Origin of the sequence: Mesorhizobium sp. M7A.F.Ca.MR.245.00.0.0, from assembly GCF_003997415.1 — a bacterium.
Classification (GTDB): Bacteria; Pseudomonadota; Alphaproteobacteria; order Rhizobiales; family Rhizobiaceae; genus Mesorhizobium.
This window is the reverse complement of the sequence record NZ_RZTE01000006.1, coordinates 103,812-160,088: the sequence shown is the minus strand read 5'-3', so window position 1 is coordinate 160,088 and position 56,277 is coordinate 103,812. Positions and strand designations below refer to the sequence as shown.

Below are 56,277 nucleotides of genomic sequence, written 5' to 3'. Positions count from 1 at the left end.
GCGATGTGGCGCGCATGATCGCTGCCGGCGAAGCCGACCTGCACCTGCGGATCTCCGCCGCAACGGCCCAACCGAAGGAAAAAAAGCGCCGCATGGCACTGATTGCGTTGACGAAAACGCAAGAGCCGGTTGCCGGTGCCGCAGTCACGATCGCCATCGGCGAGGCTGGGCTTGATCACGATGCGGTTGTCTATTCCAGCCGCACGGGCTCGCTCAGGTCGACCGAGGCGCAAGCGGCCTCGCAATTGCCCTCCGCCGCGACGATCATCCGCCTGATCGCTACCCACGCTTTCGCCGAGCCACTGCCATGCTGACGAAAATCGCCGGCGGCGACATCATCGATCCCGTCAACGGCCGTCTCGGCAAAGGCGACCTCTGGATCAAGGACGACAAGATCGTCCCGGCGCCGGCGGGAGGGGCGGCCGACCGGACCATAGAAGCCAGCGGCTGCATCGTGATGGCTGGCGCCATCGACATCCACTCCCACATCGGTGGCGGCAATGTGAACACCGCGCGGCTGCTCTTGCCCGAACAGCATGCCGCCCATCAGCTGAGGCCAGCAATGACGCCGCTCTCCAATGCCGGCTGGTCGACGTTCCAGACGGGCTGCCTCTACGCAAAGATGGGCTTTACGACGGTGGTCGAGCCGGCGATGTCGCCGGGAGCGGCGCTTCACACGCATCTCGAACTGGCTGACATCCCGATCATCGACAAGGCAACCCTCGCCATTCTCGGCAATGACGATTTCCTGTTGTCGATGATCCGCGACGACGCCCCCTCGACGATGATCGAGGACTATGTCGCCTGGACGGTCGCTTCGACGCGAGCGCTTGGGGTCAAGGTGATCAACGCCGGTGCGGCCGCCGCCTTCAAGGAGAACGTCCGCACCTTCGCGCTGGACGATGTCGTGCCTTCCTATGGCGTCAGTTCGCGCAAGATCGTCAAGACGCTGCAGGCCGCCGTCGACAGTCTTGGCCTGCCGCATCCCCTGCATGTCCATTGCAACAATCTGGGCAGCCCCGGATCGGCGGATACGGCGGCTGCGACGATTGCAGCGGCAGATGGGCTGCCGCTGCATCTCGCCCACCTCCAGTTCTATGGCTATGGCACGGAAGGAAAACGCGGGTTTTCTTCCGCCGCCGCACGGCTTGCCGAACTGGTCAACGCGACGCCGGAAGTCACGATCGATATCGGCCAGGTCATGTTCGGCCAGACGGTCACCGTCTCCTCCGACGTCATGCGGCAGTTTTCGGCGCGTGGCAGCGCGCACCCGAAAAAGACCGTCATTCATGATGGTGACGGCAATGGCGGGGGCATCGTGCCCTACAGCTATGGCAAGGACTTCTACGGCACGATGCAGTGGGCTATCGGGCTCGAGCTTTTTCTCCTGATCGACGATCCCTGGCGTGTGTTCTTCACCACCGACCATCCCAATGGTGCACCTTTTACCGCTTATCCGGCGCTGTTCGAACTGCTGATGAGCCGGGAAGCGCGCGCCGAAATGACCGCTGGACTTTCACGATCCGCCCTGGCGCTCTCTACCCTGGCCGCAATCGACCGCGAATACACGTTCGAGGAAATCGCCATCATGACGCGCGCGGCGCCGGCCAAGCTGCTCGGCTTGACGGATCGAGGCCATCTCGGCGCCGGTGCAACAGCCGACATCGCTGTCTATCGCAGGGACCGCAGTATCGCGAAAATGCTCGGACAGGCGGCGTATGTTTTCAAGGATGGCGATCTCGTCGTGCAAGACGGGGAAATCATCCATTACCGCTGGGGCAAGGCATTGAGGCTCAAGCCGCCTGTCGACAAGGCAATGGTGCGACGGCTCGAGGACTATCACCAGCAGCGCTACGGCCTGTCGCTGGACTGGTTCAATTTTCCGGATTCCGCGATTGCGCGCGAACAGCCATTCGGCGAGGTGCCATGCCGAACATGAGCGTCAATGGGGTGACGATCGACGATACCTTCGCCGAAGCCTTCGGCATGCGCGCAACCGCCATCGTCATCACCGCGCCGAGCCGGAAATGGGCTCGCCAGGCGGCGATCACGATGTCCGGCTTCGCCACCTCGGTGATCGGTTGCGGCTGCGAAGCGGCAATCGATCTCGACCTGCCGCCCTCGGCCACACCGGATGGCCGGCCGGGCTGCCGCGTCATGATTTTCGCGATGGGAACGGACGAATTGCAGAAGCAACTGCTCAATCGTGTCGGCCAGTGCGTTTTGACCTCGCCAGGTTCCGCCTGCTTTGCCGGGCTGCAGGGCAGCGCCGAGCTCAAGCTCGGTTCGGCGCTGCGTTATTTCGGGGACGGCTGGCAAATCTCCAAGAAGATCGGCGACAGGCATTTCTGGCGTATTCCCGTCATGGATGGCGAGTTCCTGTGCGAAGCAACAACCGGACTGACGAAGGAAGCTGTCGGTGGCGGCAATTTCTTTGTCATGGCGCAAAGCAGCGCCAACGCTTTGGCCGCTGCCGAGGCCGCGGTCGCTGCGATCGGCATGGTGCCTGGCGCCATCGTGCCGTTTCCGGGCGGAATTGCCCGTTCGGGTTCCAAGATAGGCGGCAAATACAAAGGCATGATCGCCTCGGCCAACGAAGCCTACGCGCCGACGCTGCGCGGCGCCGTCGCGAGTGAGCTCGGTCCCGACATCAACGCCGTCCTGGAAATCGTCATCGATGGTGAAACCAATGATGCCGTTGCCGCCGCGATGAAGGCAGGCATCAAGGCTGTCATAGAGCTCGGCCCGAAAAGAGGCGCGGTTCGGATTAGCGCCGGCAATTACGGCGGCAAGCTCGGGAAATTCATCTACTCGCTGAAGGATATGCTGCCATGAAGGCGCTGACCTTCACCCTGGTTGCCGAGCCGCCGGAGCGCCTTGACCTGTCGCCGCTGACGCCGGAGCGGCTGGCCGGGATCGAAAGGCGCGACGTCGAAAGAATCCAGATCGGCATGTCGAAACACGGATCGAAGGTGGGCGACATTTTTCGCGTCGCCGGCAGCGATCCGACAAACATCGTGTTCGAAGGCGGAAGCGCGCGCCTTGACCTTGTGGCGCAAGGCATGCGGGGTGGGTCGGTTCGCCTCGTTGGCAATGCGGGCGCCAAGGCCGGGCGCGCCATGCGCGGTGGCAAGCTCACGATCGAAGGCAATGCGGGTCCATACGCCGGCTCCGGCATGCGCGGCGGCAGGCTTGAGATAACAGGCAATGCCGGCGACCACCTCGGTGCGCCGCTCGTCGGGGAACTGGCCGGCATGAACGGCGGTGTGTTGATCGTCAGCGGCAGAGCGGGCGCCTTCGCGGCGGACCGCATGCGGCGCGGCCTGATCGCGGTGCTGAAAGGCTCCGGCGACCACGCCGGCAGCCGCATGATCGCCGGCACCCTGGTGGTGGCCGGTGGCACCGGCGAGATGCCCGGCTATTTGATGCGTCGCGGTTCGATTCTTCTCGATCGCGCGCCGGCACGCATGTCGCCGAGCTTCGTCGAATGTGGCGCGCCCGAGAGCGTTTTCGCCGCCATCATCGATCGTCATCTGATCGCCGAGGGCATTTTAAAACGGCCGCTTCTGGGGAGCGCACCGCGCAAATATGGCGGGGATAACGCAGTGCTCGGAATGGGCGAGGTTCTTTTTCCGCGCTGAGGTCCGTCGACACAGGAACCATAGGATGGCAGGACGCAAGTGCTTGCCGCTGGGGTAGTGGTGGGGCCGACCGTCATTCGACCTGCAACGTGGAGAACACATGAAAATCATCTCTCAAACGAAAGCCCATGGCGGCGTGCAGGGCGTCTATTCCCATTTGTCGACGAGTTGCCGTTGCGACATGACTTTTGCCGTTTTCATACCTCCGCAGGCGCGGGAGACGCCTTGTCCCGTTTTGTGGTATCTCTCAGGCCTGACGTGCACCCACGCCAATGTAATGGACAAGGGCGAGTACAGGCGCATGGCCGCCGAGCTTGGCCTGATCGTCGTCTGTCCCGATACCAGTCCGCGCGGCGCCGACATTCCGGATGAAAAAGACAACTGGCAGTTCGGCTCCGGCGCCGGCTTCTATCTCGATGCGACGCAAGATCCTTATGCGAAGAACTATCGCATGTATTCCTATGTGACCGAGGAGTTGCCGGCTCTCATCGCGGCTGAATTTCCAGCCGATATGGCGCGCCAGGCAATCTTTGGCCATTCGATGGGCGGGCATGGCGCGCTGACGATTGCCTTGAAGAATCCGCAGCGTTTCAAGAGCTGCTCGGCGTTCGCCCCGATCGCCCAGCCAAGCACCGCCGGCTGGTCGAGACCGGCTTTTGAGAAGTATCTGGGCAAGGATGAGGCCTCGTGGCGAACCTGCGACGCGACGTCGCTCATCGACGACGGATTCCGTTTCCCCGAATTTTTGGTGGATCAGGGAACGTCGGACGGATTTCTTGACGACGGGCTGAGGCCTTGGCTGCTTGAAGCGGCCTGCGCCAAAGCGGGTATCCCGCTAAAATTGCGGATGCAGGATGGATATGATCACTCGTATCTTTTCATCTCCAGCTTCATGGACGACCATCTGAGATGGCATGCTGAGAGACTTTGATCTGGGCAGGCCGAAGGCATGGCCAGATGCAAACAAGTTATTGAATCCGACGCCTTACACCGAGGGCGCAGCGCCTGCCGCCGTCAAACGCTACACATTTAGCCGCGACGCCGCCTATGCGAAAAAGCTGAAAGCGGTAGCAAGCCTCGATGAATCCCGGAGCCACCGTGCGGCGACTGGGGCGAAATGCCTGACGGATCCAGTATTTCGAGGTGCCGGCGGGTACGGGGCGCAAGCTGCTATTCGTGGGGCAGGACGAGCCGTTGACGAGCAGACGCTGCGGGCGTTGCCGGCGGGGAAGATGCCGAGAATCCTGATTGCAGGAATTTTATGCCTCTATGTATTCCGCGAGGCTGACACCCTTGGGCACATCCAGCCCATCGGCTCGCAAACCTTCGATGTGAAAGCGTATTGCGTCGCGAATCTCGGTTTCCACTTCAGGCACAGTGGCACCTGTCGCGATGCAGCCGGGTAGGTCCGGCACATAGGCAGAGAAATTATTTCCTGCTTTTTCAATCACCACCGCGTAGCGCATATCATCACACCTTTAAACCTGACTGCGTGAGGATGCTGTTCAGTGCACTAAAAGCGGGCCTATTGCAGCAAACCTCGGACCTTGCTCGCCTTTGCTCGTGCTCCATCGAGGATGGACTGCCGATCAAATCCACAACGCTCCAAAATCGAGATTCTGAAGGCGAGCAAGAACGACCTCGCCAGATAGTCCATGTCGACATACTCGTCAGTATTATAGTTTGTGTCCGCCCCGTGCGCCTCTTTACCTCGAAGGTAGGCGACTCGTTGCGGCTTGATTTCCGAAAAGGCTTTAATCTCTGGGAAGCGGGTGTAGAGGGTACGCAATGTGGCAGTTAGCGACGGCGCGCGGGCAAGCATAGGATAGAGTCTTCGATCGACAAAACCGATCAGAAAATCGTCGCCGTTTGACCTGTGTGAAATTATCGAGAGGGCCTTCTCTGCTTCGTCATCAATAATAGGCTTAGACCTGAAGTATCTTTCTATCAATCTCACAGTATAGAAGAAAATTTCTTCCACATATCTCTGTTTTATCTGGGATGAGCGAAACCATTTAAAAGAGATCTCATTCAGGCTCCATTCCTTAAAAAACTTGTCCAAAATTTCCGCCCAGTTTTCGTCCAAAGACAATTCAGCAAGCGTCTCATGTCTGTGAACGAAAGTGCTTTTTGAGAAGCCGGTATCATATCCCGAGAGCTGGAATTCCTCGTGGCTCTCGCCCCCACCTTGATCAACCAGTACCTCCAGCCAAGCTGCTTTGATACTTACGTAGCACCCGGAGACTACACCTAAGAAATCATCTAGAGCGCGTAGGTTTTGTAGTGCGTCAGAAGTAGATCGTGGGGAATTGTACCTAATAACTAGGCAGACATCAGAAATAAAGCGAGCCTCGCTTCTGTCTGATGAGGTACCGATATTCCTTTTGTCGCTGATCTCAATGGTGTAATCGGATGTTTCCCATTTGCTTCGAGTTATGTTAAATTTTGCGCTTCCACCGGTGTTGGGGATATCGAATGAATGCTCGACAGGGTTGATGCCAAGTATGCTGGCTAGAGTTGGAGAGTAAACCGTCAGAGCGGTGACAGCCTCCTCTTCAGCTGTAACGCCAACCTTGTCTATAAAATATGGAAAAGTAAATTCCACTCTTAAAACGCTGAGATTGGCCCAAGTCCTTCTGCCGAACCTCGGGTAACAAAAAGTGGCGTAGTGGCCATCTTCAGTCATAACGCTTAGAAACCGATGCGTTAGCTTTTCGGGAAGCTCAAAATTTAGGAAGTTTCCTTTGGATGGTTTGTAGTTTTCTAAGAACAGATGGCCGCTGTATCCCTGGGTGGGGTCGAACGAAAACTGACCCTGGCACGATGAGCAGCCATCGGCAGGGTCAGTCTTAACCGTGAATAACTTTAATGTAGGTAGCGAAGGGCTAACTTCTGGCAATCAGCTGCACCCGCTCGTGGAGCCGCATGTATCGCACTTCTCGCAGGTCCCATTCCGCACCATCGTAAAATTCTGGCACTCGGAGCAGGAATTGCCGGTGTATCCCTGAAGCAGGGACCTTGCGCGGCGGTCGTTGGCGAGTTTCTTGGCTTCGGCCGCCTCGACGGCCGCGGCGTCGGTGAACAGCGCAGCCGTGGTATCGGAAGCAGCACCCACCGCCTCCTCGAAGGCGATGTCTTCGGCCAGTTCCTTCGCCCGCTCCTCATAGTCGCGCTTGTAGGCGACCGCTTCGTCGCTAGCGGGTTTCAGCGCCAGCACGTTGGAGCCGGAGAAGGCGGTCGGTGCCGAGCGGGCAGGGGCGCCCGAGGGGGCCGCAAAGCCTTTCGGATCGTTGCCGCTGACGCGCGACACCAGCTTCACCGGCGAGGCGCCACGGGTCAGGCCCTTGGAGACCGCATCAGTCTTGCCTTCGCTGATGCCACGGCCAAGTGCGGTGTTGGAAAAGTCCGACTGGTCGACATGGGCGAGGTCGTTGCGGCCGAGATAGGAGATCGCCAGCTCGCGGAACACGTAGTCGAGGATCGATGTTGCGCTCTTGATGGCATCGTTGCCCTGCACCATGCCGGCCGGCTCGAACTTGGTGAAGGTGAAGGCGTGCACATATTCGTCGAGCGGCACGCCATATTGCAGGCCGAGCGAGATTGCGATGGCGAAGTTATTGAGAAGGCCACGCAAGGTCGCACCTTCCTTGTTCATGTCGATGAAGATCTCGCCGAGACGGCCATCGTCATATTCGCCGGTGCGCAGGAAGATGGTGTTGCCACCGATCTTGGCCTTCTGCGTGTAACCCTTGCGGCGGCCGGGCAGCTTTTCCTGCTCGCGCGACACGCGCTCGATGATGCGCTCGACGATCCGCTCGGTGATCTGTGCGGCACGTGCTGCCGCAGGTGCGGCGAGCAACTGCTCGACGGCTTCATCCTCGTCGTCCTCGCCATCGGCGAGCAGCGAGGAGTTGAGCGGCTGCGACAGCTTCGAGCCGTCGCGGTAGAGCGCGTTGGCCTTCAGCGCCAGCTTCCACGACAGCATGTAGGCGCCCTTGGCGTCTTCCACCGTCGCATCGTTGGGCATGTTGATGGTCTTCGAGATCGCGCCGGAAATGAAGGGCTGTGCAGCCGCCATCATCTGGATGTGGCTGTTGATTGACAGCGAGCGCTTGCCGATCTTGCCGCACGGGCTGGCGCAGTCGAACACCGCCAGGTGTTCGGCCTTGAGGAACGGCGCGCCTTCCAGCGTCATCGCACCGCAGACATGGATGTTGGCGGCCTCGATGTCCTTCCTTGAGAAGCCCAACGCCGGCAGGATCTCGAACGAGAAATCGTTGAGCTGCTCGTCGGTGAAGCCGAAATTCTCCTTCACCCAGTCGGCGCCGAGCGTCCACTGATTGAAGACGAACTTGATGTCGAAGGCCGATTTCAGCGCCGCATTGAGCGCGGCGATCTTGTCGTCGGTGAAGCCCTTGGCCTTGAGCGCGCCGGGGTTGATGGCCGGCGCCTGGTTGAGGTTGCCGTGGCCGACCGCATAGGCCTCCATCTCGGCGATCTGGGCTTCGGAATAGCCGAGCGTGCGCAGCGCTTCCGGCACGGCGCGGTTGATGATCTTGAAATAGCCGCCGCCGGCCAGCTTCTTGAACTTCACCAGCGCGAAGTCGGGCTCGATGCCGGTGGTGTCGCAATCCATGACCAGGCCGATCGTGCCGGTCGGCGCGATCACGGTCGCCTGCGCGTTGCGGTAGCCATGCTCCTCGCCGAGTTCGATGGCGCGGTCCCAGGCGGCCTTGGCGTGGGTTGCAAGGTCCTGCTGCTTCAGGTCGGAAGCGACCAGCGGCACCGGATTGACGGCAAGCTTCTCGTAGCCCTGCTTCTCGCCATAGGCGGCACGGCGATGGTTGCGCATGACGCGCAGCATGTTCTGCGCATTGCGGTCGTAGTCGGCGAAGGCGCCGAGTTCGCCGGCCATCTCGGCCGAGGTGGCATAGGCGACACCGGTCATGATTGCGGTGAGTGCGGCGCAGATCGCGCGGCCTTCATCGGAATCGTAGGGAATGCCTGATGTCATCAGCAGGCCGCCGATATTGGCATAGCCGAGGCCGAGCGTGCGGTATTCGTAGGACTGCTTGGCGATCTCCTTCGACGGGAACTGCGCCATCATGACCGAGATTTCGAGAACGATGGTCCACAGCCGCACGGTGTGCTCGTAGGCTGCGATGTCGATCGTGCCGTCGGCGTTGCGGTAGGGCAGCAGATTGATCGAGGCGAGATTGCAGGCCGTGTCGTCGAGGAACATGTATTCGGAGCACGGGTTGGACGCCCGGATCGCACCGGCCGATGCGCAGGTGTGCCAGTCGTTCATCGTCGTGTTGAAATGCAGGCCGGGATCCGCGGACGCCCAGGCGGCGTAACCGATCTTTTCCCAGAGATCCCTGGCCTTCAGCGTCTTCAGCACCTTGCCGTCCTTGCGGGCAGTCAGGTGCCAGTCGGCATCGTCCTCGACGGCGCGCAGGAAATTGTCTTTCAGCGACACCGAATTGTTGGAGTTCTGGCCCGAAACCGTGAGGTAGGCGTCCGAATCCCAATCCGTGTCGTAGGTCTTGAACGACATCGACGAATAGCCTTGCTTGGCGAACTGGATGACGCGGTAGATATAGTTCTCCGGCACCGCGGACTTCTTGGCCGCCTTGATCTCGCGCTTCAGCGCGGTGTTGATGGCCGGGTCGAAGCAGTCGTCGCCATTGCCTTCGCAGTTGACGCAGGCCTTCATGATCGCTTCGAGATGCTTCTTGACGATCTTCGAGCCGGTCACCAGCGAGGCGACCTTCTGCTCTTCATTGACCTTCCAGTCGATGAATTCCTCGATATCGGGGTGGTCGGCGTCGACAATGACCATTTTCGCGGCACGCCGCGTTGTGCCGCCCGACTTGATGGCGCCCGCCGCGCGGTCGCCGATCTTGAGGAAGCTCATCAGGCCCGACGAGCGGCCGCCGCCGGACAGTTTTTCGCCTTCGCCGCGCAGCAGCGAGAAGTTGGAGCCGGTGCCGGAGCCGTATTTGAACAGGCGTGCTTCACGCACCCACAGATCCATGATGCCGCCCTCGTTGACGAGGTCGTCCTGTACGCCCTGGATGAAGCAGGCATGCGGCTGCGGATGCTCGTAGGAGGATTTCGACTTGGTCAGCTTGCCGGTGAACGGGTCGACATAGAAGTGGCCCTGGCTCGGGCCGTCGATGCCATAGGCCCAGTGCAGGCCGGTGTTGAACCATTGCGGCGAGTTCGGCGCGACGCGCTGGGTGGCGAGCATGTAGGCAAGCTCGTCGCGGAAAGCGCGCGCGTCTTCCTCCGACCCCTTGAAGTAGCCGCCCTTCCAGCCCCAGTAAGTCCAGGTGCCGGCAAGCCGGTCGAAGACCTGGCGGGCGTCGATCTCGGAACCGTAGCGCTCGGCTTCCGGCAGCTTGGCAAGTTCCGTCTCATCGGCGACGGAGCGCCACAGGAAGGAGGGGACGTCGTTCTCTTCGATCTTCTTCAGGCGCGCCGGCACACCGGCCTTGCGGAAATATTTCTGCGCCAGGATATCGGCTGCGACCTGGGAGAACTGCGCCGGCACGTCGATATTGTCCAAGCGGAACACCACCGAACCATCCGGATTCTTAATCTCCGAAAGCGCCTTGCGGAATTCGATCTCCGCATAGGCAGATTGTCCTGGCTTGGTGAAACGACGCTCGATGCGCATTGGTCCGGTCCCTTTTGTCTATATATAGCGCTTTCCTCCAGGGATTTCTGCCCCCGATGCGAAACGCGCATGTCCGCCGTCTGCCGGGCGTTCCAAAACGGCCGGCTCTCCATTTTCGCGGTCTCCGCCGGCCCTGCTGGTCAAACTCCTTGCGAAGTACCTGTCCAACGCGCCGACGAACCCGCGGGTCCCTCAAAACTGATTTTTTTCCGATTCCCTCGATCGAGGGAAATTCACACTATCTAGCGTCGAACCTACCTGCAAACACTAAATATAGTATTAACAGACAATTTATTCAAGCCCGACAATTGTCCCTATCGTCCCCAACCGCCCCACAATCCCAACGCTTCCGCCGGCCTCGTAAACAGGCGGAAATGCGAGCAAAAACGCACATAATCCGGGAAAAAAGACCGGGCTCAGAACTTTCCGGTCGCACTCTCAACAGGAGCACATGGCCTATAAAAGGCGACTCGTTTTGCGCCGTCAAGGATTCGTTTGCGTAGCTTTTGTGACCCCAACATCTTGTGTGTCACATATGTGGATAACGGGGATAGAATGCAGGCGCGGATCACGATTTTCCGTGCGCAAGCTCGCCCGGGCGTCAGCCGTAATGCAGCCGGGGCTTTGGTTCGGTGCCGGTGAACTGCACCCCGATACGGTCGTTGCGACGCCACCGGACCTCGCACCGATAGGCAATGCCGTCGAGCGGCACATAGAGAAGGAACCGATCTGGGACCCGGGCTTCGAGCGGTATCTTCAGTTCGGCGCCGCCGTCGTGCTGGTTGCGCAGCGTGCAACCGACTTCCGAATTCGAAATTCCGGTGATGATCGACCCACCCTTGAGCACGCGCGGACGATGCTCGCGCTGGGGGTCGTCGGACTCGTTTGGAATTGGATTTGCGGGATTCGCCATCGATCAAAAATACCAGAGCTGCCGAATCCTACCCTTGATTCCTTAGCAAAGCATTCATGTCGAAGCACGGCAACGCGTGTCTAGCCTTTGCAAGCCAGTCCCGTTTTGCAAAGAGAGCGGTGTGGCCGCCCGTCAGGAGAAGCTGTGCGGGTCGGCGCAGAAATAGGCGATGATCTGGCAAAGGTCGGGTTCGTTGACCATGCGCACCGCTTCGCTCGCACGGACCCATTTGCGGGTGCGTGAGTGTTTTTCCTTCCAGCGGTCCGCGACTTTGTCGACATGCAGTGGAAACACCAGGACCTCGCACGGCACTTCTTCGCCGGAAGCCAGGACCTTGGCGTAGAAGTAACGGCCGGCTTCAAGATGAGAGACACGGCCGCGCAGCCCGGCCTCCTCGCCGGCTTCGCGCGCCGCGGCCTCGCAGAGCGGCTCCCTGGCCTCTGGCCAGCCCTTGGGCAATACCCAGCGGCCAGTATCGCGGCTGGTGATCAGCATGATTTCGACGCCGTCGCCCGTGTCGCGCCAGGGCAGGGCGGCAACCTGCAGGCGGCACGGCGCCGTGCCGAAGAGCCGTCGGACCCTTTCGGCCAGATGATTGTGTGTCGTTGGCCTCGTCAACATCGAAGAAGCTAGCCCCAGCCTCCGGAATCGTTTGCCGTCTCACGAATCTTACGGCTAATTGTCGGCAATAAAAGTAAAAAATTTCATTCGCCTGGCCGATTTCCGCCAATAGACGCCGATTTCGCAAAATATCCGGCCCTGCCGGACCTGTTTGCGAAAGCAAATCATGCCGGTGCAAGCTGCTGGTCTGTAACAGGCAGGTAGTTACGAATCAGCCGGCGTGGTCGTCGGCGATCGGCTTCTGGTAGGTGAAGCCCATGTCCCACGGGAAATAGATCCAGGTGTCCTGGCTGACTTCCGTGACGAAAGTATCGACCAGCGGCCGGCCTTTCGGCTTGGCATAGACGGTGGCGAAATGCGCCTTGGGCATCATCGCGCGGACGATGCCCGCCGTCTTGCCGGTGTCGGTCAGGTCGTCGATGATCAGCACGCCGGCGCCGTCTTCGGCGAGCAGGGCAGGGGTGATCTCCTTGAGGACCTGCAGCTGACCCTGGCTGGTATAGTCGTGATAGGAGGCGACGCAGACCGTCTCGATGACGCGGATGCCGAGTTCACGCGAGATGATCGCCGCGGGGACCAGCCCGCCTCGCGTGATGCAGACGATCGCTTTCCATTGTCCCTTGTTAGCGCCGGCAAGCCGCCAGGCGAGCGCCCGGGCGTCGCGATGGAACTGGTCCCAGGAGACCGGAAAGGCTTTTTCGGGAAGGGACATGTCGCGCACTCCACAGCACGCGGGGATCGCGCGCAGGAAAACAGGGGAATGCGCGCGGAATTAGCTGGAAAGCCCCCATCTTGGCAAGAGCAAGGGCCTTGGCAAAGGCAAGGCCCAGCGATCGCTGTGGACCTACCGCGACAGGAACGCTGCCACCGGCGCGGTGCGCAGCACGCTGCGCGTCACGCCGCCGAACAGAAGCTGACGCAGCCATGAGTGGCTGTAGGCGCCGAGCACCAGCAGATCGGCGCCGGTTTCCGCGATTCTGGTCTGGATGATGTCATCGACCGAATTGCCGCCCGACTGCTGCACCGAGACGCTGACGGTGGCGCCGTGGCGCGACAGCGCCGACGCGATTTCGGCGCCGGCGGCCTCCGGGCTGTCGTCGAGCGTTTCAGGAGGGTCGATAACCAATATGTCAGTCTTCTCGGCTTCGATGATGAAGGGCAGCGCGTCGAAGGCGGCCCGCGCCGCTTCCTTGCTGCCGTTCCAGGCGAGCAAGACGCGTTTGAAGGTGGTGATCAGCGGACCCTCGTGCGGCACCACCAGCACCGGCCGGCCGGCATCGTAGACCAGCGTGTCCACGTCCGCGCTGGAATCGCCGCCCGTTTCGCGCTGCGCCGCTATGATCAGGTCGGCGGCCCGCACGCTCGAAATCCCGGTCAGCGCGCTGTCACCCGAAAAGCTCTCCAGGCTTCGCCACTCGAAGGAAAGACCGGAATCCTCGATATGTCTGAGAAACAGCGCCTTTAATTTCTCGGCCCGTTCCCGGTTCATGTCTGCCGAAACCTGCAGGAATTCGGTGTCGGGAAAGCCTGTGGCAGAGGTGTAGGGCACGGGAAGCGTTTCGGCGTGGATGCCGACCAGATGGCTCTGGAACCGGGTGGCGAGCGGAATGGCGCAGTCGAGCACGCGCTCGGCGTCCTGCTCGTTCTGCAGAATGGCGACGATGGTTTTGAATCGCATGACAATCCCTCGATTTACGAGCTGGTGAACTCGTGCCGGGGAAACGTTGCAGCGTCGTGCTTTGTTCCGGTCTGGACCAGATCAGCCGGGATTGCTGGCGAAGCCGGCGACCATCGCCTCGACGTCGGCGCGGGCGGCGTCCAGCGCCTCCTGGTTGCGGGCACGCACGACCAGCTCGGTCCAGAACTTGCCGTCGCCATATTTCGGGTAGGAGCCGATGATCGTATCGGGATGCGCTTTCTGGATATCACCCAACGGCCCGCCGATGAGGCCTTCGCCGAACGGGCAGGGCACGGTTGCCGAAAGCATCTTCGTGCCGGCCTTCAGCGTCGGCACGACATTGTCGAGCATGGCCTGGAAAATCGATGGCACGCCGGCCATGACGTGGACGTTGCCGATGCGGAAGCCGGGCGCGACCGACACCGGATTGTCGATGAGATCGGCGCCGCGCGGCATCCGTGCCATGCGCTTGCGGGCCTGCGTATATTCGATGCCGCGCGCGGCATAGCTTGCTTCCAGCATCGCATAGGCCCGGGCATCGTATTCGCAAGGCACGCCAAAAGCCTTGGAGATGGAATCGGCCGTGATGTCGTCATGCGTCGGACCGATGCCGCCGGTGGTGAACACATAGGTGTAACGGCTGCGCACGGCATTCACCGCGGCGATGATCTCCTCTTCCTCGTCAGGGACGACACGCACTTCCTTCAGGTCGATGCCGATTGCCGTCATGATGTCGGCGAGATGGCTGATGTTCTTGTCCTTGGTTCGGCCGGACAGAATCTCATCGCCAATGACGAGCATGGCGGCGGTCACGATTTCAGGCATGGAAGGCTCCGGCAAGGCGTATGGCCTGGGAAGGCGAGTGGTCTGAGATAGCGCGGCGCGACGGTAGCCGCAATGTCATCTTCGCGCCGCCAAGGCGGCCGATGACGTCAAGGATCTAGGTTCGAACCGTTCGAGGGAATAGGGCACATGCAGCAATTCGTCGTCCCGGAGCGAACCGCCGCGTTCATCGAGCGCATCGCCGGCCGGGCTTTGCTGGTCAGGGCCTCACCTGGGCCTCACGACAATTTCAAGGAACCATTCGGCTGACTACCGGGTTTTATGAGTGTCGCACCAAAGCGGCTAAGATACGGAGTGATTCAATGGTTACAAAAATTCTCGCAGCATCTGTTCTGACGATCGGTCTCGCAACATCGGCGATGGCGCAGTCACTGGACGACAGGTATTCCAACAATCGCGACTGGTGGCTATTCGGCAACAACGACCAGACAACTGTCGATCCCTATACCACGGGAAGCATCAGTGACGGCTCCGGGTTGAACACCCAAGGCAATACCGGCGCGATAGGCCCATGTGCCCACAACACGCCAGGCCCGGACGCTAACGCTGGGCAAAACGTCAACGATCAGTATTGCGGCAAATAGCCAGAACGCGATTTCCGAAAAGCGGATACCGATTTTCTGGATGTTCAAGGGCTAGTCCGCAAGGCCAATCGCTGGCCGCTGGCGCGTCCTCTCTCGGACGGCGCTGCGGTCGGCGCCTGCCGGACCGCTCAACATCAACCGCGATAGCGAATTAATCTGACACTTCTGTCTGCGGCCGGTCGCGGCCGTCGGCCAGTTCCTCGTGCCATTTGCCTTCGGCGTCCTCATACTGGATGCCGTCGGTCGCTCCTGCGACCTGCTGCTCGGCCGAGGCGATTTCGGCCGCACGCAATGCGTCCTGATGCGTGGGGAACGTCTCGGAAAAGGTCGCTCCGACCTTGTAGGCCCAGCCGCCGTCATGTTCGACGATCTTGTAAGTCAGCTTCGCCATGGAAAACCTCCGGTTGAAAGGTCCGTCTGCTCAATGCAGCCGGTCGTCGGGCAGTCTGTCGTCGGGCACCAGCACTTCCGATTCCTTGGCGGCTTCAATCAGCGCCCGGCGCGCATCTGCTGTCGAACGATAACCTTCCAGCACTTTGAGGCAAGTGTCGAGGGCATCACGATGGCGCGGGCCGCGATTGAGCGGCCACACCGTCATCAGGCATTCCGCGGCCTCCTGGGCGCTGCGGATGTGGCGATATTTGCCGACGTGGCCAAGTTCGACGACGACCGGCACTTCAAAAGGTTTGTTGTCCATCATGGCCGCAACGCAAAGCAGCCAATTTGGTTGCAACCATGGCCGTCAGCCTGCGCCCAAACGTCTCAGAGGCTGTTTGAAGGCTCTACACCTGCGGTCTGCGCCGCAACCGGCAAGAATGCCCTGAACAGGGTTCCTCCCAAGCCCAGCCACGCCCACTCCACGCCAACAGCTTGCGGACGGAATAGCAGCGAAGCACCGTCAGGCCGTCTGGAGGCAGGAGGGCGCGCGTGTCGGGAGCGCGGACCGTTCAGCCCGTCGCCTTCATCCAATGCTGCATCGTGGTCACCGAACGGGCAAGCTGCGGCGCCGGGTGAATCGTTTCGCTGAATGTGGCCGCCGCACGCCATCCCCAGCGCGGATCGGCCAGGAAGGCCCGCGCCAGCGCCACCATGTCGGCGCGGCCCTCGGTGAGGATCGCTTCGGCCTGCTTGGGGTCGTCGATCAGGCCGACGGCACGGGTCGGAATATCAGCACCCTTGCGCACCGCTTCCGCCAGATGCACCTGATAGCCGGGGCCGGTGGGCAATTTCTGCAACGGCGAATTGCCGCCGCTCGAGCAGCAGAGATAGGCAACGCCCTCATCCTTGAGCGCTTTGGCCACTTCGATCGCGTCCGCCACGTCGAAGCCGCCATCGACCCAATCCATCACCGACAGCCGCGCGCCGAGCATCAGCTTTGGCGTAGCCTTGCGCACCGCCTTGGCGATCTCGACGACAAGACGCATGCGGTTTTCCAGCGAGCCGCCCCAGCGGTCCGTGCGCTGGTTGGACAAGGGCGACAGGAACTGGAAGATCAGATAGCCATGCGCGGCATGCAGTTCGATGAAATCGAAGCCGGCGCGTTCGGCCCGTCTTGCGGCTTCGGCGAAGCGCTCGATCAGTTGCAGGATCTCCTCGTCCTCCAGTGCGTGCGGCACGTTCCAACCGGTGTCGTAGGGGATGGCCGAGGCGGAGACGGTCTGCCAGGGATCCTCATTTGGCTGCAGTGGCCCGCCGCCTTCCCACGGCTTGCGGTTCGAAGCCTTGCGGCCGGCATGGGCGAGTTGGGAGCCGAATTTCGTGCCGGGTGCGGCGACGCGTCGTGCGGCGTCCAGTGCGCGGCGGGCGGCGGCCTCATTGTCTTCGGAATAAAGGCCGAGGCAGCCATGGGTGATACGCCCGCGCCGCTCGACATCGGTCATCTCGACCGTGACCATGCCGGCGCCGGACATTGCGAGGTTCATCCAGTGATGGAGATGCCAGTCACTGGCCGAGCCGTCGTCGGCGGAATACTGGCACATCGGCGCGACGGCGATGCGGTTGGGGAAGGTGAGGCCGTCGAGGGTGATCGACTGGAAAAGCGACGCTGTCATGAGAAACTCCGGGAGGGTTCGCAGCTATTTAGGCGACCGATGGCGCCTGCGCCAGACACGAGGCGGTGAAAGGGGTTCTGGACCAATCACTGACGGGATTGCCGAGATGCCGGTTCGCGGATACGCCTCGGCAATGCATGGCGCCAAAAGTGGCCCGGTGTTTGGGAGAGCGACATGCATAAAACAGGAGCATAAAGCGCGACGCGCTTTTGCATGGAGACCACGATGGAAGATCGTATTCGCGTCCGTTCGGAGGAAATCCTCTCCGACGACTGGGCCGTCCTGAAGAAGACCGTCCTCGACTACCGCCGGCGCGACGGGCAGTGGGAGACGCAAATTCGCCAGACCTATGATCGCGGCGATGGCGCGGTGATCCTGCCTTACGATCCCTCGCGCTCGACCGTGCTTCTGGTGCGCCAGTTCCGCTATCCCGCCTACGTCACCGGCCACCGCGAGCCGCTGATCGAGGCCTGTGCCGGCCTGTTGGACGAAAACGATCCCGAAACCTGCATCCGCAAGGAGGCGGAGGAAGAACTCGGCTACCGGCTGCAGAACGTCGAGCGGCTGTTTTCGCCCTATATGAGCCCCGGCAGCGTCACCGAACGTCTCTGGTTCTTCATCGCCCGCTATTCACCCGCCGACCGCATCTCGGCCGGCGGCGGCGCGCAAGAAGAGGGCGAGGACATCGAGGTTCTGGAAATGCCGCTCGACGAGGCACTGGCCGGCATCGCCGACGGCCGCATCATCGACGCCAAGACCATTATCCTGATCCAGCATCTGAAGCTCAACCCGATCGCCGCCTGAACGGCGCCGGTCCTCCTTAGCCAAGGCTTCGGGAGGACACTCCTTCATCTATTCGGGTGGCCCGCCACCCGAAGCTCGAAGAGCGAAGGGTGGTGCGGATGAAGGGACTCGAACCCCCACGCCTTTCGGCACTGGAACCTAAATCCAGGGCGTCTACCAGTTCCGCCACATCCGCATGGACCGGCAATCCCATGTGGCCATCATTCTGTCAATGTCGGAGACAAGATGTAGAGGTCAGGGACAAGATGTGGTCAGGTCCAAATGCTGGTTATTCGCCGGGATGCGAAGACTGTTGAAAATTGGCCTCGCCTGTGACAAAAGGCGTGTCAAATGTGACGGGACGCGACGATCCGCTTCTGCAGAATGTGATAAGAAGTAGGAAAAACAAGAACTTATTCACATTTTGGAACGCAGTTTGGGAGAGTTTGAGCCGGGTTTTCGGTCAAATCGCCAGGTTCCGTACCAAAAGCCATTCCCGGCAAGAATATACCGGCAGGCTGTGAACGGCAGAGGCCGTGGCAGTCTCATTGGTGAAAACAAAGGTTTTACGATGCAGGTCACCGAAACGCTCAACTCCGGTCTCAAGCGAGAGATCAAGATCACCGTGCCGGCCGGTGACATGGAAGCCAAGCTGATGGCGCGGCTTTCGGATGCCCGCAACAAGGTCCGCATCAACGGCTTCCGTCCAGGCAAGGTGCCGGTACAGCACCTGCGCAAGGTCTACGGCAAGTCGTTCATGGCCGAAGTGGTCAACGAAATCCTCAACGATTCGACCCGTTCGATCATTACCGGGCGTGGTGAAAAGGCTGCCATGCAGCCCGAAGTCATCATGACCGAGGACGAGAAGGAAGCCGAGAAGATCCTGGCCGGTGGCGCCGACTTCGAATTCCGCCTCAACTACGAGATCATCCCGGCGATCGAGATCAAAGACTTTTCCGACATCAAGGTGACACGCCAGGTGTTCGACGTGCCTGATGCCGAGATCGACGAGCAGGTCCAGCGTGTTGCCGAATCGGCGCGCAGCTACGAGCCGAAGACCGGCAAGGCCGCCAATGGCGACCGCGTCACCATCGACTATGTCGGCAAGATCGACGGCGAAGCCTTCAATGGCGGCGCGGGCACCGATCAGCCGCTGGTGTTGGGTTCGAAGGAATTCATCCCCGGCTTCGAGGATCAGCTGGTCGGCGCCAAGGCCGGTGACGAAAAGCAGGTCACCGTGACTTTCCCGGAGAACTACCAGGCCGCGCATCTTGCCGGCAAGGAAGCGACCTTCGACGTCACCGTCAAGGAAGTGTCCCAGCCCGGCGCGCTGGAAATCAACGACGAGACCGCCAAGAACCTCGGCCTGGAGTCGCTGGAGCGCTTGCGCGACGTCGTACGCGGCCAGATCGAGAACCAGTTCGGCGCCATGACGCGCCAGAAGGTCAAGCGCCAGCTGCTCGACCAGCTCGACGCGGCTTATTCGTTCGAGGCGCCGTCGAAGCTCGTCGACGCCGAGTTCAACAACATCTGGGCGCAGGTCAATCGTGACCTGGAAGCAGCCGGACGCACCTTCGCCGACGAAGAGACGACGGAAGAAGAGGCGCGTGCCGAGTATCTGCGGCTTGCCGAGCGCCGCGTGCGTCTCGGCCTGGTGCTGGCTGAAATCGGCGAGAAGGCCGGCGTCACCGTATCGGACGAAGAGCTGCAGCGCGGCCTGTTCGAGCAGGTGCGCCGCTATCCGGGCAACCAGCAGCAGGAAGTCTTCGAGTTCTACCGCAACAACCCGGAAGCGTTGAACACGCTGCGGGCGCCGATGTTCGAGGAAAAGGTGGTGGACCATCTGCTCGGTCAGATTTCGGTCACCGACGTCAAGGTCAGCAAGGAAGAGCTGATGGCCGACGACGAAGAGGACGAGACCGCCGTCAAGGCGAAGCCGGCGAAGAAAGCCGCCGCCAAGAAGGCCGACGCCAAGACTGCCGACGACGCGGAAGAGCCCAAGAAGAAGGCCGCGCCGAAGAAGAAGGCCTCCGAATAACACCAGCGCTCCGCTGAAACAGGAAGGCCGCCCTCGAGGCGGCCTTTTTCGTTGCCAAACTGCAACAGCCGCCATGCTTCGCGAGCGACGGCCTGTGGCGACCAAGCTTTGATCATTATCTGCGCCTCTATTGCAAGCCGCTTGGTTTTTGGAGGGCGTGTTGAGACTGTTCGTCGAATTGGGACACGCTTCGGCAATCGCGCTGATCCTTGTCTCGGTCTGCGGCATTGCCCAGGCCGGCACGGTGCCTGATAACTGGCGCTTCGGCACGAGCGAAGACGGCCTCGTCACGGCCTCGCTCTACGCCACCAACAAGCTGATCACCGGCGGCGGTGCCTTGAGCTACAGCCCGATCCTGACGATTGCCTGCCGGGCAAACGGCGAGCCGCACTGGACTGAATGGCTGCAACTGAACGACGCTGTTTCGGCCAGCCGCAAGATCACCATGTCGATCACGGTCGATCAGGAGAGCAAGTTCGATGAAAGCTGGGCGGTCGGACCGCGCGGCCGGATGCTGGTGCGCGATGGCGCCGATGGCATCAGGCGCCTTGTTGCCGCGAACCGGCTTCAGCTTTCCTGGCGGTTCGGGCTGCTGGCGGGGCGGGGCGAGGCTGATTTCGACCTCGCCGGGTTTGGCGAAGCGGTCAACCAGGTAGCCGGCAGCTGCAACACCGATCCGCCGTGACGGATCGTGAGCCAGGGCAGCGATAGGAATGGCTTGCTCAGGACCTCAAAATCTCTTGCTCAGGACCTCCGGCTGTCAGAACGCGACGACATCACCAGGCAGTAGCGCAAGTTCGGCCACGATGCCGCCGCCTGTCGTGGCATTGCTAACCGATCCATTCATGTTGGCGGTGCCCGCTAGCGGCACCATTTTTCGACGGCAATTGCAATTGCCTTGGTGCAATCGACGAGATCGCGCACCGAAACGCGTTCGTTCGGCTGATGCGCCTGCGCGGGGTCGCCGGGACCGAAATTGACGGTCGGCGTGTTGCCGAGGCCGGTCGGCAGGCCGATGTCGCTGTGCGCGCCAAAACCACTCAGGACCGGCGAGAGATTGGCTTCTTTGACGGCCTCCTGGAAGACGCCGACAAAGGGATTGTCCGCTGGGATTTCGGCGCAATCGGCGTCGAGGATCCACTCGACGCGGGCGGGGTGCTTTCGCAGGTAGGGGTCTGCCTGGCAGACATTGGCTATGTGCTCTTCGATTTCGCGTTTGACGTTGCCACCCAGTTTGAACTCGTCGTGCTCGCTCGGCAGATATTGAGCGTCGATGATGATCTCGCCGCGCCCTGCCATGGAGGACGGATGTTCGCCGGCGCTCATCTGGGTGACGATGATCTGGTTGGGCAGGTCCATCAACGGATGGTTCTTTCTGGGATCGAACATCCAGCGCCGGTTGAGGATGTCGATGCCGTCGAGGATTTGCCGGCAAAGCTGGACGGCATCGACCGGGCCGCTCGAATACCAGGCATTGGGCGTCAGCTCCGCATGCCCGCCTATGCCGTCAATGATGATCTTCCCCCACAGAATGCCGTGACAGAGCGGTGCGATCTTGTTCGCCGTCGGTTCGGTCATGATGCCGGCGTCGGCGTGAAAACCGCGATCGACCATGGCCAGCGACCCCATGCCGCCGATTTCCTCGTCGACGACGGTGGTGAAGACGACGTCTCCGGACAGGGGAATGTCGAGTCCCTTCAGGATCTCGACCGCCATCAGCATGCAGGCGACGCCGCCTTTCATGTCGACGGTACCACGGCCGTGTAGAAACCCGTCCTTGAGGACGGGCTGGAACGGGTCGGTCGTCCAGTGCCCTGCGGCGCCGGGCGGGACGACATCGATATGGCCGGTCAGCATGATGGAGCGACCGCCGCCCGTGCCCTTCAAGACGCCGCCGAGATTGGGCCGGCCTTCGAACGTCCTGCCTTTGTTGGCGCCGGCCCGCCCCTTGTATTTTTCGTAGAGCGCTGGGCCATCCGGGTCCCATAGATCGGTCGAGAAGCCGAGCGCCTCGATCCGCTTTTGCAGATAGAGCTGGCAATCACGCTCGCCGGGGCCGGCCTCCTTTGGATCGGATTTCACGATCGAGGGGAAGGCGACGAGATCGCTCAGCGTTTGGACGATACGGTCAGCGCTTGCCTCGACGCGCGCGGCAATGATCTCTTCCATGGACGGCATCATGATCTCCAACGTTGGGAAAGTCGGTCGGCGAGAAGGACGAAAACCAGAAGGGCGCCGACAATCCCCACCTGCCAAACCGTGTTGATGTTCAATTGCAGAAGGCCGGTCTTCAGCGTGACCAGCAGCAGGACGGCCGCGAACACGCCGCCGACGCCGCCACGCCCGCCGGTGATGGCGATGCCTCCAAGCATGGCGGCAGTCAGCGATTCGAGTTCGAGGTTCTGGCCGATATTGGGCCTGCCGCTGCCGAGCCAGGAGATCGAGACGAGCCCAGCGGCGCCGGCGAGCGCGCCACTCAAGGCGTAGAGGACCAAGCGAACGCGATCGACCGGAATACCGACCAGCCTGGCCGAGCGTTCGTTGAAGCCCATGGCGTAGATCCAGCGCCCCCACGCTGTCGAGAGCAGCACCAAACCGGCTAGCGCAAAGCAGGGGATGGCAAGGGTGAGAAAGGGCAGGGGAATGCCCATGACGACGCCGCGCCCCCACACAAGCAGCCAGGAGGGCACGCCTGCTTGGGCCGCGCCGCCGGTAATGGCAAGTGCGGCGCCGGAATAGACGAAGAAGGTGCCGAGCGTCGCGATGAAGGGGAGAAGCGCGAGCCCGTTCACCAGCCATCCGTTCAAGGCACCGAGCAGCACCCCGGCCAGGATGCAGACGACGGGCAGCAGGACCGGCGGCAATCCCAGCTTGAGGCAAAGCATCGCGACGATGGCGGACAGCGAGACCGCACCACCGACCGAGAGGTCGATGCCGGCGCCACCGGCCATGATGACCAGCCCTTGTCCAAGGCCGACCAGCGCAAGGATCGTCGAGAACTGAAGAATGGTGGTGACGGTGCCGAGATTGAAGACAGAAGGCCTGAGCGCCAGCAGGCCGACAATCACGATCAGCCAAAGCATACAGAGCAGAGCCAGGGTAAGGGCCGGGCCTTGCAGGTTGCGGAGCGTTTTCATGCGCGGGCTCGTTGAAATCTGCCGAGCGGCAGTCGGTTGCAAACAGCTTCGAAGCCAAGCACGCCGATGATGAGAAAGCCGGTGACGACAGGCTGCCAAAGGGAAGGGACACCGATCAGCAGCAGACCGTTCTGCAGGATCCTCAGAAGCAGCACGCCGAGCACGGTGCCGATCAGGCTGCATCTGCCGCCCAATATGCTGGTCCCGCCAAGAATGACCGCGGCAATGGCATCGAGCGCCAGCGTGCTGCCGATCGTCATCTCCACATTGCGATAGGTGGCGACATAGAACGTGGCGGCAATGCCAGTCAGCACACCGCTGATGACGAAGGTCATGAAGCGGATCTTGATCACTGGGATGCCAGAAAGCCGCGCTTTTTCCTCCGAATTGCCGATCGCCAGCAGATGCAGCCCATAAGGGGTTCGCCGCAGCGCCAGCCAGACGGCCAGATAGACAACGGCAATCACCAGGGCAGGGACGGGGACGCCGAGCACGCTGGTTGCAAGAAGATTTGTAAGGCTCGAGGGCAGGCCCGAAAGCCATTGCCCTCCGAGAAGTACGAAGACGGCGGTGCGGTAGACACCAAGCAGGCCGAGTGTACCGACAATTGCCGGAACGCGGCCGAGGACAACGACGGCGGCGGTCACGCATCCCAGCAGCGCACCGACCAAAGGACCCGCAATGAGCGCCAGCAGCGGATTGCCGCCGGCGCCGAGCACACGCCCGATGGCGATGGCCGCCAGACCCATGACGATGCCGATCGAGACATCGATGCCGCCCATGGCGAGCAGCAGGGTCATGCCAAGGCCGATCAGCAGCAGTTCGACACTGTTGCGCAAGACCGTGGCTGCATTGCCAGATGTCGCGTAGTGCGGCGATGCGACAGAAAAGATGACGATCGCCAGTAAACAGGCGACAAGCAGAGACCACTCCCGCCCGTTCATGGAGAAGACACCGTTTCCAAACTGCCGCACCACGTTCATCTCAGAGCTCAGAAGTTGAACTTGTCGACATTGTCCTTGGTGAAGACGGCCGGCGGCCCGAGAAGCAAAATGCCCTTGGCGGCATCATAGGTGACGGGCTTTTCCAGGCCGGCGACCTTGTTTTCCGCTTCGAAGCTCTTGCCGTCGATCAGCTGTTTGCCGGCCCAGACCGTGAGATAGCCGAGTTGCTCGGGATCCCAGAGCACCGTGAAGCCGAAGGCTCCGCTCTTCAGGTAGGACCGTGCCGTGTTCGGGCTGCAGTAGCCGGCACCGATGACCGAGCCGATCTTGCCTGCGGTTTCGATGGCCTGGGCTACGCCCGGGCATGTCGAGGAGGCGACGGCGATGATCGCCTTGATGTCCGGGTTGGCCGCCATCAGATCGCCTGATATTTGCGCGGCGCGTTCGGCGGTGCCGCCGGCGAATTGCGGCGCGAGCAGCTTCAGCTTCGGATATTTGGCGGTGGCTTGCTTCTGCATGAAGCCGATCCAAGCGTTGAGATTGGACGCCGTTGCCTCGCCGGAGACGATGCCGATGGTTGCGTCCTCGCCGACGCGCTTGACGAGTTCGTCGACAATGGTTGTGCCGAGACCTTCGTCGGTCGCTTGCGCCACATAGACGGCGCGGCCGCTGTCGGGCGCGTCGCTGTCACTGGTGAACAGCTTGATGCCTTTCGCCTTGGCGCTCTCGACCACGGGTGCGATGCTGGAGGCATCGAGGACGCTGACCGAGATCGCCTCGACGCCCTGATCGATCAGGTTCTGGACGATCTGCAACTGGTCGACCGGATTGGTGTCGACCGGACCGGAATAGATGAAATCGACGCCCATGTCCTTGGCTGCGCGATTACCGCCGGCTTCCATCGCGTTGAAGTAAGGGATGCCGATCAATTGCGGAACGAAGGCGACCTTGTGTTTGTCCGCGGCATGCGCCGCGGTTGCAATGGCGAGTGACAGTGCGGAAGCGGCGAGCACTTTCTTGAACTGTGAAAGCATTGTGTTTGAACCTCTCTGGAAATGACGTGCGTTTCAGTTTGTTTTTTCAAGCGCCCGCACGTCGGGATGAGCGCCTGTTATGAGCGAAACGACTTCCTCGTGATCGGTATCGGCCGCCAGCCGCTCGGCCACCTTGCGGCCGCGCCGGAACACCACGATGCGGTCGGCAACCTCGAAGACTTCGGAAATGTTGTGGCTGATGAGCACAACGGCACAGCCGCGCGCGGCAAGCCGCCGTGTCAGCGCCAGGACCTTGCGCGTTTCGGCAACGGCAAGGGCCGCGGTCGGCTCATCCATGATGACCAGCCTGGCATTGAGATTGAGCGCCCGGCAGATTGCGACGGCCTGGCGTTGGCCACCCGACAGGCTGCCAACAGGCGCTTCTGGATCGGAAATATGAGCATCGAGCTCCTTCAGCAGGCCGTCGACGCGCTGGCGCATTTCTTTGCGCTTCAGGAACGGAATGCCCAAAATGGAGCGTTTCAATTCACGGCCGAGAAAGACGTTTTCTGCGATCGACAGGTTCTCCGAAAGCGCCAGTTCCTGAAAGATCGTCGCGATCCCCGATGCCGCGGCATCCTTGGGCGAGTGAAAGGCGACCGGATTGCCCTCGATGACAAGCTCCCCATCACTAGGCGGATGAGCGCCTGCCAGAATCTTGATGAAGGTCGATTTGCCGGCGCCATTGTCGCCGAGAAGCGCCAGCACCTCGCCGGAGCGGATCTCCAGATCGACATTTGCCAGCGCGGTCAGAGCGCCGAAGCGCTTGGCGATGTTTCTGGCGACAAGAAAGGGCTCTGTCATGACGGTTCCCCGACGATTGTGGATCGGCTAGGCGGCGTTGCTGACCCAGCGCAGCACGTTGGTCCAAAGCCGCGCGTAGCCAGGCCATTCGACAAAACTGTTCGGCAGCCAGTGAGGACCGATGTCCGACGTCCAGACCAGCGTACGCCCTTCGCCATGGCGCCCGGTAACCAGCAGGGGATGGCCGCCCTGGTCCTGCGGCAGCCGCGCCAGGACCTCGACATCGTCGCGATCACGGGCGATGACCTCGTTGGCACCGAGCAGCAGCGGCCATTCGCCCTCGATGCCGGCAAAAATCGGATGATCCCTGGAACCAGTGATCTCAGGACGAAAGCCTTCAGGAATTTCGAGCCGGTCATCATTGGGAAGGCAGGTCACCGGCAGCGCCTCCTCGACCGCCGTGCGATGCCAGCGGGCCTTGCCGTCAATGCCCTGGAAGCTGAAATAGCCGCCGATCATGATCAGGCCGCCGCCGGCCAGCGTCCAGTCGCGCAGGAGCTTGAGCCGGTTGGGAACCGTTTTGCCGTGCAGCCAGACATCGGGGTGGAGCAGGAGTGAATTCGCGCCAATGTCGGACAGGATGATCGTCCTGTATTGCGACAGCCCTTCCATGGTGAAAGGCAGCTTCTCGACGGCCTCGTGAGCGGGCATGTAGTCGAGATCGAATTCGCTGCCCTTCAAAGCGTCCACCAGGGGTGTTGCGCCCAGGTGAAAGGTGACGCTGCCGAACTGGTCGAACCCCTTGTAATGGGTCGCCGAACTCACCCAGCTTTCGCCGACAAGAAGAACTTTTGTTTTCGCCATGATCATACTCTCCTGATTTCGTCGGTTGATGCGGTGTTCCGCGCCAGGTCGAAACGCCGATAAGCCATTGTTTTAACTGGCCATCAAGGCGTTGTTCGCCAGGGCCGCAGCCTTCAGCGTGGCAAAGTCTGCGATGTAACCCTGCGCGCCTTCGACCGTTGTCGTCAGGCTCGCCCCGATTGCCGCATAGCGCGCGGCGTCGTCGAGCGACGCTCCATGCAGCCAAAGGGCAAGGAAGATGCCGGCAAAGCTGTCGCCGGCGCCTGTCGCGTCGACGCGATTGACCGGCAGCGCCGGCACCTCGATCTGCGCACCGCCATTCGCCGGAAAAACGACGGCGCCGAACTCGCCGAGGGTGAGCACGACCGTTCCCCGTTGTTTGATGCGTGATAACACCACTCGCACCTCTTCGATCGTCGTTGCCATGCGGCTGCGAAAGTCGAAGATCTCCCGTATCATCACATCGTTGATGAAGGTCAGATCGATCTGTTTGACCATCTGCGTGAAGGTTTCCGGCGTGCGTGCGCTTTTGGGAAGGCCGGCCGAATGCAGGCTCACCTTCCAGCCCGCCTGATGAAAGCGCGCGATGGACGCGGTCATCGTCTCGTAGTGGAAGCCTTCGATATGAAGGCAGGCCGGGCGTTGCTCGGGCTGGATATCCAGATTGGCTGTCAGGTCGACCTCGCCAAGCTCGAACGGTTCGCTGATGATCGTCCGGCTGCCATTGCGCTCGATGATCACGATCGCCTGGGAGAGGCGGTTATTGGGCGTGTTGCGGATCGGCAAGGCGTGGACACCCAGTTTCGAAAGCGCGCCGAGCGCCCAATCGCTCTCTGGATCCTGGCCAACTGCTGTCGCCAGTTCAACGTCCAGCGCGTAGGGTGCTCCGATGCCGGCGGCGGCAACCGCGAGATTGGCCGCGGGGCCACCCAGCGCCTTGTCGATGTGGCTGGCGGTGATCCGGTCGTCGCGATGCGGCAGCACGTCGACGCGGCACAGGAAGTCGACACTCACCCTGCCGGCGACCAGAAGTCTTGGCAGGTGATCGAGGTTCTTTGGCCTGTGTGGCGCGCGGCCCGGCAGTGAGCGCGCAAAGGAGCTCGGCCGATACATCAGCGCGGCAACCGCCTTCTCGATGCGGTCGCGCGTGCCTTCCTTCAGGCTTGCCGTTCCATTGATGAAATTCGAAACCGTGCCGATGGAGACACCGGCGGTTCGTGCGACATCCGCTATGGTCGGGCGCTTGCGTTGCAATGGCGGAGTTCCAATTGAAGCGTTTCAAAACGGTAGCAGCGAAAATGCGATGCCTCAACGGAATTGTCTTCTAAAAATCAAGAGAGAATTCCTCTCGATTGGAAGTTTAATCCAGAGATAGAGCGGACCTTGGGCCCTCTTTCCAAGATTGAACAATTTTCAAATTTTTTGGTAAAAGATTGTGCAAGCGAATTTCCTGCACTTCATTCGATCGCCCGGGCTTGATCGGACGGTCTTGGCATGCCCCCGGCCCGTCAGATCAGCAACAGGCCCTTCATGCTGGCATATCCCTTCCGCCCGACGATGATGTGGTCGTGCACCGCGATGCCCAGCCGCTTGCCCGCCTCGATGATCTCCTTCGTCATTTCGATATCGGCTCGTGAGGGTGTGGGGTCGCCCGACGGGTGATTGTGGACCTTCCTCGCGCCGTAAGCTATCTTATTGAAAAGTACGCAAAAATGTCAAACGCCGTGAGCGTAAGGAGCGGCTTCTGGGGGCGGTATTGGAAGCTCCTCCGTCGTTAATCACGCTCACTCACCGCCGTTCATGCTGAATCGCTTTGCCCCCCGGCACGCCACTGTATTCTTTTGATCCCACGTCTCGAGTTCCTCAATTGGGTACAACACGGCTTTGCAAAGTTTAACGTACGTCGGTCCAATCCTCTTGGCTCGCCAATTTCGCAGCGTTCCAAGAGAGATGCTGCCGCGGTAGCGTTCCGAAACTTCCTCAGGTGTCAAAAACTTCTTGTTGTCCATCACGCTCTCCAAATGTCCGAATTCGGGAACATGTGAGCAGGCTTTAGCGCGCTCCCAAACCCTGGATCATGCAGTTGCGCGGGCATAGTGGGTATATGAATCGGAAATAAAAGCCGCTGAGCGAGGGAGTAGAAGCAGGGGATATGCCTGGATAGAAATCGGATCAACTGCCAACAAGTGTGCAAGGTCGGTCGACGCGGGCCAATGGGAAAATGAGGAGTGGCACTTGTGAAGTAACTCGGGGTTCATGAATCCGCTTCGGGACGGGCTTGATCGAAGCACTTACGCATAGGAGATCTACATGGCTCCCGATTGCGCCGCGATATCGCGCCAAGCGGCACTAGCCGGACAGGGCAGGGCACCTGGGTTGGGATGCATGGCCCGCCGCCGAGCCCACCGGTTCGGACGTCGGTTTGTGGTGGAGCGGCAGAGCGCTACCGTCCTTTCTCAACGCTGATTGACTTGCCAATTCAAGGATCGAAGTGGCAGTTAGAGCTCTTTGATACACCAAAGGCTTTGCCGTTGAGATCACCCCCCCGGCAGACAAAGCAAGTTGTCGTGCCAAAAGACCATCCACGGTACAGAGAAGGCCCATCATAGCCGGGAGAGCCTCGTCTAAGGTTCATGCCGTGAACTCCCGCTCAGAGAAAGCTAGCCCAATGGCTCTCGGCCACAATCGAGATGGGCAACCCCTGGTCGCGCCAGTCAGTCGCCTTGACGATCTTGTCGCCAAATGAGGAATGTTTCCACGATTCGGTGGCATAGGCCCCTATCACCAGAACCTCTGTCTTCTGGCTCAGACCTCCCGCGAAGCCACCACGATCTGCAATGGCCTGTTCGCAGTATTTTCGCTGACCGAAATTGAATGTACCTGTGAAGCAGTACAGCCGGCCCACGAAGGTCAGAGTTGGGGCCGGCCTGCAGAGTGGCAGCGTTGTCGGCTTTAGCACTTCCCCAAGTTCGAAATCTCGATTCGAAAAGCTGTTTAGCGTGTCCAGAAGTCCGGCGTGTTCATCCGAATCGAGCACGCCATCTGCGAGGATATCGTTGATGCGCCGATACAAGGTTCGGATGAGTGGCTGATTGCTGATCTCCGTATTTGCCGCCAACCATTTTTGAAGGAATTCGACCTCGGCCTTGTTGATGGTTCCATCCGCGGCCAGGCCACGCGCCAGTCCGATGAGTTCGTCGACTTGACGCGATGAGATGCGATCACCGCCAACGCGATTGTAAAATTTGTCGTCCACTAAGACCTCCCTCTTTCGAGAAACCCAGTTCTCATGCGTACTTTGCAGGCCAACGCCAATCCGTTTGCGCCTTGCCGTAGCAGTTGCCATAGTCGACGAACTGCCCGCTAGAGATGTCGCGGCACGCCCAAACCAGTTGGCCGTACTGGTTGTAGAATTCATCCCAGTCGGAGCCCTGATAATGGTTCGGCCTGCCATATCCGCCGCCGCCGCAGTTGTTGTTCGAGCAAACCGCGATGGCGGCGCCCACTGCGGCGATCGCCACACCCGCGGCGATCGCCTGGTTCTGCTTTCTGATCATGTCGGCGCATTGCTGTGGCGTCACCGACCGCCGAACAAGCTCCGTGTAGAGACCGTCACGGAAGCTTTGATCGCTCGTCGAGGCATATGATCTGCAAAGCGCGGACGTGCTCACTGCCTGGGGGTTCTTGTTCAGCGCTTCTTGGGACGTTGTGCACGATGCGCTTGCAAGCGCAAAGACTACCGCGGCCGAAGCTGCGGCACGCCGGCCGATTTCCATTTAACCCCCCAAATTGTTCAGCCGGCCAAAATTCCACGGCCGTTTGTCGTTCTCTAACAGAGCGTTTCGCATGCAACGCCGTCGCCATCACGATCCAACTTTCGGCCCCATGGGCAATTGCTGAGATACCATTGGGCTTCGTCGCAGGAGCCGATTTGCGAGCAAGTCCGCCGCGGTTGGCATGAGTAGCTTTGCGCTACCTGCCGGCGGCTGATGATGCCGAGTGGACTGACGGCCGGCTGCTGACTGTCCGCATGCTCAGCACGCCAATCCCATGGCTCCTGAAACGTTCCGACCCATAGGCCGACCTTCGCCTTCTCGGCTTTGCTCTGCTGCGCTGCATACGCGCCGTGGCTGTAGCGAAACCAATCGAGTGCCTGGCCGTGCTCGACCATCCAGGCGGCGACGCCGGCGCCGTCGGCGCGCCGGCAGTCGCCAACAAAACGGCCGTAACGGTCCCAGGTGACGAAGCTACAATGCACTGGCCTCGAGGCCGCCAGGAACTTATCCAGTGCTTCGGCGGCTTGGCGCCCGCAAGCATATTTGAAGCCCCTGGCGTCGTCGCAATACTGCCGGCTCTCTGGCGCGTCGATTCCGTTAAAGCGGATCCGCTGTCCGTGAATTTCGATCGTGTCGCCATCGATCACCGACGCAACACCGGCGATCGGCGCCGGACTCGGGCCAGTCCAGTTCGCCAGATTGAGCTCAGTTATGCGGTCGCCGTGCTGCATGACGGACTGCGTTGCGTAGGCCGCGACTGCAGCGACGGTTACGACAATCAGCCGCTTTGGAATGCCCGCCAATCTGCGTACTCGCCGCACCTTGGCGCCTGTCCGTTTGCGCCATTGGGCAGATCGATTGTCGTAGCGAGAGCTGTCCAACGTCCGCCGCCCCTACTCGCACCCGACGCCGTCGTGATCGCGGTCCAGCTTGTTGGGATCACCGTTGGTGATCTTCACCGGGGCAACCACGACAGCGTTGTTTCCCTTGCCGCCTGCGCAATCCAAATCACCGCCGCCCGGCCGTGACAATTGCGTCGGTGCTGCCGACACCCCTCGATACCTATTGACGACTGCGGCAGCGCGCACGCCGTTGCCCTCGCTATGCGTGTTCTGACTGTTCGGATTGAACGGGTTGACTGTTTGGAGGAGCAGATTTGCATGACCCGCGTCGCCGGCCGCGAGTGTTACCGTATCGTAATGGTCCAAGTAGTCGGCTGCGCAGCCCGAGAAGAGCACTGAACACAACACGCACGAAAATTCGCGCACGCCCATGAATGAATTTCCCCAACCCGGGCAAGATCATGCGCTATTTGGCTTTTGTTGTCGAATCCAGAAGAGGTTCGAGCTTCCGTGAAGGCACCATTGCCGTCATTGCCGCGTCGTCTACAGTTGATAGATCAGAAAAGTCGGTTTCGGGGAGGAGTACATGCGTGGTGCGCTCGTCTTTGGTTCCGTTCTTTCGTTGATCCTGTCATCGGCGCCTGCACTGGCCTGGTGGGACGGCGGGCACATGCAGGTCGCCGCCGTGGCCTACTCTAAACTGACCCCGCAGGCGAAGGCCAAGGTCGATGCACTGATCAAGCTGAACCCCGACTATCCGGGTTGGATCGCCGGCGTGCCCGATGATAAGAAAGCGCAATACGCCTTCGTTCATGCGGCCGTTTGGGCGGATGACATCAAAGACTCTGCCCACGGCTACACCAAGGACGACGACACGCCGACGGCGCAGAACATCGGCCACGCAGACAAAAACATGCACCGCTACTGGCATTTCAAGGACATCAGATTTTCGACCGACGGGACGCAATTCTCCGATGCCGATCCGATCAATGCCGTTTCGCAGATGAAGCTGTTCATCGCGGCGCTGCCGGCGACGTCGGCCTCGACCGATGACATTCGCTCCTACGACATGGTTTGGCTGCTGCATCTCATCGGCGACATTCACCAGCCGTTGCACGCGACGGAGCGAATTTCTGCGATCAACACAGATGGGGACCGTGGCGGCAACGAAGTCAACGTGACGCCGGCGACCGGCGAAACGATCGACCTTCACGCCTATTGGGATCGGATGTTCGGAGGTTACGTTTCGGTGCCCGGTGCGATCTTCGATGCTAATGACAAGGCCGGCATCTCGAAGCTCCAGGCCGACAGCGCAAAAGCCAAGCTGCTCGACCCGGACGCTTGGACCCAGGAGAGCTTCGTGCTCGGCAAGAAGTTTGCGTATGCGGAGCCTGTGCTGAGCGAAAACACCGTGGCCGTGCTAACCCGCACATATGAGACCGATGCGCGAAACGTTGCCAGAAGCCAGGCAGCGCTGGCGGCGGCAAGGCTCGCCAACGTTCTCAATGACGCATTCAAATAACGGACAAGACGCGCGAATTAAGAACGGGCGAGGGCGACGGTTCGACGGTCACCCGCAGAACAGCAGGGCCATCGAATCGTGAGACTGCATAGGCCCTGACTGGATTCCAGCAGCAGACTACCCTGTCGCCAAGCACACCTCTACCGTCGTAAGCAGGAGAAAGATTCACGATCACTTTGCCGGCTTGCTTATCTGGCCTTCTTTGGCACATGATCTCGGGCCGGTGCCTTTCAATTGCGGGTGGCTTTGACGCCCGACACCACGCCCTTGTAGGAGGACGATGAGGTTACGGAATCAAGCATGGCGCACATCTTGTTCGGACCGTCAAAATTGAAGCCTAGACATCTCTGATCAGCGCTGCAGGCCAATACGCAGTCGGCGTAGCCGCTCCGCACATTCGCGTAAGCGCCCCCGATGACTACTGTGTCCTTGGCGAAAACGAGGCTAGAGTACTGCAGATTCGCCTTGATGGCTCCCTTCGCCGCCATCACTGCATCAGGACTTCTAACCAAAATCGACCCATTGTTTTTCATGAAACAGGCGGCGTGTTTCTTATCATAGGTGAGTGCTAAGCAGCGGCGATCTGCTTTGCATTGAGCCTGGCACTGTTCAAGCGAGACATCCCAAGCTGGCATACCCGGCAGATCGTTTCCGATCGCGTCCCATCCGTCCTGCTGCACAGACAGTTCGTCGGCTGCGGCAGCTGCTTCTTTCCGCTCATCGTCCATGTCGAAATCGGTTGGCGCGAACCTGGCCTCGTCGAGCCAGAGGCAATGGCTGGCGAGTTCACGCGCCGACGTGTCGTCAAGGCCTACCGATGCGAGTGTCTCGCTCGACGACACCGGTGCCAACGGCATCGATGTAGGTGAGGATCTGTTGACAAGTCTTACCTGAACTTCAATTCCGGTGTTTGCCAGCTTCCGCGTATAACACCAGGCGGTGTCCCAAGTTGGAGCTTTCTCACTGTCAAAATGATGACCAGACTCGAGTTGCCAGGTACTGCCAGCATAAGCCACTTTGCGATTGGCGAACTTTACGAAATCGAACGTATCCGGATTGGCTGGGTCTACGGGCGGCGGCTTCGGCTGCTCGATTTGCGGCGACTTAGGCTTGTCGGTCTTTCCTTCCTGCGCGATTGTCTCGCCACCCGGAATTCTGTCTTCTGATTTCTTCGTCTCTTTTGTCTCGTCTTCGATCTGGTTTGGCGGAATGTTTTGAGTGACCGACGGCTCCGGTTGGATCAACGTTGGGTCACGATCAAAGACCAGCCATACACCCACGCCGATCCCGATAGCGGCCATTGCGACGGCAGCGCCGCTAGCCATTCGGCGAAATGCATTGGCGCGAGCGATCTTGTCGTGCGCAGCTGCTTCTGCCTGCAGAGTTGGAATGGCCGACCGTTTGATCTGCAGATCGATCGCCTGTTCGAGCAGCTTGGTGTTATGTCGTACGAGCACGTCTACCGCCTCGCTTCGCCCCAGTTGCCGGCTCGCAGTTCCCCCTCAAGGGCTTCCTCAATCACTTTCTGGTCGTATTGTCCTTTTGCAGAAACCTTTACTAGATCGATTACTTCCGGAGGCAGTTCCCTATCCAACGCCCGGCGCAACGCCTCGGGGTCGTCAGTAAGGATAGGCACGTATAGGATCTCTTTGACGATCTTCTCGACTTCGACAGGAACCTCGACGCGCTTCTCTACTTCTCTGTCGAAAGGCACCTGCACGGGTACCTTGCGGACACGGCGCCACCGCCAGCGTAACAGCATTCGACGCAACAAACGCGAGAGTTTGCTGTCGCGCTGAACTTCGGGCTGTGCGCCGATGCGTTGCAGGGCCAGCGCGACCATCGCCGTGATCGGCCCCGCTAACGCGGCGATGAATGCAAGCGAGGCGAACCAGATCGTCGATACCGTGCCGGCCTGTGCGTCCGAAACGTCTTCCGGCTTCAGCCCATACCAGCGAGCTGCCAGCCTACGGATCTGATCGTTGCGAGCAACTGGGAGGCGCTCTGTTTCCAGGCGGCTGAGTTCCGTAGCGATCGTCTCTTGCCGCTGCTGGTTCTTGGCGAGTGTCTCCGACTTTCGAGTTGCGGCTTCCTGAGCGGTCGCTAGCGCAGTACGTGCCTCGTCAAGCTTGCGATCCCAATCGGCCGCGGTGCCGTCATAGAGCTTCTCCAGATCGTTGCGCCTGGCCTCAAGGCGTTGTTTGTCTTGCAGAGTCATCGGTGGACTATCTTTTCGCAGCCTCTCATATTCCGCGCGGGCCGTAGCGACTGCGGGCTCCAATTCAGCCAACTTAGGCGCGAATTCGGCCTCCTTTTTGAGCCGCGGATTGGCTAACTTGTTCAGCCCTTCTTCGTTGCGCTGCACTGACGCAAGATCGCCTTTTTCTCGCGCGCTCTTTATACGATCAACGTAGCTATCCCGCTGTCCCTCGAACTGCTCCACGGCGTCCTTGATCTCTCGATCGCGCCGTTCCACCAGTGCGCTTAGCGCTACTTGTTTCTCCTCGAGAAATTCTTTGGCTCGCGCCGCCGCTGGTGAAAGGGTGGTTGCGGCCTGCAGCTCTTCGTCAACCTCACTTATCCGTGCGCGCAATTTGTCGCGCTCGGTGTCAGCCAACCCGCTGAGCTGTTCCAGATCACTTCGGGCCCTTGCCTCGTCGTCAGAGTCTCGCAAACTTTCGGCTGCCGCCTTGAGATTATCGAGCTCTTGCTGGAGTGCTTTCGTTTGGTTGGCGAAGTTGGCGTACTGCACCTCGCGCATTGTGCTGGCACGCTCCAATCCGAGAAGGACTGTCTCAAAAGTGATGCCGGCCAAAACGAGCAGAAAGGCCAGGATAACAGGCTTCCAAATCCACGAGGCGCCGAACAGAAGAGTGGCGATTGGGATCTTCGTCAACTCGGCAATAGCGATCATAAAGAACGGGGCACTTGCAAGGACAAGGTCCATCGAGTTCGCCGCCTCATTAGCAACGAATCCGCGGTAGCTCAGAGCGACGCCGGTGGTTAGGCCGATGATCGCCGCGACGATTTCAAGTGCCCACGCACCGCGATACGTCCACTGGCCATAGCTCGCCAGCTTTTGGCTCATTGCCGCGTGCATATGTGATCCCCACCCTTTTCCAAGCCCATCTTGACACGCGGCGCCGGCGTTTGCAGCAGAATTTAACGCTTGATACAGCGTTACTTGGAACAGGGTGAATAACCGGCGGACCAGCAACAAAGACATTGTTGTGTCTGCTGGACTGATTTGGTTCGGATGGCGCCTTGATGCGTGCACCACTTTACTGCCCGTTGTCGCCGATGAGGCGCCCACGTCTTCGGTTCTGACCTGCTGCGAAGAGAGCAGTCTTCAAATCTTTGGTCAGGCGCTTGGGGGGCACCATGATCAGCGGCGCGAAGTTACCCCGTCGGTCGGCCAAATGGTGCAAGAGAACGACAATCAGATTGCGCGGTTGTCGGGAGGAGAGCGAAGCGAGGCTGATCAAATTGACGTATCGGCGCAGAGTTCAGACATCGGAGCGCACAGCGTCGTTCGGCAATCACTCAGCTTGATCCAACTTGCAAAGGTAGTTGAGGTGTCTGCATTCACGTTGAGGCTTCCGAATGCTTCGCGCGGTTGTGCTATCCCATCTTTGTGCACGAAGCTCGGATCCCGTCCACGAAGTTGATCCTGCACTCAGCTGATGGATGGGCGGATAGTTAAATATAATCAGCTAGTTACGTGATGCCGTGTGCAACAATCGCACACGAAAGTTCTGCTTCTCTTCCTTTTCGTTCCCTTGGCCGCCCACAGCTCTATTTGAAGCGCTTTTCGCCCACGATATTGACCGTTCCATCGCGGGCGTTCGCTGCAATATCCGTGCCCCTTGTTGTCCGATGCGGCGTCCAATTTGCCTGGGGTTCCTGGAAGCTTTTCGAACTTTCTGGGTCGCGCCGCAGCCCGAATTGCGGGTGCTTATGGACAAATTGGGACACTAGATTCGGTTTAAGGATAATTGGAGGCATCGGATGTAGACGGCCGCTTTGCGCCTGAAATCAGCCATAGCGATCGGCTTTGGCCAAGTCTGAAAGCAGACGTCGTTGGGCGTTTGTTGTTCGCGCCCATGCGAAGGTAGACAAAGACGAATTTCCGTCTCAACCTGCGCATCGGTAAGGCAAGTGCATGACCCGGACGAGCAGGTCGCCCAAACTGGCGAAGGCTAGTCTTGGCGGCCAATGGCTGAAATGGGGTGCGGTCAGAGGTGAGCGACGAGTTGGAGCCTGGAAACTCAGACGTCCCAAGCGCTCTTGCCGTTCGCCGCGACGCGTTGGCTCGTAACTTCAGGACCTGGGCATCTCGCAGGTTTCCGTCGCTGATCGACTCCCCGAACACTAAACGAAGCCGGGAATACTATCTTCAGAAAGATCTAGAGACGATTCCCGCCAGCATTCCAGCGGCAACTCAACACGTAGCGCTCAAGAGAGTCTTCGGCGCAGAATTCTACACACCAGCGCATGCGGAACGTCTCTTTCAAGCGTTTGAGAAGCTGGGATGGCATTCGGCGGAGACGTCCGCCTTCCAGCGTACCAGCGCCGACTGGGTGGCGCGCTCACGGCGAGGCTCAGAAGGCGGAGCTTGGATCAACCTTGGTGCGATCGTTCGGCCGGGAAGCCATCGGCTTTTTTCAGGGACGCTACAGAGGTCGATCTTCCGAACGGGTTCGAGGACGCACATGCCGAACTTTTCTCCATCAGTTCATCGCTAAGCTGCATTGTCGTGACTTTCAATGCTGCAAGAGACGTCGAGGGCCGCTACGAGCACATTGCGCGGGCATCTTTGAGCACCGAACTACGCAGGACCAAGCGTGGCTTTTCAATAATTGATCCCAGGAGCCGCAAGCGTCAAGCGATCGGTCAGGCTCGAGACGATTTTCGGCGGAACATACTCAAGTGGTTCAAGACTAACCTGCCGGGTGCCTTTGCCACCAGCGGGAACCTGGAGCTTCTCCCGACTTGCGAATTGCTATTCCTCGACGGAATCCGCACGCAGGAGGATCCACCGACACGGAATCTCTGGATCGATTACCTCGGTCTGGACTACGGTGGCGGAGATTGGACCAGTTCCAATCTGCCTGGCTTGAGGTTCGCGCATCCAGTGTCCCACGTCGATAGCCAGAAAGGGCACGCGGTGCTTTCCGTGGAGCGGCGCGACCTCCGGGCCTTTGACAATGCCGTGTACGGCGGCGACGACGACCGCGCCTACCTGAACATGTTCTCGATGAGTCTGCCCGGCTTGATCTGCCTCTGGGCGATCCCTACTCTTTTACAGCTATACCGAGCGGAACTGAACGTCGTTCGCGACAGTAAATCGTTCACGGGACAGTCCGAGAATGCTGCGAGCGTGCTGACTCGTCTTCGACAGGTCACGTCCAACAGTATCGACATCTCGCTCTTGGCTGCAGAATTGCCGGAGGCCATTCGGTTTCCTATCCGGGATAGCTGGGACTTCTTTCTTGAGTCGGACAACGTGGAGACGATCAGCCTGATCTCCGCCTTGACCCGAAGGTCGATCGAACTGGTCGATCAACTTGCGACCTCCGACAGGGCGATCCGGGACCTGCTTCTCCAGCAAGGCAACCTCATGAACGCATTGGAAGCGATCGAAACGCAACGCACAATGTCGAGACTGACGATTTTCATCACCGCGTTGACCATCGCCATCTTGATTCTAACGGCCGTGATGGCTGTCCCGGTTGTGTTTCCCAACTCTCCCGAACAACCAACGAAAGGCGTCGAACTTAAGGGGCAGTAGCGCTTCGCCGTTGGCCAGACCTCCCTCCTTCCCTAGAGCAAACAACGCCCTCTTGAAGTTGATCAAGGTTATGCGAATGTCTGAAGCCCAGAAATCCAGTGACATCGGCATGAAGCGAGGTCGCACGCTGGCGAACCTGCCCGCCAGCGCCCAACTTGACCTGATTGCAGAAGGCTTACCGATCCTGATGAAGAGCGCCGGAGACCTGCTGGCGGCCGCGAGGTCGCTCGAGGGACATCCTCGCTCGGCGAGTATCCTGCTTGGACATTCGCTTGAGGAGGTCGCCAAGATTCTGGTGCTCATCGACATCGTGCGCTGCCCTCCTAAAATCAGGCCGTCGCGCGTCGGACCGATGATGCAATGGTTCTGCGATCACCTGGCCCGCTTGCTGTACCTTGACGCCCAGAGCTGGCGACCGATGCATGTCAGGCAACTGCAGGAATATCTCGATGAACAGCGGCGTTCCCATTATCTGGAAGGCTCGATGGGCGAATACATACTCCCGAATTCCACCCTCGCGGGCCGCGAATCTCTGCTCTATGTCGACATCATAACGTATGAGAAAGGCGACCCAATCTGGAACGAGCCGTCGAACCACGAGCCAGTGTTCGGCTTCGCAGGTGGCAATCCACGACCTTGGGAAGTCTGCTGCGCACTCCGGGATTTCGGAGCCTTTACACGAGCAGGGCTCGACGTCGTTTCCGAGGTATGGAGCCGCTCGATTTCAAGGACGAGGTGTCCGCAACAGAGTCAGACAGGCTGTCACATAAGATGGCCTTGGCCTTGCAAACTGCAGGCTTGATCACGGAACAGGCCAATGAGGACCAGCTAGGCTACCTCTTTCGAAGCTGGCAGTTGCCGATGTATCGGATGGACTTCAAAAGGATTGAAGTACCCCTAGACGAGCTTAAGGATCAGCGGGATGCCAATTTCTGGTCTGATGTGGGATACTAGACGCCGTTAACCCGCGCGCTAGGCATCCCCGATACCACTTCTGCCGCCTTCCTCCAGAGAAGCACCGCGCGAATGTATGCGTTCCATTTTTCTATCCCGATACCGGACTGTCCGAAACCGGCTCCAACGCTGCCGGGCTGCAATGCGCCTCATGTCGGACGTTGAGATAACCGGTGCCGATCGCCATGAGCTGAGATCGCAGACAGATACGCAGGAGTCCCCCTGCGCCGAGCTGACCTTGGCGTCCCTTTGTTTGTCTTGGTAGAGCCGTATCACACGGTTGAGCCTGGAGCCTGTTCATGAACATTCCTAGAGTGATACTGACCCAATAAATCCCATAGATCGATGAAATTCGCGCTACACCTGAGCGGTGCAGTAAAACTTTTCGTAGCGATGAGCGATTATTTTTGGTTTTATTAGGCAAAAAGGAATCGACCAAAAGGGGGGGCGAGTTGGCCGACAACATTGTTTCAGTGGCAATCCATCATCTAGAGAAGACCGACGCTGGCGCCTATCAAGTCCACCCCGGTAACGGGGCGCTCGCTGTGGGGAATACAGCTAGGCGACTGATCGATGACCTGCATCGGCTGTATGCGAGGCGGCCATCAAAGGCCTACGGCCGTTTCTCGATGGATACCGCCAATTTCCCTACATCGCTCCGACTTGGAGAATACGTCGACGGAGGGTCAACTTTCGAAGAGACGACGTTGGCGCTTATGGACACGCTCGCCAAAGAAGCCGGTGGGCGTCCGGCTTCCGAGGGCGGGCACGTCTTCTTCGCGCATTTCAACCGTGACGAAATCCAATACGTCTTGGTGGCGATCGTCAACGACAAGATCAGCGCCGCGCTTACGGAGAACGCCAACTTAGAAGACGTGAAACATCTCGACGTAGACGGATATCGCTTCGCCGGCCGCGTCAACCTCACGGGCTGGGCGGCGAACGAGGAGCGCTACCTCAGCTTCCTAAAGGGAAAAGGGGCCGTTTCAGAGTATTTCAAGCAATTCTTGGGCTGCGAGACCACGGTGCTGGCCAGGGTCGAGACCACCCACATGGTTCAGGCGCTCAAGCAATTCGCCGACACCCAGCCGATGGAGCCTGCCGAACGGGCCGACTTCATGGCTCGCGCGATGAACATCTGCACACGCGATGCCAAGGCCGATAAGCCGATCAACTTCACCACCCTCGCAAACGAACTTCACCCTGACGACCCTGAGGCTCTCATCGAATTACTCGCGGACCCCGATCGCGGCCTCAATGACGGCTTCGTCGCGGACCGTCGCGCTCTCAGAGGGCTGGTCGAGTTCAAAGTGAAGACTCCCAACTGGGCGGTTGAGTTTGAGCGCAAAGCACTGCACGAGGGCAAGGTGCGTTTTGATCCCGTCGAAAACAGCATCACCCTGCTGGAGGTGCCAGACCACATCAGGCAGGAACTGACCGAGGAGATCGAAGGTGGCTAAGGCGACGATCACCTGGCCGGATCTGCTGGAAGTCTATCTCAACTCCGTTTGGGACGCCGGCGACAACGGACACATCACCGTTGCCAACCAAAGTATCTTGGAGACGCTCGGGCTCATTGAAATCTCGGAAAAGGCAGCAGAAGCAGCCGACATCACACCTCTGATCGCCCCCGACCAGGTCAAGCTGGACAGCGTCATCCCTGCTCGAATAGGTTACCCAAAGTATAGTCTCGGCTTGCTCGTCGAGACGTGGGACGGATTGCTCAGAGCCCCGGAACGACGAGTGGAGGAGTCATCCACCTTCTTTATAAAATCCGACCGCTCACACTCGGGCCTCGTACCGGCTTCAGACGCGCTCGCCAGATACAGGGCGATCCTAAAGTTTGTCGCCACTCTAAGTGGAGCCGCGCTCTTCACCGACGTCCAACATGCGAAGCTAGTCTATTTTGGGGACGGCCGCGTAGAGGTGCCGGTCCGCTACGACGCCAGCGATTTTCGGCTCGTCGAAGCCAAACAGATCGAGGCGCTGGCGGCCACACTGGAAGGCGATATCCACCGAGAGCAAAGGCTCAGCATTCTCGGCGAAGCGGTCACAACTCTCGTGGCTAGCCAACCAGCGGCGGGGCGCTTCGTCTATCTGCTGCAGAATGCGGACGAACTTAAGAAGCGTGTCGACGAAGGATACAAACTTTTTGCGTCGAGTTTTTCGTATTCGAAGATCCGCAGCGAGATCGAGAAGAATCAAGCCGACTATGTCAACCGGGTACACAAGACCTTCACCGACATTCAGGGGCAGTTGTTGGGTCTACCCGTCTCCGCGGTCGTTGTGGCAACCCAGATGAAAGCTACGAACACCTGCGGTCCCGTGGCCATTGCGAACATCGCCATTCTTGGCGGAGCCTGCCTTTTCGTTGCCCTGCTGATCGCCTCGTGCGCAAATCAGTGGCTAACGCTTGGTGCCATCGACCGGGAAATCAAGGGCCAGCGTACCAAGCTCAATTCGGATTTCAGTGAAATCCGCGATATGTTCACGGACGCTTTCGATGCCATCGAGGGACGAATCCGCTGGCATCGCGTCGTGCTGATCGTGATATCCCTTGTTGCGCTCGCCGGGGCCTGGTTCACATGGCAGGGGTATAGTATCGCGACGAAGCTGGATGGGTGGGGGTGTCTCGTCCATGCTGGGATCCCCACCGTATAACCATCAGAATGACCATAAGACTACTGCGGGCCACCAATGGCCAACCGCCGCGATATTTTAACCATCCAAATCTTGGGCGTTTCGAGCCGGGTGCTGGTACAGGGAGGGGACGTTGGCTCACAAGAGTCTGCAGTGTACAGGATTTCCGGCGCGCTATTCAGCGGTCAATAAGTTGACCTCTATAGCCACCAACCGCATGGAATTGGCGTTGTCGCTGATCGCCCTCGGTCCTTGCCATCGACCGCATCAACTGACCGGCGCGTTTTGGTGTCACTGCGAGGTGTTGTGACAATGTTCAGCCTTCTTGATGCCCAGTTGAAACCGACCCATGGCTTCAAGTCGCAAACGGCCTCTAACCAGAAAGCGGACGCGTTCAAGCTGGCGGAGGCGCTGACAAGATGGTTTGCCCAACGCCATTTGGGCGCCGCCGTGGTGGTGCCAGTAGAACAACACGCTGGCACTTTCACCCGCATGTCGAGCTTCGCGCCCTATCCTAAGTCGATGCCGAAGTACTTCCGACACTCTACAAAACCGGCGGCGAAAACGGAGCCCGACTTCTTCGCTTTCCGCGGCCCCGACGACATTCATGTCCTCGAGAGCAAGGGGCGGGCCGGCTTTGCGATGTACGGCGTGCCACAAAGCGTCATCAACTCAGCAAGAAACAAAGCACTGCGCCAAGTATGCGCCATCCAGACTCTCAACGGCATCGCACCCAAAACACGCTCGGCCTGTGTCTTCGCTTTTGATCAGGCTGGCTTGCAGGGTCAGGTGACCGACCCACCGTCGACCGTCCAATTCAACTATGAAGTCGCTTGGCCCCGGTTAATCACCCGAGCCTACGCAACGGTGCTGGATCCTCTTTTTGAGGCGAATCGCATCGATATCGATAGAGATTACGTCGGCGTCAAGTTCATGCCGGGTTGGAAGTTTGGCATCCACAAGGCGGTCTATAAGCAACTTCGGGACGTGGACGACGAGGAGAGCTTCAAGAGGTTTCTTGGGCTGCTGTCTAACCTGCCAGCGAGCGACGGAGTCACCGCGTCGAAGATCGAGGATCGTAGCTATAGTCCCGATGGTTTCGTCCTAATAGGCACTCCCGATACGTTTGAAACCCCATTGCGCGACATTATCTGCATGTAGCTGCGGAATACAGAACTCTCTGGCTATTATGAGCACAGTTGAACGTCCGTTATTCGCTGGCGGCGCGAGAAATTTGCCTGTCCGCTTCCGGCCCCATTTCGGTCATTGTAATATTGGCTGCGAATGACCGGTCTAGTAACCTACTGGCCCGTTCCAGTCTTAATCTGTGCTTGGCGAAAACCTTCGGGCTGTCCGATGGGTTGATCCCAGACGGTAGAGAAGCAGCTCTAGAAAGAGCCCGCTATGCCCAAGTGAGGGCCAAACTAGAGTTCTTCGCTAGAGCATTCTGTAGCTTTCGCGACTGCATCTCTGGCTTCGAGCGCAGACATTCCAGCCTTGACCATGGCCAGGAACTGGTCCCGCATCCGGATGTGTCGGCGCGGGTTCTTACGCAATGCCTCTGGCAGCTCATGACCGTGACGGAATGCCGTCTTGTATAAGCTGTCATCTCCGTCGCGCCACTCGATATGTGGGTCAGGGATGAAATCGAATCGGCTGGGCGTAGCGCCGAATTGGGGCGTCAGGCACAGCCATCTTCCTGCAATCTCTGCTACGGAATGAAGGATGAGGTCCTCACCATGAGGCAGCCAACCTATCACATGTCGGCTTGAATACCTGGGGTCGTTGGCAACCTGTTCCGCGCAATTGCGGTGACAGTCATAGGGTACGAAGCCCGTCTCGAGCAGATCTTCCGCAGGCGGCCGCGTCACGACCACGCGCGGTAGAGCAATCACCTCGGCGTAGGTTGTCGCTTCCCAGGCCGACGGCGGGAAGGCCATGAGTTCTATACTTCTCTGAATCATGTCTGCGAGATCACTGCCCGCGACGTTAGCAATAGTCACCATACCACCTTTGTTCTAAATTCCGGTGATGACCACGATCCACGTATCTATGCCGGTTCATCCTGGCGTCGGCAACCTCAGGTGGCCATGGAAGACTCCGGCAGAAAGGCGGCCGTCGGTCTGAAAATTTCTATGTCGTCACTTGGTGGACTATGGCAAGCGGCAGCAATCTACCGGGTCGCGCCCACAAACATTTTAGGTAGCGAGTTCACGGGCGTCCTTGCCAAAAGCTGTCCCATTCCATCATGGGGCCGTTGCCGAAAAGCTGCCATTCCGTTCTCGCCCCCCGACACTGAGCTGCCACGCGGGTGAGGGGATGGACGAATCATCCGCTTGGCGCGCGGTTTCACTTCCCTGCCCCTGGCCTGTATATGTTGGCCGAACAAAGGGGGATGAAGTGGCCGGTCCGGAGAGCGAAGACACCTACACTAGCATGCGAATCGACGCCGGCACGCATGCCGAGGACGGCTCTTTCCTGGTCCTGGAGACCATTCCTGATGGGAAGACCCAGTATCTAAGCTACCATCTCAGCTTGAAGGCCTATGAAAGGGCGAAGGCGGCTGGAGCCGACATGGAGCTTTTGGACGAAGCGTCCCAGCCTCACCTGCTGGCGGAATACAGCTTCGAGACCAAGGTCCTGACCACCTTTCCGATCTGGCTCCGCTCGAGCCAGACCAATTTCCTCAAGCGGAAGTACGGGACCATCGCCAGGATATCGTTCGAGGACGAGCATAAGATGGAGGTTGACAAGCACATAGGCTTGTTCTTCGGCTTGCCGACCGGATTCCACCGCAAGCCGTTCGAGGGGTTCGGCGTCGATCCCCGCATCAAGTATCTCATCGACGCCTTCCGTGACCTCCCCGGCATACTTGGCATCACGATGTGCGAGGACGACCAGATCTCGATCGATGGCGACCACGTGCGGCTTCCCCTCCACATCTTCGACGACGCCCGCCTGAACATTAACCGGGCTCACGATGCCGCTCGCGATTTCGCCAACGGCGAGAAGATGGCCTACCTCAAGAACCTCTTCTTGCCGTACGTGGTCCAGGGATACGAACCCAACGGTTTCGAGCGGCCAGGCATCGACCTGCAGGATACCGTCCGGTCGGCGCTGGCGAAGAAGGGCATCCCGCGGTCCCGGAACACCAACAACAGCGCCGCTGTCCGGAGCGTGATGCGCCAGGTTGTGGAGATCGCCCATGATGATCCGGTGCAGCTCTTCGAGTTGAGCGAGAAGATCCAGTTGGTCTCCCTTTTCGCGTTGATCGAGGATATGACTAAGGAAATGGCCAAGGGCCACCGCGAGGCGTTCTGGCAGACCTATTTCGAGAAGAACTCGTTCATCCTGAAGGTGCTCTTCGGGCTGCCGGTGGTCCACTATACCAGCCAGGCGACAGTCGGCGGGATGGGGCTGAAGCGGAAGGGCGAGAAGCAGGCCGATTACTTGGTCGAAGCCGGGATGCTGGGTAACCTGGCCATCGTCGAGATCAAGACGACTGAGACGCCGCTGCTGACCAAAGACCCGTATCGTCCGCCCAACCTCTATGGCCCGCACCCGGAACTGACCGGCGGTGCGAACCAGCTAGTCGACCAGAAGCTTCGGCTCATCAAGAGCATCGCAGCCAAGAAGGAAGAGGAGGAGGAGCCGAACATCCAGGCTTGGTCGGTCCCGTGCATACTGATCATCGGCAGGCTCCCCGAGAACAAGGACGAGAAGCGGTCCTTCGAGATTTACCGCGGCAGCCAGAAGGACGTGCTCATCATCACGTTCGACGAGTTGCTGGCCAAGCTGGTGGCCCTACACGAATTCCTGGTCACCAAGCCGGACGAGGTCGACGAGGATATCGCGAAGCTCGTTTAACGGGACCAACTAGCCCGATCCGGGAAGGATGCCTAGGTTGCCGGCTGGCGAGGCATTGGAAGCGACCATGGCGACGAGATCGTCGATATATCGGCAACGCCGGTTCTCGTGCAGCCGACGCCTTCGGCGAGTAGGGAAGCTGCTTTGAACCGTCTGCTTTCGGTGGTTGCCGTTAGCAGATCGAATGACCGAAAAGGAGTCGGAAGCAGAGCGGCACCTTGTCGCGAGCCCCGGCCGAAACCTGACAGTCCGGTGACGGCCCCGAAGCGACCCTTGGCTAGTTCTACAATTCGCGAAGGACTGGGGTTCCTGGAAGCTTTTCGAACTTTTCTGGGTCGCGCCTCAGCCCGAATGGCAGTCGATGAGATCGAGACACAGCAGACCTGCACGGTAGTCCGTTTCTCATGGCACCCAACGGGAATGTCATGCCTGATCCGGAAAACGAGAAGGCAATGTATCTGCCCAGCCTCTACGACCTTTCGATCATCCTCGACCGGCTGGCGGGCGCCCGAATTTTCTATCGAGCCAATGGACCGGACAGAGACCAAATAGTTGGCGAGCTAAGGCGCCTTGCAGCAAACGAAACAAAGGAGGCAGCATGACCACCAAGCAGCCTATTCAAGACGGCGCCTACCGCGGTCGGCGCCTGTCTTGGGACGAGTTCTACCTCTTAACCGGCCGCACGCCGCCAATCGCCGACAACGACAACCGGCGGAACGAGGGAAGGCAGCGTGACACCGAGAAGCACGCAGGAACAGGCCAGGATAGTCGCGCTGGCAGCCCGCCGATGATATGACGCCCCATGACCAAACAACATTTCATTCTACTCGATCAGGGTGCGCTTAGAAGCCCCAAGTTGCGCGAGCGCATCGAGTCTGCGCAGACCTGCATCTTTGTTGTTCCGGACGTGGCATTCTCTGAAATGTCAATCAAGAAGGATCCGATCCAGTCAATGGTGCGCTCGCTCGCGCTGCTGGCGCCTGTTCGTGATCGGACTTTTGCTTCTTTAAGCTGCGGGGAGATAAAACAACTTCAGCGCACAAACTCAGTTCTGACAATCAAAGATATCCTAAGCGGCCAGGGAACCAAAATAATGCACGTGCTGATGCAGGGAGAATCGCACCCGGACTTCAGCATGGTGGTGCAGAGGATTTTGGAAACTGCGCCGGACCATCGCAAGATCTACGATGCCAGACAGGATAAGGCGACGATGATGAACTGTGTGGCCATTTTCAGCCGCGACCTCGGCTCCTCTGGTCTAAAGGCGCTTAGATCCGGCAAGATCACTAACATCGAAAAGTTGGGCATTATTCTTTTGATTATGTCCGGCATGAAGGCCCTAACAGAATCATTCGAAACCGACACCGATGTCAGGATGCTACTCGTCCGCCTCGCTCGAATTATGATTTGGGCAGAAAAGCAGGGACTAGGCCAAATCGCTTCGGACAAAATCATGAATGATTATATCGATATGGATTTCGTCGTAGCCGGTTCGTACTTCGATGAAACCCTGACCTGCGATAAAATGGTGACCTTGCTTGATCAGATGCTGCGAGCCGCACTTGAGCCTGAGCACTCAAATGAAGCGGCGAAAGCAGCTGTAGCGATCGGTTTCAAGGTGAGAGAGTAGCCAACGCCTCATCCCGCCGGCCTCATCACCTCACATTCAATCACCGGGCGCTGCGGCGCCATTTCTACAAGAGGCCTTTCATGGCCCACGATCCGAATTGCGCAGCTGGCACCAACTACCCAGCCAAGGGCGGTACGCTCTGGAATATCGGTGCTATTCTAGACATCCTGGCCGGCGGCAAGTTGACCATCGCCGACGTCGACAAGACGGCCGCACTTGGCACAGCGGTGCGCACGGCACGGGGCCAGGCGACTACCGTGGCCGCGGTCGGCGCCACCGCCACCGGCTGCCGCTGCTCACCAGCGTTGTTGCAACGCTGGACAGCGACCCAAGCGACGATCCCTTGCTTGTCACCGCGTCCATCGGCGACCAGGCAGGCTCGCCGCCGGCAGGCTCGTTCTACCAGAGACTTGGAAGAACACCGGTGGCACGGATCCGTCACCGCTGGCTGCCGCGACCTTCGGTAAGAAGGTCAATTGGGCGGCGACGGGGAACTGCGTCTTCGGTTCAGCAATAAGGAATGGGGGCTACGGAAAGGTCACTTCCGCACAGCTTCCTTATAGTCGAATCATCCAGTTTCAATGCGGCATGAAGAGCTTTGCCGATACGTGCTACTGCGTCTTGGTTGACTGGTTGTTTGAAGAAGTCGATCGTGTAATTCATACCGCATTCAAGCGCCTCGGCTCTCGTGGTCGAGTCATTGGCCAGTCGTTCCGCATATAGCATCATGTTCTCTTGATCGTTGGCCCAAGCGGCGTTTATCGTGGGCCGCTTTTCTGGCGGAACAGTACTCCAGAACAACTGCTCAGCTACACGGCCAGCGTATGCGGCAAAGATAAGCGCAACGAGGTATCGCCGCTGCTCTGGATCCGCAGGGTCAGGATCCTTTAGTCCCAAAGAGGTCACGCGACCGATACATATGTCGCGATGCTCAACCGATGCTTCGATCTCAACGCTGCCCACAACGACATTAGCGATTGCGTGTCCTGCCTCATGCCAAGCCGCAGCATGGCAATACGGGTTATCGGCATGGTCCGGCCTATTGTGGGCGCTCAACTCGGTTCTCGCGTGGCTAGGTTTGGAGGTCGATACGCCTCTACAGCAGTGGCCACCCAAAGCAAGCCTCGTGAAACCAAGATTGGCATCCGGTAGCCCCCTCTCGATATCTAGGGCCGATGGTCCTAAGGACCGGTGGGGGCTCCAGAACGCACAATGCAACCATTCAGAATATGGGGGGATAGTGCCCAAACCTAGAAAAAACTTGGAGCATCTGCGGCTTTCCGGGACGCTTGGAAAGAACCCTGGCCGCTACGCAAATCGCTATGAGCCTCCCGACGACAGGCCGATCGGGGAGCCATATGAATGGCTCCCGCCAGCCGCTCGCGAGGCCTAGATTGAAATGATCCCAACCCTGCCGTGGCTGCGGTACTGCCACTGCGGTATCGTTGGAATCACGACGCTGCTCGTTGGGAAGATGCGCAGCGGAGATCTGGGTGTCGCGGGCCTGAGAGCGCTCAACCAATGCCTTGGTGCACTTGGCGCCACGCCGGCGTCGTTCCCAAAGGTTGGATGGCCGCCGCCTTTGGATGACCACGACGATCCTGCAGCCGAGTACTTTCGATAGGCGCGTTCAAGGGAGAATGTTCGGCGGCTCAACGTCGACGCACCCATAAGCGCGGTCCGTCGCCAAGTCACCTTCCTGCCTATACTTGGCCTTGAAGCAAAAGCGAAATGACTTCGGCCTCAAGTCAGTTCTCCACCCGCATCTAAAGGGGATGACCAGTTCATGCGGCACAGCGTTCATCCCGCATCCCTTCACACGGTGCGGGATTGCAAATTTCTTTGTCCGCCCGCCTTCTTTGACCGCCTCGATGATAGACCCAATCACACCGGTCAGGTCGTCATGATCAGCAAACACGATTACATCGTCCGGGTATTGGAACGACAACTCATGGACAAGCAACGCTCGTCTATTGTGGTTCAGAATCTCGAACTTTAGGGTAGCCTGCCGTGAATACTCAACATACTCAGCCTGGTAGACGCCAAACGTAGGCTTCACCTCACCAAGCACGGCGTCAGCTTGTCGTCTGGCTTGTGCGGCCGACAGCCATGCTAGTAGGGCCGAGATCAAAGAAATAGCGACCGCGACAGCGGCAATCCAATCAGAAGTCACCATGCCGAGGGCTCTCTCTATGCGGCTAACGGCCGGCCACAACGGCAGACTTCTGCCGTGGATGGGTTGTTGTGTCCGCAGAAGGAGCAGACCTTTGCCTTGCTGTATGCTTGTGGTGCTGCCGGCGCGCTAGTCTGCAACGGATTCTGCGTTGCTTGAGTCTCTGCCGCTCGCGCAATCAGCTGCCCGATATGGACGAATTCAGCGAGGGCCAGGGTTATTACTCCCGAACAAAATAGGATGGTGCCCGCAATTTGCTGCGTGATTGCAGGACCGGCAGCAAAAACTAGGACGCCAAATCCAAACTCTACGATTCCCGCCAGCACCAAGAAAATCTGCATGTCGCCCCTGTATTTACCTTGTGCGCAAGGTTAGGATTTCTCTGTTAGTCAGCGCAAGGTGCCAAACGTGGCTCGTTATATCGAACTGCAGCAACTCGTTGCAAAATACGGGGAGGCAACATCGAGACTGATCAAGGAGTCGTGGCGGTTTGGTGATGCTATTCGCGATGGATTGCCGGCCTATCTCGGGTGCCCTGCGGATAGAGTCTGTGGCGTGCCGCCTCAGGGAGAATTTCGACCTGGCCAGGACTATCGTGACGCTGCCTATAGCTTCTATCACGACTCTCCAAACCCGACTATGCTAGAGCCCATCATTATGGGGTTGTACGTCGAGGTCAGCTATGCTGGCCGCCGCGGCGGGACGTGGGTGCTGCTTGCAATCGAGTTCTGGATCGCCGGGGACGACATGGTCGTTATCGTGCACCGGAACGGAAGACCTGTGACGGTGCCGATCATGCCCAGTATCGATCTCACACCGGTTTTTGAAGAAATTTATCGTGAACTGCAAATTGCGTTTTCCGGGGAGCTGGACGCCTCAAATCCGAAGCAGACAATGGGCTTCATAGATAGGACGTAGAGTATTGTGAGGGGCGGTCACCCCCCCCAAATCGTCTCCGAAATGCAACACGCCGGGGGATTGCCACTTAGTTTTCAACCGGGCGTTTTCTTAGGGTCGCGATCGCGGGGAAACGTTCTCTCCTCTTCATATCCGCCGCGCTTTTTCTCAATCCGGACAGAACCGCCATCTTTCCCAATCGCGCTGGATAGAACGCCGCCAGCGGTGGCAGCCGCTTTAGTTTCGAACCGCTTGGTAGCGCGGTCGGCACCATCTTTATGCAGTTTCCAGTCCTGTTTTTTCAAGTCAAACGACAGCGTGTATGTTGGCAATTTGGTCATAGGATAATTCTCCGAAAAGAAAGTGATGGCGGGCCAAAACCCGCCATCGTTAGAACGTTACGGACACTCAGGAAGCGCCAGCAAATTATCGTTCCACTGGCCATCCGCGTGAGTGCGGACATATTTCCCGTTCGGGCCATTGACCACAGCGACGTTGGCGCGCTTTCCGCCTGCCGATGTGTAGAAAGTATGCGTGCCCGCTTCGATCCATTGGATCACTTGTGATCTCGACCACTTTCCGGTGGAGTTGCCGAGGTTTGTAATGCCCTCGTGCTTATTCTCACGTGGGACTTTGTTGATACAAGTTACCTGCGCGTCTGCCATTGCAATTGCTCCTTTCGAGCGCTTTGCGGAGCAATTGGGAATGGCAGGGCTTGGGAGGATGTCTGACCATTTCGTAGCTCCTGTGGCTTGCCAAGTGAGCCTCAGGGCGCTAGCTACCGACCTGCCAAGGAGCGGACTCGCGGTCTTGTTCGTCCACTCGGCACCACTCGACCGTGAGTACGCAACAGACAGAGGCAGACGGCGAATCAGTGCCGTCTGCCTCTTTTTTATGCAGGAACGGGCCTCTAGTAAATGGCCAGTAACGTTTTGTTAACAATAATGAAGGCAGGACGAATAAGTCAGCTTTGCTGTCTTATTCAGCCGCCAAAAATGGGGGCAGCCCCCCCTCCAATATTTCGTGACTGGCTCAATTCTTCTTATGCGGATCGGTCGGCTGGCGGTCAAGCGGGATTGAAGTTCCGATCGACGGCGACGATGACAACGGCTTGGCCGAAACCCACTAGCAGACCGTAGCGATCCCTTGCGAGCTCAGCGATGCTATCCTGGCGCCCAATCTTCCAGCGAAAAGCATTGTTTAGATCGTAAAATTCGGGCCAGGGAGTGGTTATCACGTCAGTCGCTTGGCGCGAAACCGTGCGTGAAGCTCATCAACTACTTTGCTTATCGATCGCGGCATATTCCAAACCCTTCTGTAGCGTCGAGCATCTCGCTGACGCTCTCGCCGATCGGATGAAGGGCGCCGCCACAGCACGCGCACACTGCGTGGTCGATATCGAGAACGACATCCTGGCGCTGCAGGTGATCGGGCAGAGGCTTGCGATGAGACGATTGCTTCTATGGAAGTTTCTCGGCGCCGGGTTGCGCTCCCGGATGCGGGTGATATCGGCATCAAGATCCTCCAGCGCGAGGGCCAACTGGTCTGCATCGAGCCGCTCGGAGCGGCGGCCGAACTGCGCCCGCTGAAGCTTTTTGATGATCGATTGAAGCCGCTCGATCTCCCCGTCGCGGCTCTCGACGACATCAGCCATCTCACGCACGAGACGCTGCAGAAGATCGACGTCGGAGGGCAAATCAGCAAGGTCGAGCCGCATGCTCAATTCTACTTCAAAACGCCATCATTCCCAAGCGTTGCGGCCTTGAACCGCCGGAGTTTTGGCGCTTTTTCAGCCTGCCAGTGCAGGCTTCCAAACGCGCTCCGGCGCGCGCCAGTCGATGCCTTCGATCAGCATGGCGAGTTGCGCCGGTGTCAGCGTGATCGAGCCGTCAAAGCCGGCCATCACCGGCCATGTGAAGCGCCCCTGGTCGAGCCGCTTGGTGAACAGGCAAAGGCCGTTGCCGTCCCGCCACAGGATCTTCAGCATCGACGCCTTCTTGCCCCGGAAGGCAAACAGATGGCCCGAGAAAGGGTCCGTCTTCAACACCTCCTGGACCAGCATGGCGAGCCCGTCGAGGCCCTTCCTCATGTCGGTGTAGCCGAGCGCCAGATGCACCTTCACGCCCGCCGGAACGATCATCATGGTTCTGTTCCTTCGCGCTCGGCCTGCACGAGATCGCGCAGTATGCGCGCCACCGGCGTGCCGTCAGTCAGCGCAACGGGCGCAAGCCTTGCGCGCTGCTTCTGCGCAACACCGAACTGCCCGCGCCAGCGGAACAGCAGACCGGTGACGATCCCGTGCTTGCGCGCGACCTGCGAGACGCTGACGGCGGGCAGGGCGCTCTCCAGCGCGATGGCGCGCTTTTGCTCGTCACTGAAGAAGCGGCGGGCATGCGCCGCGCCCTCCTTCGTCGCGACTGTCAAGCTCAATTCCGGCGTCGTTGCACTAGCACTAGTGCTAACGACTGGGCGGGCGGAGGGGTGAAGATGGGCTCGCCAGTCGATCTCGACCTCGCCGCCTTCCAGGAGATCACACCATCTGCGCAGCGAATAGGGCGACAGATGCAACGCGGCTGCGTAGTCGCGCACGCTCATTCCGGCCCAGTTCATCGCTTCGACATGCGCATCGCCCAGAACGCCTGGACGGCGCGGTCGCGCACGTCCGTGCTTACCGCATGGTGGTGCCGCTGGCGTTTGCGGAGCCGCTTTTCGCGCTCCTCCCGGCGCTTCTGGCGGCGCAATTCCTGCAGATATTCCGCATGCTTACGCCCCACTTCCTTGCCGGCCAAGTACTGCAGCCAGCGATCGAACGTGCACTTCCACAGTCCGTGCTGACGACAATAGCTCGTCCGATCAAGGCCGCTGCGCTGCCACGCTTCGATGTGAACCAGCCACCACGACTGGCGCGCCTTGATCTCGAAATGTCTCAAAGTCACCGGAGATCCTCCATGCAACGAAGGAACCCGACATGCTGCGATTTTGCACTACTCGATCTGGGTGCAGAGACCGGACGCTTACCACAACGATTAAGATGGCGAGATAAAAGGCCGCGAGGTGCGGCGTCGATCGGTCGTGTTGTTTCAAGAGGTTACCCCTAATTTTCGCGAGGTGCGGGCTCTTCCTGCACCTCCCAAGATCGTCGATTTTCGTTCTTCGTCCGTAGCTTAGTGCGATGTGCGGGAGCCTGGCTGACCTTTGTGGAACTTGGGCCGGAAAGGGAGGGCGTGATCAGAGACTGTTCTTGAGGTAGCCGCTCGAAGGTAGATCACGAGCTGTTGGATAGACTACGTTAGAAACCTCGCCGACCTAGCCTGAGGTGCCCCCGCGATCGGCGAACGGCTCGCTGCAGCAGGGGGCTTCACCTACGGCCCGTTGAGCCGACGTCGCCAGCGCCGGCCGTAGGATGTCGGCCGAGCGCAGGCTTGTCGGCTCGCGCCATGCGCCTGGTCGGGACAAGCCCCCGCCCAAATCGAAGCTTCCGCAGGGCGCTCGGGCGCCGCATCCTTTTCCGAGATGCAGGCGCTGTGCATCGCCCCAGCCGCACGGCTCTCGACGGCTAGAGATCAGGCCATCCTGACACGAATACGCAAACCGTCGTGTTACGGTTTGATGGTGTACGCCACTGGCCTGATCGCCATCAAAGCAAAATGGGAGAGGTTGCCATGTCTCGGATCAACCGCCGCGCCTTGCTCCTCCACTCCGGGAGCGCAGTCGTCGCCTCGTCGATGGCGCTCGGCGCAAAGCCGCCGAGCCGAGACCAAGAGCCGTCCAGTTATCTGCGGGCGCTGATTGAGGCGCACAAGGCAGCCTATGCTGAGTTCGGCAACGCTCTGCACGAGATAGGCGGAGGCAGTTGCGACCCCTCCAGAGCCAGTCAGGAAGAGGAGAGGGCGCTTCTCGCCATCTGCGGCTATCCTGCAGTCGGGGAAGGGGATCGCCTGGCCAAGGCCCGATATCTGTTAGAGATCGAGGCGCGCGGCGAACTCGACCTCGCAGAGCACATGCAGGCCGTTCTCCGATCCATCATGTGGAAGGGATGAGACAACGGCGCAGCCTCACCGTCAGCCAATCAATGTCTGGTAGGCGCCTTATTCCAGCCGTTCAACTTCATTTTAAAACTGGCACATGCTTTGCAGCGGGTAGCGAACTCAAAAAGGCTCGGCCCCTTCATTCGCCCGCGCTAGCTTCCCGAGGCCATCGTGGTCGATCGGAGGACTAGCATCCAGAGCGACGCTGCCGCTATTCTCGTGGCGGTTGTCCGACTGGGGAGTCTACATGATGAGACAGACGCTATCATCTTATTGTCGGGCCACGAGGATTACGCCGAAACGGCCAACGCCGATCGCTGGGCGCCACGGGAGCGGTCAATGCAATTGGCCGATTAGCCGATCATATTCTGCTTCTGCCCTGCCGTACGAGCCGTCAACCAGCGCGATCAGACCACTCCTGTCAAGGATGACGACCTCACCTCGATTTGACCGGATCAGACCTTTTCCCTCCAACGTCTGGAGCGCGATGGTGACACCCGGTCGCCTGACACCGAGCATGATCGACAAGAACTCGTGGGTGATCGCCAAGCGGTTTCCTTCGACGCGGTCATCACACATCACCAGCCACCTCGCGAGCCGATCTTCGATGTTCATCCGGGCATTGGTCAGTGCTGTGAAGCTTGCCTGGAGATGAAAGTAGTGGGCGTAGCGAAGCAGGAAAGTTCGCAGCGTCGGACTCTTTGATAGAGCCTTGGTGAAGATCTCGGCATCGATGCTGAACGCTCGGGCTTCCAATTGCACGTAACAATCATGCGTTGATCGGTCATCGCCCATGACGAGCGATGAGCCAGTCATCCCTTCGCAACCTATGATTCCAATCTCAGCTTCTATTCCGGGCCGCAGCTCGCCCACGACCGACCCGAGACCACTCTCGAAGAAGTACACGGTTACGATTGACGACCCCGCCACCTCAAGATGAGCTTTTAGCCCAAGAGACACGCTTCTCAAGTGAGGTTTCAGCAATGCCACATCCGCCGAGCACATCCGGAGCAGCAGCTCATTTCGGTAGACGGAGTTTTGCACGGGTACCTGGGGCGCGGACGTCAAAATTTGTGGACTGGAGCTTTTCATTGCTGCCTCCCCTTGGGGCGAAAGCATGATCTTAGCTCACTGCCGACGGACGCCCTTTGAGTTGCCGCCGATGGCGTACCCTACCCCTGCCTAGCGCGAATGTCCCGCGATTTAATGATTTCGCTCACCGGCCCGAGCTAGGGTCTGGCGTGCCCGCTCCAAGGCGGCGACCAACTGCTCCAGAAATTCGTCATCTTTTTTCGTTGGCGATCCGCACTGCCGGCTGCGCGTTACGATCTGCTCCTGGAGTGAAACCGCTGTTTCGTAGTGGTCCACAATGACCCGGTAGGAAGCACCCGGAGGGTGCGATGCAAAGGGCTGTTTCATTGTCACCAAAATAGAACCAGGAAGATGTAAGTCCATGCCAGCCGCAGCTTGGGTAAGAATCGTACAGTATGCTCAAGATTGGTCGCGTTCCGTGCGATGCTCCCGGACATTTACCCCCGATGCGTGGCCCCGGCAGCTCTTCCCCCTTCAGGCTTTAGCCTTACTGGTCAGGCCGGGCGTC

Annotated in this window: 56 protein-coding genes, 1 tRNA gene and 2 pseudogenes (1 of these 59 cut by a window edge); 21 read left to right on the top strand and 38 right to left on the bottom strand. The window is 59.4% G+C overall.

The window, feature by feature from the left end; genetic code table 11:
- From EOB80_RS09985 to fghA, 5 genes are all read left to right on the top strand, one after another.
- Positions 1–314, top strand: the final stretch of a protein-coding gene (locus EOB80_RS09985; RefSeq protein WP_245270310.1) for a tungsten formylmethanofuran dehydrogenase. 550 nt of this gene lie to the left of the window's left edge; 314 of the gene's 864 nt are visible here — the last part of the coding sequence; its start codon lies beyond the left edge, outside the window; it ends in the stop codon at positions 312–314.
- Positions 308–1,939, top strand: coding sequence for a formylmethanofuran dehydrogenase subunit A (locus EOB80_RS09980; RefSeq protein WP_127327520.1), 1,632 nt, complete (start codon positions 308–310; stop codon positions 1,937–1,939). Before EOB80_RS09985 ends, EOB80_RS09980 begins: the two co-directional genes overlap by 7 nt.
- Positions 1,927–2,835: a formylmethanofuran--tetrahydromethanopterin N-formyltransferase gene (gene fhcD / locus EOB80_RS09975; RefSeq protein WP_127327519.1), complete on the top strand. Its 909-nt coding sequence runs from the start codon at positions 1,927–1,929 to the stop codon at positions 2,833–2,835. Before EOB80_RS09980 ends, fhcD begins: the two co-directional genes overlap by 13 nt.
- Positions 2,832–3,641: a formylmethanofuran dehydrogenase subunit C gene (locus EOB80_RS09970; protein ID WP_127327518.1), complete on the top strand. Its 810-nt coding sequence runs from the start codon at positions 2,832–2,834 to the stop codon at positions 3,639–3,641. The genes fhcD and EOB80_RS09970 overlap by 4 nt, the downstream gene beginning before the upstream one ends.
- A 100-nt stretch (positions 3,642–3,741) precedes the next feature.
- Positions 3,742–4,572 (top strand): S-formylglutathione hydrolase, encoded by an 831-nt coding sequence (gene fghA, locus EOB80_RS09965; RefSeq protein ID WP_127327517.1) that lies wholly within the window; start codon positions 3,742–3,744, stop codon positions 4,570–4,572.
- 328 nt (positions 4,573–4,900) lie between these two features.
- Here fghA and EOB80_RS09955 read toward each other — a convergent pair whose 3' ends face one another.
- The 8 genes from EOB80_RS09955 to EOB80_RS09920 form a co-directional block, all read right to left on the bottom strand.
- Positions 4,901–5,107, bottom strand: coding sequence for a type II toxin-antitoxin system HicB family antitoxin (locus EOB80_RS09955; RefSeq protein ID WP_127327516.1), 207 nt, complete (start codon positions 5,105–5,107; stop codon positions 4,901–4,903).
- Positions 5,108–5,166: 59 nt separating this feature from the next.
- Positions 5,167–6,540, bottom strand: coding sequence for a hypothetical protein (locus EOB80_RS09950; protein WP_127327515.1), 1,374 nt, complete (start codon positions 6,538–6,540; stop codon positions 5,167–5,169).
- Positions 6,541–10,323: a vitamin B12-dependent ribonucleotide reductase gene (locus tag EOB80_RS09945; protein WP_127327514.1), complete on the bottom strand. Its 3,783-nt coding sequence runs from the start codon at positions 10,321–10,323 to the stop codon at positions 6,541–6,543.
- Positions 10,324–10,924: 601 nt separating this feature from the next.
- Positions 10,925–11,236 carry a PilZ domain-containing protein gene (locus EOB80_RS09940; protein WP_127322526.1) on the bottom strand — a complete coding sequence of 104 codons (312 nt, stop codon included), beginning with the start codon at positions 11,234–11,236 and terminating at the stop codon, positions 10,925–10,927.
- 132 nt (positions 11,237–11,368) lie between these two features.
- Positions 11,369–11,857 (bottom strand): NUDIX hydrolase, encoded by a 489-nt coding sequence (locus tag EOB80_RS09935; RefSeq protein ID WP_023810435.1) that lies wholly within the window; start codon positions 11,855–11,857, stop codon positions 11,369–11,371.
- A gap of 211 nt (positions 11,858–12,068) precedes the next feature.
- Entirely contained in the window at positions 12,069–12,569 is a 501-nt protein-coding gene (gpt, locus tag EOB80_RS09930) for a xanthine phosphoribosyltransferase (protein ID WP_057145797.1), read from the bottom strand.
- 132 nt (positions 12,570–12,701) lie between these two features.
- Entirely contained in the window at positions 12,702–13,535 is an 834-nt protein-coding gene (locus tag EOB80_RS09925) for a universal stress protein (RefSeq protein ID WP_127272270.1), read from the bottom strand.
- Positions 13,536–13,616: 81 nt separating this feature from the next.
- On the bottom strand, positions 13,617–14,360 hold the full coding sequence (locus EOB80_RS09920) for a competence/damage-inducible protein A (RefSeq protein WP_127327513.1): 744 nt from the start codon (positions 14,358–14,360) through the stop codon (positions 13,617–13,619).
- A 320-nt stretch (positions 14,361–14,680) separates the two neighbouring features.
- On the opposite strand from EOB80_RS09920, the gene EOB80_RS09915 reads away from it, so the two are divergent.
- On the top strand, positions 14,681–14,962 hold the full coding sequence (locus tag EOB80_RS09915) for a hypothetical protein (RefSeq protein WP_084016230.1): 282 nt from the start codon (positions 14,681–14,683) through the stop codon (positions 14,960–14,962).
- A gap of 151 nt (positions 14,963–15,113) precedes the next feature.
- On the opposite strand, the gene EOB80_RS09910 is transcribed toward EOB80_RS09915, so the two are convergent.
- The 3 genes from EOB80_RS09910 to EOB80_RS09900 form a co-directional block, all read right to left on the bottom strand.
- The gene (locus tag EOB80_RS09910; RefSeq protein WP_013532013.1) at positions 15,114–15,353 is read right to left on the bottom strand and encodes a DUF2188 domain-containing protein; all 240 of its coding nucleotides are present in this window, start codon (positions 15,351–15,353) and stop codon (positions 15,114–15,116) included.
- A gap of 30 nt (positions 15,354–15,383) precedes the next feature.
- On the bottom strand, positions 15,384–15,662 hold the full coding sequence (locus tag EOB80_RS09905; RefSeq protein ID WP_013532012.1) for a DUF982 domain-containing protein: 279 nt from the start codon (positions 15,660–15,662) through the stop codon (positions 15,384–15,386).
- 247 nt (positions 15,663–15,909) lie between these two features.
- Positions 15,910–17,013, bottom strand: coding sequence for an NADH:flavin oxidoreductase/NADH oxidase (locus tag EOB80_RS09900; protein ID WP_127321241.1), 1,104 nt, complete (start codon positions 17,011–17,013; stop codon positions 15,910–15,912).
- A gap of 225 nt (positions 17,014–17,238) precedes the next feature.
- Between EOB80_RS09900 and EOB80_RS09895 the strand changes: the two genes are divergently transcribed.
- The gene (locus EOB80_RS09895) at positions 17,239–17,817 is read left to right on the top strand and encodes an NUDIX domain-containing protein (protein ID WP_127272271.1); all 579 of its coding nucleotides are present in this window, start codon (positions 17,239–17,241) and stop codon (positions 17,815–17,817) included.
- Between the two features lie 90 nt (positions 17,818–17,907).
- Here EOB80_RS09895 and EOB80_RS09890 read toward each other — a convergent pair.
- Positions 17,908–17,992 (bottom strand) — tRNA-Leu (locus EOB80_RS09890).
- Between the two features lie 375 nt (positions 17,993–18,367).
- Between EOB80_RS09890 and tig the strand changes: the two genes are divergently transcribed.
- A complete protein-coding gene (gene tig / locus EOB80_RS09885; RefSeq protein WP_127327512.1) occupies positions 18,368–19,834 on the top strand; it encodes a trigger factor in 1,467 nt (488 codons plus the stop codon).
- A gap of 160 nt (positions 19,835–19,994) precedes the next feature.
- On the top strand, positions 19,995–20,519 hold the full coding sequence (locus EOB80_RS09880; protein WP_127327511.1) for a hypothetical protein: 525 nt from the start codon (positions 19,995–19,997) through the stop codon (positions 20,517–20,519).
- Positions 20,520–20,695: 176 nt separating this feature from the next.
- On the opposite strand, the gene EOB80_RS09875 is transcribed toward EOB80_RS09880, so the two are convergent.
- The 13 genes and pseudogenes from EOB80_RS09875 to EOB80_RS09815 all read right to left on the bottom strand — a co-directional run bounded on the left by EOB80_RS09875 (position 20,696) and on the right by EOB80_RS09815 (position 31,607).
- Positions 20,696–22,012, bottom strand: coding sequence for an ArgE/DapE family deacylase (locus EOB80_RS09875; protein WP_127327510.1), 1,317 nt, complete (start codon positions 22,010–22,012; stop codon positions 20,696–20,698).
- Positions 22,012–22,971 carry an ABC transporter permease gene (locus EOB80_RS09870; RefSeq protein WP_127327509.1) on the bottom strand — a complete coding sequence of 320 codons (960 nt, stop codon included), beginning with the start codon at positions 22,969–22,971 and terminating at the stop codon, positions 22,012–22,014. Before EOB80_RS09870 ends, EOB80_RS09875 begins: the two co-directional genes overlap by 1 nt.
- Positions 22,968–23,915 (bottom strand): ABC transporter permease, encoded by a 948-nt coding sequence (locus EOB80_RS09865; RefSeq protein ID WP_127327508.1) that lies wholly within the window; start codon positions 23,913–23,915, stop codon positions 22,968–22,970. Before EOB80_RS09865 ends, EOB80_RS09870 begins: the two co-directional genes overlap by 4 nt.
- Before the next feature lie 47 nt (positions 23,916–23,962).
- Positions 23,963–24,949, bottom strand: a complete 987-nt coding sequence (locus tag EOB80_RS09860; protein ID WP_127327507.1) for an autoinducer 2 ABC transporter substrate-binding protein — start codon at positions 24,947–24,949, stop codon at positions 23,963–23,965.
- Positions 24,950–24,982: 33 nt separating this feature from the next.
- Entirely contained in the window at positions 24,983–25,753 is a 771-nt protein-coding gene (locus tag EOB80_RS09855; RefSeq protein ID WP_127293277.1) for an ATP-binding cassette domain-containing protein, read from the bottom strand.
- Between the two features lie 27 nt (positions 25,754–25,780).
- Positions 25,781–26,557 carry a glutamine amidotransferase gene (locus tag EOB80_RS09850; protein WP_127327506.1) on the bottom strand — a complete coding sequence of 259 codons (777 nt, stop codon included), beginning with the start codon at positions 26,555–26,557 and terminating at the stop codon, positions 25,781–25,783.
- A 72-nt stretch (positions 26,558–26,629) separates the two neighbouring features.
- A complete protein-coding gene (locus tag EOB80_RS09845) occupies positions 26,630–27,811 on the bottom strand; it encodes a PfkB family carbohydrate kinase (protein WP_127327505.1) in 1,182 nt (393 codons plus the stop codon).
- Between the two features lie 254 nt (positions 27,812–28,065).
- Positions 28,066–28,227 (bottom strand): annotated as a pseudogene (locus EOB80_RS09840) (JAB domain-containing protein); the annotation flags it as partial.
- Between the two features lie 114 nt (positions 28,228–28,341).
- On the bottom strand, positions 28,342–28,566 hold the full coding sequence (locus EOB80_RS09835; protein ID WP_127327503.1) for a DNA-binding protein: 225 nt from the start codon (positions 28,564–28,566) through the stop codon (positions 28,342–28,344).
- Positions 28,567–29,207: 641 nt separating this feature from the next.
- Positions 29,208–29,813, bottom strand: coding sequence for a BRCT domain-containing protein (locus tag EOB80_RS09830; RefSeq protein WP_127327502.1), 606 nt, complete (start codon positions 29,811–29,813; stop codon positions 29,208–29,210).
- A 31-nt stretch (positions 29,814–29,844) separates the two neighbouring features.
- On the bottom strand, positions 29,845–30,333 hold the full coding sequence (locus tag EOB80_RS09825) for a hypothetical protein (protein WP_127327501.1): 489 nt from the start codon (positions 30,331–30,333) through the stop codon (positions 29,845–29,847).
- A gap of 53 nt (positions 30,334–30,386) precedes the next feature.
- On the bottom strand, positions 30,387–31,214 hold the full coding sequence (locus tag EOB80_RS09820) for a thermonuclease family protein (protein WP_245466316.1): 828 nt from the start codon (positions 31,212–31,214) through the stop codon (positions 30,387–30,389).
- A 12-nt stretch (positions 31,215–31,226) separates the two neighbouring features.
- Positions 31,227–31,607 (bottom strand): excalibur calcium-binding domain-containing protein, encoded by a 381-nt coding sequence (locus EOB80_RS09815; RefSeq protein WP_127327500.1) that lies wholly within the window; start codon positions 31,605–31,607, stop codon positions 31,227–31,229.
- A gap of 154 nt (positions 31,608–31,761) precedes the next feature.
- Here EOB80_RS09815 and EOB80_RS09810 point away from each other — a divergent pair, with 154 nt between their 5' ends.
- On the top strand, positions 31,762–32,697 hold the full coding sequence (locus EOB80_RS09810) for a S1/P1 nuclease (RefSeq protein ID WP_127327499.1): 936 nt from the start codon (positions 31,762–31,764) through the stop codon (positions 32,695–32,697).
- A 230-nt stretch (positions 32,698–32,927) separates the two neighbouring features.
- Here the strand turns inward: EOB80_RS09810 and EOB80_RS09805 are convergent, their stop codons facing one another.
- Positions 32,928–34,154 (bottom strand): PAN domain-containing protein, encoded by a 1,227-nt coding sequence (locus EOB80_RS09805; RefSeq protein WP_127327498.1) that lies wholly within the window; start codon positions 34,152–34,154, stop codon positions 32,928–32,930.
- A 2-nt stretch (positions 34,155–34,156) separates the two neighbouring features.
- Positions 34,157–35,923, bottom strand: coding sequence for a hypothetical protein (locus tag EOB80_RS09800; RefSeq protein WP_127327497.1), 1,767 nt, complete (start codon positions 35,921–35,923; stop codon positions 34,157–34,159).
- A gap of 1,389 nt (positions 35,924–37,312) precedes the next feature.
- Here EOB80_RS09800 and EOB80_RS09795 point away from each other — a divergent pair.
- The 5 genes from EOB80_RS09795 to EOB80_RS09775 all read left to right on the top strand — a co-directional run bounded on the left by EOB80_RS09795 (position 37,313) and on the right by EOB80_RS09775 (position 43,243).
- Positions 37,313–38,488 (top strand): hypothetical protein, encoded by a 1,176-nt coding sequence (locus EOB80_RS09795; RefSeq protein WP_127327496.1) that lies wholly within the window; start codon positions 37,313–37,315, stop codon positions 38,486–38,488.
- Between the two features lie 76 nt (positions 38,489–38,564).
- Positions 38,565–39,290, top strand: a complete 726-nt coding sequence (locus tag EOB80_RS09790; protein WP_127327495.1) for a hypothetical protein — start codon at positions 38,565–38,567, stop codon at positions 39,288–39,290.
- 604 nt (positions 39,291–39,894) lie between these two features.
- Complete coding sequence (locus tag EOB80_RS09785) at positions 39,895–40,902, top strand: nucleoid-associated protein (RefSeq protein ID WP_164762570.1); 1,008 nt, start codon at positions 39,895–39,897, stop codon at positions 40,900–40,902.
- A complete protein-coding gene (locus EOB80_RS09780; RefSeq protein WP_127327493.1) occupies positions 40,895–42,103 on the top strand; it encodes a hypothetical protein in 1,209 nt (402 codons plus the stop codon). The genes EOB80_RS09785 and EOB80_RS09780 overlap by 8 nt, the downstream gene beginning before the upstream one ends.
- Positions 42,104–42,394: 291 nt before the next feature.
- Positions 42,395–43,243 carry a hypothetical protein gene (locus tag EOB80_RS09775; protein ID WP_127327492.1) on the top strand — a complete coding sequence of 283 codons (849 nt, stop codon included), beginning with the start codon at positions 42,395–42,397 and terminating at the stop codon, positions 43,241–43,243.
- A 263-nt stretch (positions 43,244–43,506) separates the two neighbouring features.
- Here the strand turns inward: EOB80_RS09775 and EOB80_RS09770 are convergent, their stop codons facing one another.
- Positions 43,507–44,022 carry a hypothetical protein gene (locus tag EOB80_RS09770; RefSeq protein WP_245466314.1) on the bottom strand — a complete coding sequence of 172 codons (516 nt, stop codon included), beginning with the start codon at positions 44,020–44,022 and terminating at the stop codon, positions 43,507–43,509.
- 460 nt (positions 44,023–44,482) lie between these two features.
- Between EOB80_RS09770 and EOB80_RS09765 the strand changes: the two genes are divergently transcribed.
- From EOB80_RS09765 to EOB80_RS09755, 4 genes are all read left to right on the top strand, one after another.
- Positions 44,483–45,949 (top strand): Shedu immune nuclease family protein, encoded by a 1,467-nt coding sequence (locus EOB80_RS09765; protein ID WP_164762569.1) that lies wholly within the window; start codon positions 44,483–44,485, stop codon positions 45,947–45,949.
- 425 nt (positions 45,950–46,374) lie between these two features.
- Entirely contained in the window at positions 46,375–46,551 is a 177-nt protein-coding gene (locus tag EOB80_RS34475) for a hypothetical protein (protein WP_164762568.1), read from the top strand.
- Positions 46,548–46,745, top strand: coding sequence for a hypothetical protein (locus tag EOB80_RS09760; RefSeq protein WP_127327489.1), 198 nt, complete (start codon positions 46,548–46,550; stop codon positions 46,743–46,745). Before EOB80_RS34475 ends, EOB80_RS09760 begins: the two co-directional genes overlap by 4 nt.
- Before the next feature lie 6 nt (positions 46,746–46,751).
- Positions 46,752–47,579, top strand: coding sequence for a hypothetical protein (locus tag EOB80_RS09755; RefSeq protein WP_127327488.1), 828 nt, complete (start codon positions 46,752–46,754; stop codon positions 47,577–47,579).
- Between the two features lie 507 nt (positions 47,580–48,086).
- Here EOB80_RS09755 and EOB80_RS09750 read toward each other — a convergent pair.
- Together EOB80_RS09750 and EOB80_RS09745 are read right to left on the bottom strand one after the other, a co-directional pair.
- Positions 48,087–48,635 carry a hypothetical protein gene (locus EOB80_RS09750; protein WP_164762567.1) on the bottom strand — a complete coding sequence of 183 codons (549 nt, stop codon included), beginning with the start codon at positions 48,633–48,635 and terminating at the stop codon, positions 48,087–48,089.
- Between the two features lie 574 nt (positions 48,636–49,209).
- Positions 49,210–49,755, bottom strand: coding sequence for a hypothetical protein (locus EOB80_RS09745; RefSeq protein ID WP_127327486.1), 546 nt, complete (start codon positions 49,753–49,755; stop codon positions 49,210–49,212).
- A gap of 405 nt (positions 49,756–50,160) precedes the next feature.
- Between EOB80_RS09745 and EOB80_RS09740 the strand changes: the two genes are divergently transcribed.
- Positions 50,161–50,670 (top strand): hypothetical protein, encoded by a 510-nt coding sequence (locus EOB80_RS09740; protein ID WP_127327485.1) that lies wholly within the window; start codon positions 50,161–50,163, stop codon positions 50,668–50,670.
- A gap of 74 nt (positions 50,671–50,744) precedes the next feature.
- Here the strand turns inward: EOB80_RS09740 and EOB80_RS09735 are convergent, their stop codons facing one another.
- From EOB80_RS09735 to EOB80_RS09710, 7 genes and pseudogenes are all read right to left on the bottom strand, one after another.
- A complete protein-coding gene (locus EOB80_RS09735; protein ID WP_127327484.1) occupies positions 50,745–50,990 on the bottom strand; it encodes a DUF2188 domain-containing protein in 246 nt (81 codons plus the stop codon).
- A gap of 57 nt (positions 50,991–51,047) precedes the next feature.
- Positions 51,048–51,314, bottom strand: a complete 267-nt coding sequence (locus tag EOB80_RS09730) for a DUF3892 domain-containing protein (protein WP_127327483.1) — start codon at positions 51,312–51,314, stop codon at positions 51,048–51,050.
- A 621-nt stretch (positions 51,315–51,935) separates the two neighbouring features.
- Entirely contained in the window at positions 51,936–52,034 is a 99-nt protein-coding gene (locus tag EOB80_RS35185; protein ID WP_245466326.1) for an IS66 family transposase zinc-finger binding domain-containing protein, read from the bottom strand.
- 146 nt (positions 52,035–52,180) lie between these two features.
- Positions 52,181–52,303, bottom strand: a pseudogene (locus tag EOB80_RS35180) (transposase); the annotation flags it as partial.
- Positions 52,304–52,438: 135 nt separating this feature from the next.
- A complete protein-coding gene (gene tnpB, locus EOB80_RS09720) occupies positions 52,439–52,792 on the bottom strand; it encodes an IS66 family insertion sequence element accessory protein TnpB (RefSeq protein ID WP_127327481.1) in 354 nt (117 codons plus the stop codon).
- Entirely contained in the window at positions 52,789–53,244 is a 456-nt protein-coding gene (locus tag EOB80_RS09715) for a transposase (RefSeq protein WP_245466313.1), read from the bottom strand. The genes tnpB and EOB80_RS09715 overlap by 4 nt, the downstream gene beginning before the upstream one ends.
- Before the next feature lie 11 nt (positions 53,245–53,255).
- Entirely contained in the window at positions 53,256–53,579 is a 324-nt protein-coding gene (locus EOB80_RS09710) for a hypothetical protein (protein ID WP_127327479.1), read from the bottom strand.
- Between the two features lie 732 nt (positions 53,580–54,311).
- On the opposite strand from EOB80_RS09710, the gene EOB80_RS09705 reads away from it, so the two are divergent.
- Entirely contained in the window at positions 54,312–54,689 is a 378-nt protein-coding gene (locus tag EOB80_RS09705) for a hypothetical protein (RefSeq protein WP_245466312.1), read from the top strand.
- 324 nt (positions 54,690–55,013) lie between these two features.
- On the opposite strand, the gene EOB80_RS09700 is transcribed toward EOB80_RS09705, so the two are convergent.
- Entirely contained in the window at positions 55,014–55,769 is a 756-nt protein-coding gene (locus EOB80_RS09700; protein ID WP_127327477.1) for a Crp/Fnr family transcriptional regulator, read from the bottom strand.
- Between the last annotated feature and the right edge of the window lie 508 nt (positions 55,770–56,277).

What these genes read in the sequence shown, in the direction of transcription:
- EOB80_RS09980 (WP_127327520.1), top strand. Translation starts at nt 308, where the DNA reads ATGCTGACGAAAATCGCCGGCGGCGACATCATCGATCCCGTCAACGGC.
- fhcD (WP_127327519.1), top strand. Translation starts at nt 1,927, where the DNA reads ATGCCGAACATGAGCGTCAATGGGGTGACGATCGACGATACCTTCGCC.
- EOB80_RS09970 (WP_127327518.1), top strand. Translation starts at nt 2,832, where the DNA reads ATGAAGGCGCTGACCTTCACCCTGGTTGCCGAGCCGCCGGAGCGCCTT.
- fghA (WP_127327517.1), top strand. Translation starts at nt 3,742, where the DNA reads ATGAAAATCATCTCTCAAACGAAAGCCCATGGCGGCGTGCAGGGCGTC.
- EOB80_RS09955 (WP_127327516.1), bottom strand. Translation starts at nt 5,107, where the DNA reads ATGCGCTACGCGGTGGTGATTGAAAAAGCAGGAAATAATTTCTCTGCC.
- EOB80_RS09945 (WP_127327514.1), bottom strand. Translation starts at nt 10,323, where the DNA reads ATGCGCATCGAGCGTCGTTTCACCAAGCCAGGACAATCTGCCTATGCG.
- EOB80_RS09940 (WP_127322526.1), bottom strand. Translation starts at nt 11,236, where the DNA reads ATGGCGAATCCCGCAAATCCAATTCCAAACGAGTCCGACGACCCCCAG.
- EOB80_RS09935 (WP_023810435.1), bottom strand. Translation starts at nt 11,857, where the DNA reads ATGTTGACGAGGCCAACGACACACAATCATCTGGCCGAAAGGGTCCGA.
- gpt (WP_057145797.1), bottom strand. Translation starts at nt 12,569, where the DNA reads ATGTCCCTTCCCGAAAAAGCCTTTCCGGTCTCCTGGGACCAGTTCCAT.
- EOB80_RS09925 (WP_127272270.1), bottom strand. Translation starts at nt 13,535, where the DNA reads ATGCGATTCAAAACCATCGTCGCCATTCTGCAGAACGAGCAGGACGCC.
- EOB80_RS09920 (WP_127327513.1), bottom strand. Translation starts at nt 14,360, where the DNA reads ATGCCTGAAATCGTGACCGCCGCCATGCTCGTCATTGGCGATGAGATT.
- EOB80_RS09915 (WP_084016230.1), top strand. Translation starts at nt 14,681, where the DNA reads ATGGTTACAAAAATTCTCGCAGCATCTGTTCTGACGATCGGTCTCGCA.
- EOB80_RS09910 (WP_013532013.1), bottom strand. Translation starts at nt 15,353, where the DNA reads ATGGCGAAGCTGACTTACAAGATCGTCGAACATGACGGCGGCTGGGCC.
- EOB80_RS09905 (WP_013532012.1), bottom strand. Translation starts at nt 15,662, where the DNA reads ATGATGGACAACAAACCTTTTGAAGTGCCGGTCGTCGTCGAACTTGGC.
- EOB80_RS09900 (WP_127321241.1), bottom strand. Translation starts at nt 17,013, where the DNA reads ATGACAGCGTCGCTTTTCCAGTCGATCACCCTCGACGGCCTCACCTTC.
- EOB80_RS09895 (WP_127272271.1), top strand. Translation starts at nt 17,239, where the DNA reads ATGGAAGATCGTATTCGCGTCCGTTCGGAGGAAATCCTCTCCGACGAC.
- tig (WP_127327512.1), top strand. Translation starts at nt 18,368, where the DNA reads ATGCAGGTCACCGAAACGCTCAACTCCGGTCTCAAGCGAGAGATCAAG.
- EOB80_RS09875 (WP_127327510.1), bottom strand. Translation starts at nt 22,012, where the DNA reads ATGCCGTCCATGGAAGAGATCATTGCCGCGCGCGTCGAGGCAAGCGCT.
- EOB80_RS09870 (WP_127327509.1), bottom strand. Translation starts at nt 22,971, where the DNA reads ATGAAAACGCTCCGCAACCTGCAAGGCCCGGCCCTTACCCTGGCTCTG.
- EOB80_RS09865 (WP_127327508.1), bottom strand. Translation starts at nt 23,915, where the DNA reads ATGAACGGGCGGGAGTGGTCTCTGCTTGTCGCCTGTTTACTGGCGATC.
- EOB80_RS09860 (WP_127327507.1), bottom strand. Translation starts at nt 24,949, where the DNA reads ATGCTTTCACAGTTCAAGAAAGTGCTCGCCGCTTCCGCACTGTCACTC.
- EOB80_RS09855 (WP_127293277.1), bottom strand. Translation starts at nt 25,753, where the DNA reads ATGACAGAGCCCTTTCTTGTCGCCAGAAACATCGCCAAGCGCTTCGGC.
- EOB80_RS09850 (WP_127327506.1), bottom strand. Translation starts at nt 26,557, where the DNA reads ATGGCGAAAACAAAAGTTCTTCTTGTCGGCGAAAGCTGGGTGAGTTCG.
- EOB80_RS09835 (WP_127327503.1), bottom strand. Translation starts at nt 28,566, where the DNA reads ATGGACAACAAGAAGTTTTTGACACCTGAGGAAGTTTCGGAACGCTAC.
- EOB80_RS09825 (WP_127327501.1), bottom strand. Translation starts at nt 30,333, where the DNA reads ATGGAAATCGGCCGGCGTGCCGCAGCTTCGGCCGCGGTAGTCTTTGCG.
- EOB80_RS09815 (WP_127327500.1), bottom strand. Translation starts at nt 31,607, where the DNA reads ATGGGCGTGCGCGAATTTTCGTGCGTGTTGTGTTCAGTGCTCTTCTCG.
- EOB80_RS09810 (WP_127327499.1), top strand. Translation starts at nt 31,762, where the DNA reads ATGCGTGGTGCGCTCGTCTTTGGTTCCGTTCTTTCGTTGATCCTGTCA.
- EOB80_RS09800 (WP_127327497.1), bottom strand. Translation starts at nt 35,923, where the DNA reads ATGTCTTTGTTGCTGGTCCGCCGGTTATTCACCCTGTTCCAAGTAACG.
- EOB80_RS09790 (WP_127327495.1), top strand. Translation starts at nt 38,565, where the DNA reads ATGTCTGAAGCCCAGAAATCCAGTGACATCGGCATGAAGCGAGGTCGC.
- EOB80_RS09775 (WP_127327492.1), top strand. Translation starts at nt 42,395, where the DNA reads ATGTTCAGCCTTCTTGATGCCCAGTTGAAACCGACCCATGGCTTCAAG.
- EOB80_RS09770 (WP_245466314.1), bottom strand. Translation starts at nt 44,022, where the DNA reads ATGGCCTTCCCGCCGTCGGCCTGGGAAGCGACAACCTACGCCGAGGTG.
- EOB80_RS34475 (WP_164762568.1), top strand. Translation starts at nt 46,375, where the DNA reads ATGCCTGATCCGGAAAACGAGAAGGCAATGTATCTGCCCAGCCTCTAC.
- EOB80_RS09760 (WP_127327489.1), top strand. Translation starts at nt 46,548, where the DNA reads ATGACCACCAAGCAGCCTATTCAAGACGGCGCCTACCGCGGTCGGCGC.
- EOB80_RS09755 (WP_127327488.1), top strand. Translation starts at nt 46,752, where the DNA reads ATGACCAAACAACATTTCATTCTACTCGATCAGGGTGCGCTTAGAAGC.
- EOB80_RS09745 (WP_127327486.1), bottom strand. Translation starts at nt 49,755, where the DNA reads ATGGTGACTTCTGATTGGATTGCCGCTGTCGCGGTCGCTATTTCTTTG.
- EOB80_RS09735 (WP_127327484.1), bottom strand. Translation starts at nt 50,990, where the DNA reads ATGACCAAATTGCCAACATACACGCTGTCGTTTGACTTGAAAAAACAG.
- EOB80_RS09730 (WP_127327483.1), bottom strand. Translation starts at nt 51,314, where the DNA reads ATGGCAGACGCGCAGGTAACTTGTATCAACAAAGTCCCACGTGAGAAT.
- tnpB (WP_127327481.1), bottom strand. Translation starts at nt 52,792, where the DNA reads ATGATGATCGTTCCGGCGGGCGTGAAGGTGCATCTGGCGCTCGGCTAC.
- EOB80_RS09715 (WP_245466313.1), bottom strand. Translation starts at nt 53,244, where the DNA reads ATGAGCGTGCGCGACTACGCAGCCGCGTTGCATCTGTCGCCCTATTCG.
- EOB80_RS09705 (WP_245466312.1), top strand. Translation starts at nt 54,312, where the DNA reads ATGTCTCGGATCAACCGCCGCGCCTTGCTCCTCCACTCCGGGAGCGCA.
- EOB80_RS09700 (WP_127327477.1), bottom strand. Translation starts at nt 55,769, where the DNA reads ATGAAAAGCTCCAGTCCACAAATTTTGACGTCCGCGCCCCAGGTACCC.